General features: G+C 39.9%; 39 protein-coding genes (2 of these 39 running past the window's edge). 14 read left to right on the top strand and 25 right to left on the bottom strand.

Annotated elements, in window-relative coordinates; genetic code table 11:
* From H6G69_RS06795 to pgmB, 5 genes are all read left to right on the top strand, one after another.
* Positions 1-1448, top strand: the 3' portion of a protein-coding gene (locus tag H6G69_RS06795) for an NAD+ synthase (RefSeq protein ID WP_190683578.1). 328 nt of this gene lie to the left of the window's left edge; only the last 1448 of its 1776 coding nucleotides appear in the window; its start codon lies off the left edge, out of view; it ends in the stop codon at positions 1446-1448.
* A gap of 213 nt (positions 1449-1661) precedes the next feature.
* Positions 1662-2798, top strand: coding sequence for a hypothetical protein (locus H6G69_RS06800; protein WP_190683581.1), 1137 nt, complete (start codon positions 1662-1664; stop codon positions 2796-2798).
* Between the two features lie 265 nt (positions 2799-3063).
* On the top strand, positions 3064-3969 hold the full coding sequence (locus H6G69_RS06805; RefSeq protein WP_190683584.1) for a peptidoglycan-binding protein: 906 nt from the start codon (positions 3064-3066) through the stop codon (positions 3967-3969).
* A gap of 473 nt (positions 3970-4442) precedes the next feature.
* The gene (locus H6G69_RS06810) at positions 4443-6860 is read left to right on the top strand and encodes a sucrose synthase (protein WP_190683586.1); all 2418 of its coding nucleotides are present in this window, start codon (positions 4443-4445) and stop codon (positions 6858-6860) included.
* A 33-nt stretch (positions 6861-6893) separates the two neighbouring features.
* The gene (gene pgmB / locus H6G69_RS06815; protein ID WP_190683589.1) at positions 6894-9797 is read left to right on the top strand and encodes a beta-phosphoglucomutase; all 2904 of its coding nucleotides are present in this window, start codon (positions 6894-6896) and stop codon (positions 9795-9797) included.
* 50 nt (positions 9798-9847) lie between these two features.
* Here the strand turns inward: pgmB and H6G69_RS06820 are convergent, their stop codons facing one another.
* Entirely contained in the window at positions 9848-12589 is a 2742-nt protein-coding gene (locus tag H6G69_RS06820) for a zinc-dependent metalloprotease (RefSeq protein ID WP_190683593.1), read from the bottom strand.
* Between the two features lie 712 nt (positions 12590-13301).
* Here H6G69_RS06820 and H6G69_RS06825 point away from each other — a divergent pair.
* Positions 13302-13943: a transaldolase family protein gene (locus H6G69_RS06825; RefSeq protein ID WP_190683595.1), complete on the top strand. Its 642-nt coding sequence runs from the start codon at positions 13302-13304 to the stop codon at positions 13941-13943.
* A gap of 223 nt (positions 13944-14166) precedes the next feature.
* Here H6G69_RS06825 and H6G69_RS06830 read toward each other — a convergent pair whose 3' ends face one another.
* The 8 genes from H6G69_RS06830 to H6G69_RS06865 all read right to left on the bottom strand — a co-directional run bounded on the left by H6G69_RS06830 (position 14167) and on the right by H6G69_RS06865 (position 24727).
* Complete coding sequence (locus tag H6G69_RS06830) at positions 14167-14790, bottom strand: NUDIX hydrolase N-terminal domain-containing protein (RefSeq protein WP_190683748.1); 624 nt, start codon at positions 14788-14790, stop codon at positions 14167-14169.
* Between the two features lie 436 nt (positions 14791-15226).
* A complete protein-coding gene (locus tag H6G69_RS06835) occupies positions 15227-16636 on the bottom strand; it encodes a serine/threonine-protein kinase (protein ID WP_190683598.1) in 1410 nt (469 codons plus the stop codon).
* A 13-nt stretch (positions 16637-16649) separates the two neighbouring features.
* The gene (locus tag H6G69_RS06840; protein WP_242071995.1) at positions 16650-17858 is read right to left on the bottom strand and encodes a serine/threonine-protein kinase; all 1209 of its coding nucleotides are present in this window, start codon (positions 17856-17858) and stop codon (positions 16650-16652) included.
* 190 nt (positions 17859-18048) lie between these two features.
* Positions 18049-18696 carry a class I SAM-dependent methyltransferase gene (locus H6G69_RS06845; protein WP_190683605.1) on the bottom strand — a complete coding sequence of 216 codons (648 nt, stop codon included), beginning with the start codon at positions 18694-18696 and terminating at the stop codon, positions 18049-18051.
* Positions 18697-18909: 213 nt separating this feature from the next.
* The gene (locus tag H6G69_RS06850; protein ID WP_190683608.1) at positions 18910-19614 is read right to left on the bottom strand and encodes an actin-binding WH2 domain-containing protein; all 705 of its coding nucleotides are present in this window, start codon (positions 19612-19614) and stop codon (positions 18910-18912) included.
* 141 nt (positions 19615-19755) lie between these two features.
* A complete protein-coding gene (locus tag H6G69_RS06855) occupies positions 19756-22155 on the bottom strand; it encodes a filamentous hemagglutinin N-terminal domain-containing protein (protein ID WP_190683611.1) in 2400 nt (799 codons plus the stop codon).
* A gap of 143 nt (positions 22156-22298) precedes the next feature.
* Positions 22299-22649 carry a hypothetical protein gene (locus tag H6G69_RS06860; RefSeq protein ID WP_190683614.1) on the bottom strand — a complete coding sequence of 117 codons (351 nt, stop codon included), beginning with the start codon at positions 22647-22649 and terminating at the stop codon, positions 22299-22301.
* A gap of 170 nt (positions 22650-22819) precedes the next feature.
* On the bottom strand, positions 22820-24727 hold the full coding sequence (locus H6G69_RS06865; RefSeq protein WP_190683615.1) for a heavy metal translocating P-type ATPase: 1908 nt from the start codon (positions 24725-24727) through the stop codon (positions 22820-22822).
* On the opposite strand from H6G69_RS06865, the gene H6G69_RS06870 reads away from it, so the two are divergent.
* Positions 24726-24998, top strand: a complete 273-nt coding sequence (locus H6G69_RS06870; protein WP_190683618.1) for a hypothetical protein — start codon at positions 24726-24728, stop codon at positions 24996-24998. The two genes, H6G69_RS06865 and H6G69_RS06870, sit on opposite strands and share 2 nt — an antisense overlap.
* Before the next feature lie 637 nt (positions 24999-25635).
* On the top strand, positions 25636-27102 hold the full coding sequence (locus H6G69_RS06875; RefSeq protein WP_190683621.1) for a lipopolysaccharide biosynthesis protein: 1467 nt from the start codon (positions 25636-25638) through the stop codon (positions 27100-27102).
* A 71-nt stretch (positions 27103-27173) separates the two neighbouring features.
* On the opposite strand, the gene H6G69_RS06880 is transcribed toward H6G69_RS06875, so the two are convergent.
* Positions 27174-28385: a polysaccharide pyruvyl transferase family protein gene (locus H6G69_RS06880; RefSeq protein ID WP_190683624.1), complete on the bottom strand. Its 1212-nt coding sequence runs from the start codon at positions 28383-28385 to the stop codon at positions 27174-27176.
* A 1031-nt stretch (positions 28386-29416) separates the two neighbouring features.
* Positions 29417-30103: an HAD family hydrolase gene (locus H6G69_RS06885; protein ID WP_190683627.1), complete on the bottom strand. Its 687-nt coding sequence runs from the start codon at positions 30101-30103 to the stop codon at positions 29417-29419.
* Positions 30104-30246: 143 nt separating this feature from the next.
* Here H6G69_RS06885 and H6G69_RS06890 point away from each other — a divergent pair, with 143 nt between their 5' ends.
* Together H6G69_RS06890 and H6G69_RS06895 are read left to right on the top strand one after the other, a co-directional pair.
* Complete coding sequence (locus H6G69_RS06890) at positions 30247-30870, top strand: Uma2 family endonuclease (RefSeq protein WP_190683629.1); 624 nt, start codon at positions 30247-30249, stop codon at positions 30868-30870.
* A gap of 130 nt (positions 30871-31000) precedes the next feature.
* Positions 31001-33202 carry a family 10 glycosylhydrolase gene (locus tag H6G69_RS06895; protein WP_190683633.1) on the top strand — a complete coding sequence of 734 codons (2202 nt, stop codon included), beginning with the start codon at positions 31001-31003 and terminating at the stop codon, positions 33200-33202.
* An 88-nt stretch (positions 33203-33290) separates the two neighbouring features.
* On the opposite strand, the gene H6G69_RS06900 is transcribed toward H6G69_RS06895, so the two are convergent.
* On the bottom strand, positions 33291-34115 hold the full coding sequence (locus tag H6G69_RS06900) for a M90 family metallopeptidase (protein WP_190683636.1): 825 nt from the start codon (positions 34113-34115) through the stop codon (positions 33291-33293).
* 137 nt (positions 34116-34252) lie between these two features.
* Between H6G69_RS06900 and ilvA the strand changes: the two genes are divergently transcribed.
* Entirely contained in the window at positions 34253-35764 is a 1512-nt protein-coding gene (ilvA, locus tag H6G69_RS06905) for a threonine ammonia-lyase, biosynthetic (RefSeq protein WP_190683639.1), read from the top strand.
* A 6-nt stretch (positions 35765-35770) separates the two neighbouring features.
* Here the strand turns inward: ilvA and H6G69_RS06910 are convergent, their stop codons facing one another.
* The 3 genes from H6G69_RS06910 to H6G69_RS06920 form a co-directional block, all read right to left on the bottom strand.
* Positions 35771-38452 (bottom strand): peptidase domain-containing ABC transporter, encoded by a 2682-nt coding sequence (locus H6G69_RS06910; protein WP_190683642.1) that lies wholly within the window; start codon positions 38450-38452, stop codon positions 35771-35773.
* A complete protein-coding gene (locus H6G69_RS06915) occupies positions 38410-39159 on the bottom strand; it encodes a peptidylprolyl isomerase (protein WP_190683645.1) in 750 nt (249 codons plus the stop codon). Before H6G69_RS06915 ends, H6G69_RS06910 begins: the two co-directional genes overlap by 43 nt.
* Before the next feature lie 155 nt (positions 39160-39314).
* A complete protein-coding gene (locus H6G69_RS06920; protein WP_190683648.1) occupies positions 39315-40112 on the bottom strand; it encodes a TIGR00297 family protein in 798 nt (265 codons plus the stop codon).
* A gap of 378 nt (positions 40113-40490) precedes the next feature.
* Between H6G69_RS06920 and H6G69_RS06925 the strand changes: the two genes are divergently transcribed.
* Entirely contained in the window at positions 40491-40919 is a 429-nt protein-coding gene (locus H6G69_RS06925) for a VOC family protein (protein ID WP_190683650.1), read from the top strand.
* Here H6G69_RS06925 and H6G69_RS06930 read toward each other — a convergent pair.
* Positions 40876-41526, bottom strand: a complete 651-nt coding sequence (locus H6G69_RS06930) for a triacylglycerol lipase (protein ID WP_190683652.1) — start codon at positions 41524-41526, stop codon at positions 40876-40878. The two genes, H6G69_RS06925 and H6G69_RS06930, sit on opposite strands and share 44 nt — an antisense overlap.
* A gap of 483 nt (positions 41527-42009) precedes the next feature.
* Here H6G69_RS06930 and H6G69_RS06935 point away from each other — a divergent pair, with 483 nt between their 5' ends.
* On the top strand, positions 42010-42507 hold the full coding sequence (locus H6G69_RS06935; RefSeq protein ID WP_397326894.1) for a hypothetical protein: 498 nt from the start codon (positions 42010-42012) through the stop codon (positions 42505-42507).
* Between the two features lie 25 nt (positions 42508-42532).
* Here the strand turns inward: H6G69_RS06935 and H6G69_RS06940 are convergent, their stop codons facing one another.
* From H6G69_RS06940 to dnaG, 5 genes are all read right to left on the bottom strand, one after another.
* Positions 42533-43600, bottom strand: a complete 1068-nt coding sequence (locus H6G69_RS06940; protein ID WP_190683655.1) for a tetratricopeptide repeat protein — start codon at positions 43598-43600, stop codon at positions 42533-42535.
* A gap of 53 nt (positions 43601-43653) precedes the next feature.
* The gene (locus tag H6G69_RS06945) at positions 43654-44385 is read right to left on the bottom strand and encodes a 16S rRNA (uracil(1498)-N(3))-methyltransferase (protein WP_190683658.1); all 732 of its coding nucleotides are present in this window, start codon (positions 44383-44385) and stop codon (positions 43654-43656) included.
* 290 nt (positions 44386-44675) lie between these two features.
* Positions 44676-45389, bottom strand: a complete 714-nt coding sequence (locus H6G69_RS06950) for a DUF642 domain-containing protein (RefSeq protein ID WP_190683661.1) — start codon at positions 45387-45389, stop codon at positions 44676-44678.
* 522 nt (positions 45390-45911) lie between these two features.
* Positions 45912-48989 (bottom strand): helicase-related protein, encoded by a 3078-nt coding sequence (locus H6G69_RS06955; protein ID WP_190683664.1) that lies wholly within the window; start codon positions 48987-48989, stop codon positions 45912-45914.
* Positions 48990-49248: 259 nt separating this feature from the next.
* Complete coding sequence (dnaG, locus tag H6G69_RS06960) at positions 49249-51168, bottom strand: DNA primase (protein ID WP_190683667.1); 1920 nt, start codon at positions 51166-51168, stop codon at positions 49249-49251.
* A gap of 155 nt (positions 51169-51323) precedes the next feature.
* Here dnaG and H6G69_RS06965 point away from each other — a divergent pair, with 155 nt between their 5' ends.
* On the top strand, positions 51324-52676 hold the full coding sequence (locus tag H6G69_RS06965) for an N-acetylmuramoyl-L-alanine amidase (RefSeq protein ID WP_190683669.1): 1353 nt from the start codon (positions 51324-51326) through the stop codon (positions 52674-52676).
* A gap of 167 nt (positions 52677-52843) precedes the next feature.
* Here H6G69_RS06965 and H6G69_RS06970 read toward each other — a convergent pair whose 3' ends face one another.
* From H6G69_RS06970 to H6G69_RS06985, 4 genes are all read right to left on the bottom strand, one after another.
* Positions 52844-54691, bottom strand: coding sequence for a diguanylate cyclase domain-containing protein (locus H6G69_RS06970; RefSeq protein WP_190683687.1), 1848 nt, complete (start codon positions 54689-54691; stop codon positions 52844-52846).
* 9 nt (positions 54692-54700) lie between these two features.
* On the bottom strand, positions 54701-55681 hold the full coding sequence (locus H6G69_RS06975; RefSeq protein WP_190683754.1) for an ABC transporter substrate-binding protein: 981 nt from the start codon (positions 55679-55681) through the stop codon (positions 54701-54703).
* Between the two features lie 636 nt (positions 55682-56317).
* Positions 56318-56737 (bottom strand): ester cyclase, encoded by a 420-nt coding sequence (locus H6G69_RS06980; RefSeq protein ID WP_190683690.1) that lies wholly within the window; start codon positions 56735-56737, stop codon positions 56318-56320.
* 496 nt (positions 56738-57233) lie between these two features.
* Positions 57234-57671, bottom strand: partial view of an ATP-binding protein gene (locus tag H6G69_RS06985; protein WP_190683693.1) — the end only. The gene runs 1020 nt beyond the window's last position; only the last 438 of its 1458 coding nucleotides appear in the window; the start codon falls outside the window, past its right edge; its stop codon occupies positions 57234-57236.

Raw genomic sequence — 57671 nt, forward strand, 5'->3', positions numbered from 1 at the left:
CCCAGCAAATTTTTTATAAGCGGTTGTTGCCTACTTATGATGTATTTGATGAAGACCGCTATTTTGAACCAGGATTACAACCTAATCATTTCACTATCGATGATATTCATATTGGTGTAACTATTTGCGAAGATTTATGGAATGACGAAGAATTTTGGGGCAAACGTAGTTATGCAGTCAATCCCATTGCAGATTTAGCTATTTTAGGCGTAGATTTAATTGTTAATTTGTCGGCTTCACCATACAGCGTCGGCAAACCGCAGTTTCGAGAATCGATGTTAAAACATAGTGCGGTGCGTTTTCAACAGCCGATGATTTATGTCAACCAAGTCGGCAGTAATGATGATTTGATATTTGATGGTTATAGTTTTGCGTTGAATGGTCAAGGCGAAATTATGTGTCGCGCCCGTGGTTTTGCCACTGATTTAGTCAATGTGGAATTTAACAATAAAACACGAGATTTAGAGCTAAGTTCTTTAATAGCTGAAAGCGAATCAGAAGAAGAAGAAGTTTGGCAAGCTTTGGTTTTGGGTGTAAAAGACTATGCCTTAAAATGTCGCTTTTCTAAAGTAGTATTAGGTTTAAGTGGTGGTGTAGATTCGGCATTAGTCGCTGCGATCGCTACAGCAGCATTAGGTAAAGAAAATGTCCTCGGTGTCCTCATGCCTTCACCTTACAGTTCTGAACATTCTGTGAGTGATGCTTTGGCATTAGGTAAAAATTTAGGCATTGAAACCAGAATTTTACCCATAGGCGAATTAATGCAAGGTTTTGATCATAGCCTAGCTGAATTGTTTGCTGGCACAGAATTTGGCATTGCCGAGGAAAATATTCAATCGCGGATTCGCGGTAACTTATTAATGGCGATCGCTAACAAATTTGGCTATCTATTATTATCCACTGGCAACAAATCCGAAATGGCCGTCGGTTACTGTACCCTCTACGGCGACATGAACGGCGGGTTAGCAGTCATCGCCGATGTTCCCAAAACCCGCGTCTATAAAATTTGCCACTGGTTAAACTCCCATCCCTCAGCACTCAAAACTCAGCACTCAGCACTCAGCACTCAGCACTCAGCACTCCCAACTGAAATTATCCCGCAAAATATCCTCACCAAAGCCCCCAGTGCGGAACTAAAACCGGGCCAAGTTGACCAAGATTCCCTCCCAGCATACGAAGTTTTAGACGACATCTTGCAACGCTTCATTCATGACCATGAATCAGCCGCCCAAATTGTTGACGCAGGTCATGAGCCGATGATTGTAGACCGAGTAATTCAAATGGTTGCCCGTGCCGAATTTAAGCGTCGCCAAGCACCCCCAGGTTTGAAAATTACTGACCGCGCCTTTGGTACAGGCTGGCGAATGCCCATTGCTAGTAGCTGGGTAGCCATCAAAAACGCTTATCAAGCCAGACCAATTACTACGTCTACCGTAGCTTCTAATTGATTAAGCACTCAGAGCCTATTTATCAAGTAGCGTGTGTTCCGGCTATGGAAGGATTTGGGAGTTTAAGAAAATCAGGATTAGCCGTAACGCACTCTATAATTTCAGCTTTACTTTATAAATTATCTCTGAGCAGATTAATTTATATGGAAAATTCTTGAAATTAGAGATTCAGTAAATTTACTGTATTTTAATTCAGTTCCATAACGAATTATCATGCATAACTACATCTCGCGTCGGGCGTTCTTCCTTGGCGCTATGAGAGCGGGGGCGGCCGGACTCGCCACTACGGTTCTTTCAAGTACCGGAGTACTACACAACATTGCGGCCGCGCAAAGCCAATCTCGGCGGCTACAGATCAACCTGCCGCCCTACCCGTTCTTTGACAATCTCAAGACCGTCATGAGCGAGGATCAAGAACTCCTGAATCGGCTCGTAAGTGACTACGCGCGTGAAACTCCAGCTGCTTTTCAAAATCCGATTGACTTCCTCTCGCGCTACGTCCCGGTGTACGTATTTGAGAAGACACTCCGGCCGTCGGAACCTGGCGACCCTTCACTCCCGACGTTGCTGTGGCTGATGCACCTTGCTGGGTACTTCGGCGGTGTGTGGTTACGTGACGCATTTATCCGCTTCCCTGTGCCGGGTTCACCAAACCCACGTCCAGGATTTCCACCGACAGAGGCAGGATTCACATCAGTTGTAGCGCGCATCAATGCCGCGCTGACGGCATTCAACGGTAACGATGCTGAGGCGATCGCATATGCCGAGGCCAGCCTTCGGGGGGCGCAACTTCAGGGACTCACCGACAATTACGGGTACAACGCAGGCTACCTCGATCAGATTCTCACCGGTTCAAAGCCGACGAACGCAATAGCGCCTGTAGGCTACTTCATCTACCACGAAACCTTGCTCTTCGATGGCACTTATGCTGTTGAGGAGATCCGAGCGCTCGATAAGTGGCGCAAACACGCCCAGCAAGCCGCCAGCCGTCCGGGTAGTCGCTACGCTGAGATTGTCAACGGTGCTGGTGGTGCTGATGCACTTCCCGCGATTCAGTCGGCCGGGGTTGCACGGGGCAAGGCGACATGGCAGCCTCAGAACGTATTTCTCGCAATCACCAACTTCGACCAACCCACCTATGACCTGCTCTTGGTGACTAGCGCATACTTCCTACAGTGCATCCAGGCCACTGGTCTTGCGGCTCTTGCGGCTTCGGCAGTTGCGAATGCAGACTGGGCGCGGGCTGCCGTCCGTTCAAACGCGATGGCTGTGCCGTACGGAGGTAGCTACGGCATTGGACTCTTCGACAACACTGGTCAGTTGCCAACGTTCACATGGTCTGACGACTGACCGACTGATCTGTTGTAATAAGCTGCGGTTAATCTTACTTATCTAAATCATACTGCCCTATCTACGGTAAGCATGGCTATGCTTTTGATAGCAAAAGCCTTGCTTACCTCTACGAACTTTTGCGGAAACTCACGATCTCAAATTGAATCGTAAATTAATACTAAAAGTATCGACGAAATTTTTAACCGCGAGTATAGTTTCAGACAGCCTACCGTATGAAACTGCAGTTTATACCTAATTATCGCTAAAAGAAGATAGGTGCAATATGAAATTACAAGACTTTCTCGGTAAAGAAGAGAAATGGGGATTTGAGGCGATCGCCAAAGACGAAGACTTAACTCGTCAGATTCAGATATTGTTAATTGGCTTGGGTTTATTAGAACCACCAGCAGATGCCAAATTTGGGCCTATCACAGGTGGAGCTATCAAAAAATTCCAAGAATTAATGAAAATTGATGAACCAGATTATGTAGGTGCAGTTACCGCCAAAGAATTAATTGAAACCAAACCAGATGAATTGCCTAAACCGCCATTAAAACTAGGTAATGATATTGCCAGCAGAATTTTTAAGTATATGTTGGCACAAGATTATCAAGTATTCACCGGGCCTAGAGAATACAACATTGTTTATATTGAAGGTATCGATGGCGACTGGAATCTCAATAGTGATACACCTAATGCCTTTAACGATCGCCGCATTGTCATTGAAGTAGTTAATGGTACTCCTAAAATTGTCGATCACTGGCAAGCTACAACAGAACCAGGCAGATATTACACCTTAAACCCTATGAATCCCGGAGGAGCTGCCAGAATTAAGTTTGGGCAATACAAAGCCTGGGCTGTTGGGATGCACGGTAATGCAGAACGCCACGAAGCCTTAGTACAAGTTGCACCAATTACAGTGTGTCGAGATTTTAACAAAGACTATAAACGTACTGGTGACAAACTAGATACAGGTCTTTTCTTTGTCAATCAACATTGGGGTTATGACGCACCTAGTAATGATATTAAAAATGCTAGTGCAGGTTGCTTAGTAGGTCGAATGCGTGAAGGCCATCGTGAATTTATGGCAATTATCAAGCAAGACCGCCGCTATGTAGCCAATAATGACTATGTATTTTATACAACTGTCATTCCTGGCGATGATTTATTGAATAAGTTTCCTGGATAAAATTTAGCTTGAACAGCAATTCATCCCACGCTGCACTTCGTGTCAGGCGTGGGATGAATTGCGCGTGAGTTGACCTCTCTAGACTTGCTCAAATCCCCGACTTTGCCATAGCAATACAGTTCAGATAATACCAATTCGCAATTAAGAAATCTAGCTCCAGTAAGACTTGCCTAATTTCTATCTGTCGCATTCTTTTCTTAAATTGGTATCAGATAATTGGCATACCGATAACCTTTGTAGAGAAGTTGCATTGCAACCTCTCTACAGATTCACCAAACATCACGACTAACATAGCTAAGGTATAGATTTTATTTTTCAATGTCTCATCCCATAGTTAGAAGCCAAGAGGCTGAAAGTTTATCTACCATACAGAAGTAAGAACGGTAATGTACCTCTAAAAATCTACAGATAATATTGCCATTGTTGAGGAGAGAAAAATGAGGTCATAACCTATTATAGTGGTGGAATTCGTGATGAATGAACTACTGCAAGCTGTACTTAATAGTGACGAAAAATCTGCTCTACAGCAATTGATAGTCTTATTAATTGCTTCAGGTAAACAATACTTATTGAGAAATGAAATTCTGCAATTTTTTGCAGATTATTGCAATAATTATCAAAAGCCTGCTTATTTTTACTACTCTTCTTCTGTTGGTAAACTCATTCACTATACTCATGAAATAATTTTGTCAGAGGGCGATGCTTGGTTTGTCATTCGACCAAAGATTGCTAGTCAAGAAGTATGGCGATTAAATGCTGACTTGAGTAAGTGTGAGTTGATGTCTTTGCAAGCTTTTTTGGATGTGAGCGATCGCTTAATTAATCGCTATCAACCCCATATCCTGGAAATTGACCTTGCCCCATTTTATCAAGATTCTCCTTCTATTGATGACCCGCGCAATATTGGTCAAGGTCTAGCTTTTCTCAACCATTACTTGTGCAATCAGTTATTAAACGACCCCCAACATTGGTTAGAGCTACTATTTCAAGCATTGCGGCGGGTGCAGTATGATGGTAAACAATTATTAATTGGCGATCGCATTTCTTCTGGTAGACAATTCGCTACACAAATTAAAGCAGCAATTAAGTTTCTCAGTAATAGACCAGCTAACGAACCCTTCGAGAAATTTCATTTTCACCTCCAAGACCTGGGTTTAGAACCAGGATGGGGAAATACAGCAGTGCGAGTTAGTGAAACTCTCTCATTACTTGATAGGCTGCTTGATAGTCCTCAGCCTGCTATTTTAGAAGCATTTGTAGCGCGGGTTCCGGCTGTGTTTCGCGTCGTCTTAATTTCGATTCACGGCTGGGTAGGACAAGAAGATGTGATGGGACGCGATGAAACTTTGGGTCAAGTCGCTTATGTTCTGGAACAAGCACGCAGCTTAGAAAATGAACTCCGCGAAGAAATCACACTCGCCGGACTTGACGTATTAGGTATTCAACCCCATGTGGTCATTCTGACTCGACTGATTCCTAATTGTGAAGGTACATCCTGCGGACTGCGCTTAGAAAAAGTTGAAGATACAGAAAACGCTTGGATTTTACGCGTTCCTTTTGCAGAATTTAATCCTGAAATTACTAATAATTGGATTTCTAAATTTGAGATTTGGCCTTATTTAGAAAGCTTTACTAATGATGCGGAAAAAGAATTACTCGCTGTCTTTAAATGTCGTCCAAATTTAATCATCGGTAATTACAGCGATGGTAATTTAGTCGCCTCATTGTTATCTAACCGCCTCAAAGTTACTCAATGTAATATTGCTCATTCTTTAGAAAAGCCGAAATATCTATTTAGTAACTTATATTGGCATAATTTAGAAGAGCAATATCATTTCTCGGCACAATTCACTGCTGATTTAATCAGTATGAATGCCGCAGATTTTATTATCACTTCATCCTACCAAGAAATTGTCGGTACACCCGAGGGTTTAGGACAGTACGAATCCTATAAATTTTTCACGATGCCGCAACTATATCATGTTGTTGATGGCATTGATTTATTTAGTCCAAAGTTTAACTTAGTACCGCCAGGAGTTAATCAAAAAATCTTCTTTCCCTATACTCAAAAAGAAGACCGAGATTTTCATCAAGGCAAACAAATTAATGACTTACTATTTCACTGCCAAGACCAGCAAATTTTAGGTAAGTTAGCTGATAGTAATAAACGCCCTATATTTGCTGTAGCTACCCTATCATCAATTAAAAATTTAGCTGGTTTAGCGGAATGCTTTGGTCAAAGTCAGGAATTAAGACAACGGTGTAATTTAATTTTATTAACCAGTAAATTACACCCAATAGAAGCGACAAATCCAGCAGAAGCGAAAGAAATTCAAAGACTACACGACATTATTAATCAATATCATCTGCACAATCACATTCGCTGGCTAGGAATGCGGCTGGCTAGTGGCGAAATTGGTGAAGCTTACCGCCTAATTGCCGATCGCCAAGGAATTTATATACATTTCGCGCTCTTTGAATCCTTTGGTAGAAGCATTTTAGAAGCGATGATTTCTGGCTTACCAACTTTTGCGACTCAATTTGGAGGTGCTTTAGAAATTATTGAAAGTAAAGAAGATAGTTTTATTATTAATCCTACCGATTTAGCAGGTACAGCTAAGAAAATTTTGCACTTCCTAGATGAGTGTGAAAATTATCCTCACCATTGGTCAGAAATATCTGAATGGATGAGTCAGCGAATTCTTAATAAATATAATTGGTCATCCCATAGTAGCCAATTATTATTATTAGCCAAGATGTTTAGCTTCTGGAATTTTGTTGCTCCCGAAAACAATGTAGCGCGCGATCGCTACATGGAAAGCTTATTTCATCTCATCTTTAAACCTAGGGCAGAAACGATTTTAGAACAACATCTGCACAAACATAATTAGCAATGCCTAAATAAATTTCCTAACCTCTAGCCTATGGATACAAAAAGTATTACTGGCAATTTTATCTATACAGACTGGACATTAACAGAAACCCAGTTTGACCCTGAGCAATTGCATTCTAGAGAAACTATCTTCACAATTGGCAACGGTTATTTAGGAACACGAGGTAGTTTTGAACGAGACTATCCTGGTGCATTGCCAGCTACTTTTATCCACGGTGTCTATGATGATGTGCCTGTGGTGTATACAGAACTCGCCAACTGTCCTGATTGGCTACCTATGGTAGTGACAATTGACGGAGAACGCTTTCGCTTCGACGAAGGCGAAATCACTCAATATCAGCGACGGTTAGATGTGCATCACGGACTCCTTAGCCGTTTTGTGCGGTGGCGCAGTCCCAGTGGCAAAACCATAGATATTAATTTTGAACGTTTTGCGAGCCTTGCTGATCAGCATATTTTGGCACAACGCTGTCAGCTAACACCACTCGATTTTGATGGTGTGATTGAAGTGCAAGGTAGCATTAATGGCTATCCTGAAAACCAAGGATTTAGTCATTGGACAGATTTAGACCAAGGGAAAACTGAACAAGGCATCTGGTTGCATAGCCGCACCCGGTCTTCTCGCATTACCCTTGGCCTAGCCGCTAAGATGGCCGTATCTGGAACAGACGCAGTGATACAAGTTAACACCGCGCCTGGTTATCCTTCCTTAACTGCCACATTTATGGCAAAGTCACATCAAACTGTGACAGTAGAAAAAATAGTTACGGTGTTTACTTCACGGGAAGTTGATACACCAGTCAAGGCAGCACAACAAAAACTTGCCGAAATTACAGACTATGAAAATTTATACAACGCTCATACTCAAGCTTGGGACGCAGCTTGGCAAGAGAGTGATATCTTGCTAGAAGGCGATAATACAGCCGCTTTTGCGATTCGTTACAATATTTTTCAATTGTTAATTGCTGCACCTCGCTATGACGAGAGGGTAAGTATTCCTGCGAAAACTCTGTCTGGTTTTGGCTATCGCGGTCATATTTTTTGGGATACAGAAATTTTTATTCTGCCATTTTTTACATTTACCCAACCTGCGATCGCGCGCAATCTGCTGACTTACCGCTACCATACTTTACCAGGTGCGAGACGCAAAGCTTCGCATTCTGGCTATAAAGGCGCGATGTATGCTTGGGAAAGTGCCGAAACTGGCGATGAAGTTACACCCCGGTGGTCGCTTCCCAATGATTTTTATGGTGAAGATGTCAGAATTTGGTGTCGCGATCGGGAAATTCATATCAGTGCAGATATTACCTACGCAGTTTGGTATTACTGGTTAATCACAGGTGATGATAATTGGCTTCTAGACTACGGTGCAGAGATTGTTTTAGATACCGCTATCTTTTGGGGAAGTCGAGTTGAGTATAATACAGAACATGATTATTACGAAATTCGCGGGGTAATTGGTGCTGATGAGTACCATGAATTGGTGCATAATAACACCTTTACTAACCGTATGGTGCAATGGCATTTAGAAAAAGCCTTAATCATTGATGATTGGCTGCGGCAACATTTCCCAGAACGCGCGACGGAGTTAGCAGAGAAGTTGCAAATTACAGCCGAAGTGCGATCGCATTGGCAAGAAATCATTGATAAAATTTTAATTCCCTACGACCCAAAAACCGGATTAATTGAGCAATGTGAGGGATTTTTCCAACTCCAAGATATTAATTTACAAGACTACGAACCGCGTCAGCGTTCCATCCAAGCGATTTTAGGCATTGAAGAAGGTAATAAGCGACAAATTCTCAAGCAGCCAGATGTATTGATGCTGCTTTATTTAATGCGGGAATCAGCAGATTTCCCTTACAATTCCAAATCCCTACAAGCAAATTGGGACTACTACGCGCCACGCACAGATATTACCTACGGTTCATCCCTTGGCCCGGCAATTCACGCCATCCTGGCATCAGATTTAAGCCAATCAAACATAGCCTACAAACAGTTCATGCAAGCGGCAATGGTGGATTTAGAAGATAGCCGAGGTAACACCCATGAAGGAATTCACGGTGCGAGTGCAGGTGGTGTGTGGCAAGCAGTAGTTTTTGGATTTGGTGGAATTCAGTTAACCCACGACGGCCCTGTAGCTAACCCGCACCTACCTTCTCACTGGACGCGACTGAAATTTAAACTCCACTGGCGCGGAAAATCCCATGAATTTGATTTGCACCAGCAACAGAAAAACGGCAGACAAGGAGGATTAAAAACAATGCCAGATATTCGCGGAGTAATTTTTGACCTTGATGGTGTGCTAACAGATACAGCCGAGTATCACTATCAAGCTTGGCAAAGATTAGCTGATGAAGAGGGAATCCCCTTTAGCCGCCAAGCTAATGAAGCCTTGCGGGGCGTATCTCGGCGCGAATCGTTGATGTTAATTATAGGCGATCGCAAGTATTCGGAAGCACAAATCCAAGAAATGATGGAGCGTAAAAATGGATACTATGTAGAACTAATCCATCATGTTACACCAAAAGATTTATTGCCAGGTGCGATCGCACTTTTGGACGAATTACGGCAAGCTGGAATTAAGACAGCCATCGGTTCGGCAAGTAAAAATGCCCAAACCGTCATCCAACTCTTAGGGATTGCTGATAAAGTAGATGCGATGGCTGATGGTTACAGCGTACAGCAACCCAAACCCGCACCAGATTTATTTTTATACGCCGCCAAAGAATTAGGACTGCAACCAGCACAATGTGTAGTCGTAGAAGATGCCGCCGCCGGAGTTGAAGCCGCCTTAGCCGGGGGTATGTGGGCAGTAGGACTCGGCCCAGTTGAACGCGTCGGTGCTGCCCATGTAGTATTACCTAGCCTAGCAGGGGTGAAGTGGGCAGATATCCAAGCTAAGTTGAGTGAAAAAGTTGTGAGTGCTGAGTAAAAAATTATATTCCTCCTGCCCCCTGCACCCTGCCCCCTGCCCCCTGCCTTCTACCGAGAAACCAACTGCGCGTTTAAGGCTTTCGTAATGCGATCGCCGACAAATTCAAGATGGGCTATTGTGTAAATATCTAGTGTTGTGCCAAATTGTTGCAGCTTGGTGTCAATTGCTTTTTGCAGTTGCCGCAATTCATACCAAGCAAGTGTGCGCCCATCTTCTAATTCATCATGATTATTCAACACCATTTCTAGCAATATATTGAGATGTTCTCTTTGCAAGGAACGGCGAATGCTAGAAATTGATTTTGGTTCTTCTTGGGTGAAAACTTCCTTCCAAATGCCTGTTTGCAGCGTGTCAAATAACTCTGGCATGGAAAGTGCTTGCCCAGCTTGAGTTTTTAATTCTACATCCCGCAGACGATTTAAGCGATCGCTATCTAACAGCGATCGTAATATGGCACTTTGAAAATAGAGAAGGCGATCGTGAATAGGATAATCAAGTCGGCTATGATGTATCGGGCTACCCCAATGTTGCCAACGCGAAGGTGCAAGTTGATTTAACAATTGCGGCGAGAAACTAAAAGCATCGTCAGCAAAAACATATTCTTGCAGCTTGGCTAATGCTTGGCGTTGTTGGGTTAGGGAAACAGGTACAAAAACCCAAGAATTATCATCACCAGCATGAAGCCGCCGGAATGATTGTCCACCAATATATTGAGACAGTAAGCTGGCATTGCGGAAATAATATCTCAGCACTCGATTAAATAAAACCCGCAAGCTGCTATAACTTTCTCCCTTGGGTAAGTAACCCTCATCTAGACGTTGCCACATTACACGGGCGTTATCCATTTGCCATTGCGAATACATCAACACATCACTACTCATATCCCAAAGATTTGCTAGTGGGTTGATGTCGTGAGTATCTTCATCAGTGGCGTAAGATAATTCTGGTTGCGGTGATGCTAAAGCGATTTCTTCTAAAAAGCTTTTTTCTGCTTCCGGCGTGACAATTTCACCTGCTGCATCAGGAATTTTTTGATAACCATATTGAATTGCCCATTCATCATAAGGGCCAACCACACTAGGAAAATACTCACCTTGCGGCACTCCCTGAGGGGCGATATTCACAGGCAAATAATCCATAACCGAACCTGCTAAACCTTTGGTTTGGGTGATTTCAGGGTTATTCAATTCTTGCGGCGTTAACATCGTGCTGCCATGAAAATTATGCCGCAAACCCAGAGTATGTCCAACTTCGTGGGCAATGACAGAACGCAAGTATTGATGCACATACTCCTTCATCGTTTCACTATTGGGTTTATTATTTTGCAGCAGTGATAATGCTAACGCCCCCATAGCGACTTGTTCTGTAGATTCTGCGCCGTAACAAAATTCAGTATTTTGGGAGTGGGGAGTAGGGAGTGGGGTGTAAGGTAAAAAACTTTCTTCCCCCTGCCCCCTGCCCCCTGCCCCCTGCCTCTCAACTCCTGCCTGACACATCGACGAAGCCTCTATCAGTGCGTGATATTCTTGCTGAATTGAACGCACCATATTGGCATCGACAATAATATCTGCATCTAAGATTTCGCCTGTGAGGGGGTTAACACGCATCGGCCCTCTAGCAAAACCAGCGTCTAAAGAATTGAACCAGCGAATGGTGTTGTAGCGCACATCTGCGGGATGCCATTCAGCATCATCGGGCATTTGTCGTACTTCTACTGCATTTTGAAATCCGGCTTTTTCAAAGGCTTTATTCCACATTAAAACGCCTTCACGAATGGCATCTCGGTAGATAGGCGGGACGGCATTTTCAATCCAAAAGACAATCGGCTTTTTGGGTGGCGATAAAGGTACTTTAGGGTTTGATGGTTCTAAATGCCAGCGATTAATATAACGGACAAATGGTTCTTGCAGATTATCCTGAGAAAAGTCTTGAAAAGCAGTAATAAAATAGCCTACTCGGTCATCCGCAATTCTAGGTAGATAACCGTTATTTTCATGTAATTGCGAGAAACTATAATGTACTTTTAAACTTAGGGCGCGACTATCCGGTAACGTCACTAAATTTGCACCTTCTGGTGAAGAGAAACCATAAATTGAATCAATTTCTACGTTTTCCGGAAAGCTGTTAATTTTGCCAAAATAAGATTTGGTTTTTTCTAGGCGGTAATCTGCCTGTAAATAGTATTTTAATAAAGGTGTTAATCCTGGAAAGTCTTGCATGAGCAAGTCTTCGAGGTTGATTAAAATATTTTTACTGCGTGGGTCAATACTATCTATCTCTATTGAATAAAGTACTGAATCGCTAAAGGAACGAGCTAGCGATCGCTGTTCTGCTTCTCCTGATTTTATGCGAAATTTGACATTCTGAATGACAAAATGCAAATTATGATTCACGCGCCGAAAATAAAACAGGAAATCCGCTAAAGGTAAGCCGCTATAAATCCCACTTTCACCTAGTCCTGATTCTAACGTTATTGTTGCTAGATAACTTTTATTTAGCTGTTCTGGTTTAACTTCTAAATAAACCTCACCCGATGCTTCATGAGTATAAAGTGTGAATAGTCCTGTTTGTTTAATTACACCTTTAACTATTTCACGATATCGACGCAGTTCTTCCTTTTTATTCTCACCAAAACTACTAGCACTCGCTAAATTTTCTACTACTGGGATAGGGTTTAATTCCTGAACATAAGGTTCTGACAATTGAGTTGCGATCGCCCAATCATGATTGAGGAAAAAGTTATATAGCAATATCGTACAGATAGCTAATTTTGCGATCCAGTGTCTCATCCTTTAGCTTGTGATTCTGATGTGGTGGTTGTATCTATAAAAAGTAGGAATACGCAGTGAGTAAGTATTTCTGAGACTTCTTCAATACTTAAAGCTGACTTTCTGTGTAAATTCACTCTTGTCAGATAAAGGATTGTTTTACCCAAAAAAGATGAGAAGTCTTGTAATCGATAGTTGGGGCTTTTAAAGAGTTTTCATTGAGCAAATGAAATTAATTGTATCTTAGGGTAGATGTTTTTTACATCTTGAGATATATGTTTTTTGCAATATATATGGTTAACACGATCAAAGAAAGTATTTGCTGTTACCGTTAAGGGTGCAAAAACTCTACAAATGCTCTCAAGTAACAGCAGGTTGTGATTGCAAAGTGCTGAGTCAGTTGATGTGCATTCCAGTTGCAGAATTTGAATTGTTGGTAAAAACTTCCAACCCTCTCCCCTGCACCCCGGCTGACAGGTGTAGGTTTTTTACGTTCTACCCCAAAAACATTGATTGAGGGTGTAAGGGGGATGGAACTCGGATTAAATCGTGATTTTTAGAGTCGCTACTCATCACTGGGTTAAAAACCTACACTTGTGAACTGCTCCCTTGCGGCCTTAATGAGAAGTTTTTAACAGGACACGATATTAGTGGCATTTCCCAGTCAAGGCGAAAATCTTAAAGCCAAAATTGTTATGATGCCAGCGATAGCATATTAAGGAAAATAGATTCAGTGAGCTTATTTTTGGATTCGGCGATTGCGGCGGAAGCAGAAGTTGCGAAACAATTAGGTTGGGTAAAAGGCATCACTACTAACCCAACATTGTTAGCCAAAAGCCCATTACCAGCAGAAACTACCCTCAAACAACTGGCAGAATTAACTACAGGGCCGTTGTTTTATCAGTTGATGGCAGATGAATTCACAGAAATGGTAGCTGAAGGTCGTGCTGCTTTTAACCTGATAGGCAAACAAACTGTACTCAAAATTCCAGCTTCTTTAGTTGGTTTTCAGGTAGTAAATGAACTCGCGCCGGAAATTCCTTGTGCAGTCACAGCCATATATAGTGCAGCGCAAGCAGCTGTAGCTGGTGAAGCAGGCGCGAAATATGCGATCGCTTATGTCAATCGAGCCACTAAACTTTTAGGTGATGGAGTAGCCTTAGTACGAGAAATGGCCAGTGTCTTAGCCAAAAGCAACACAGAAATTATGGCAGCTAGTATTAAATCTCCGGAAGAAGCAGTCGCCTCACTCAACGCTGGCGCACATCATCTAACATTACCTCTGGCAATGTTGCAGGCAATGACTAATCACGAACTCTCACTGCAAACCATTGATGAATTTGCCGAAAATGGACGGGGGATATTACATCTATAGCAGGACTTACGCACAAAGTGTATCTGTAGAGACTGGGGTCAGGAACAGGGATGTAGGGGGCTTTCAAGGGCAGGGGAGAGGGTTTGAACTTGTTACCAACAATTCAAATTCTGCAACTTGAATGCACATCAGCTTGCCACATACGGGTGGTTCGATACTCTCTCTTCTCCTACACCCTTTCCTAAAACCTGAATTTTCCCTTCTCTTGTATAAATCTTATGTACTAATCAAAATCTGTTGGCTGATCTGAATCTCGGTAATATTCAAACAATCGAGTAATTTGGGATGGTACAACACGGGTGAGTGACAAGTTGGGAATTTCTTGTTCTCCAAAAAAGGCCACATCCTCAGTTTCAAAACTGGTTGTTGGTATTCCACCAATCAACTCACACTGAAAAAACAATTTATACACATGGTGTATAAATGGGGGATGAGCATGACGGGTATGATTGCGATCGTAGACTGCGACTAACTTCACAACTCTGGTGTGAAATCCCGACTCTTCATATACTTCTCGGACAACTGCTTCACTGGGCGAATCACCAATATCTGCCCATCCTCCTGGTAATGTCCAGCAACCATCTTCTTTTTCTTTGACTAAAAGAATCTTCTCTGCTTGAAACACTGCCGCGCGGACATCTACTTTTGGTGTGGCGTAACCGATTTCACCACTGAATAAATCAAGAATCTGGCTAGTCTCAACATGAGAATAAGTTGATAAAATTTCAGCAGCAATTTGACGTACTTGCTGATAACGCTCTATGTCATAGGGGATTTGATTATAGGTCAGGCCATTTTGAGCGATCGCTTGTAATCTTTGTCCCCATTCTAGCCATTTTTGGCTTATTTTCGGCGGAATTTTGGTCATAATCTGGCAATTGCGATATGCTACCAAGCCTAATTATTGTAGCGAACTGCCAACAGGAATAAATAAGCTGTTGCACATTTAACTAAAGTAGTGAATTGACAAATTTATAAACTTTAGTCCAATACTATAGCGTTTCCCAGTCTAAGAGGATGTTTGAAAAGTATTGGGCGAATAGAATTCGCTACTACACAAACAAAGTCCACCTACGTGGACTAATGAAAAATCAATGGTTTTGTCTGTGTAGCCGCGATTTCTAATCGCTAAGAAAAGTAATAAATTAAACTTTTAAAACAACCTCTAATGAAGTACACACAAATTTATTCACTGTTTCCTGTTCTCACAAACCTGTTCCCTAAAACGAAAAAACTTTGTACCTCACTAGCATGAGAACAGCTATATTAATATCAAGCAAATTTTATTCAGGTTCAGCAGCATTAATATTTTGATTACTAGACTGCTTCTCTAAGCCCAACCAGTCTTTTATTTCCTGAATTAACCATTCACGCTCTACCGTAGATAGTGATGTAGTATGGTATTGAGCTAAACCTCTTTCTAGCGTTCGCTCACTAGTTTCGATGACTATTCCTCTTGGCTCTGAATTATCACTCACTTCTCTTTCGGAGACATTGATAATCATCGCAGTTTTACTTTGTCCCCATGAGTAACATATCCCAAATAATTGCAATTTAATTTTAAATTTATCACGATCAAAATATAAGTAAGTTTCACCACAAGCTGGAATTACTATAAAAAAAATAGACAAAAATATTAACAATAACAACAAAAAAAATACTATGGTAGTATCAAAATCTAATGTTATTATTGATTGACTAATTGTAAAAAAATTAGGAAAAATATATGAAAAAAATCCACTTGCCAGACCTAACAAATACATATTCTTTAAAGCTTTTCTTCCTCGTCTAGGGATTTTAATCTCTAATGTATTTGCTGATTTATTTACTCTGATTTTACTGCCCATTGGTTTGTGGCTAGTAATCGGGGGACTCAGAGTATTTTTCTGTTCCAATGCTGTAAGCGCTTGCCTAGCCGTGCTGAAGCGTTGACTTACGTTTGGTTCTGTCATTTTGCTAATCCAATTTACAAACCCCAAATCTACATTCACCCGCTCAAAAAACTGAAGACGATAATCTAAATGTGGTAAATCAGCCGGTTCTATTCCTGTCAGTAAATGAATCAAAGTTGCGCCTAGAGCATAAATATCTGATGCCGCAACTGCTCTAAGAGCAAATTGCTCCATTGGTACATAGCCGTAAGTGCCTACGACGGTGAAGGTTGCTCCTTCCAATGCTGCTTGCTCCTGCACTGCACCAAAATCTACTAGATAAACACGCTCATCTTTACCCCAAATTAAATTGCTAGGTTTAATATCTCGATGCAGTATTGGTGGATTAAGCTCATGCAGATAAATCAAAATACTTAAAACTTCCACAGCAATTTTTTCTACTTGTTCAGTAGTAAAGCGTTTTCCCTGATTTAATAGTTGTTGTAGAGATACTCCAGGGATATAACTCTGCACTAATCCAAACCACGGAAATCTCGAATCTGGCAGATGCTCTAACCGAAAATAATCTCGATATTTAGGAATTCGGGGATGGTTGAGACTTTTTAAAACTTGCGCCTCTCGCTCAAACAATTTGCATTCATCCCATTGCATTTGAGGAGTAAGCGTTAACAACTTGACAATAACTTTTTCTTGGGGCTGTTTCTCTTGATCTAGTGCTAACCAGGTTTGACGACTATTACTTTGTCCTATTTTTTCCTTAAGTTGATAGCGTTGTACTAATACATATCCTGTTTCTAACATATTGCATCCTGAGTTACTTCAATCCTAACCACTGCTTAATTTCTGCTATTAGCCAGAGGTATTCTGCATCTGTCAGCCAACCTGTTGAATATTCTTTAATTCCAACACCTAAAAATAACTCATTTTTACTTACAAAAATTTTATCAATATCTAATACTTTGCCTCTTTGCTTACTTAAAGTTATTCCCCATATTTTTAACTCAATTTCAAAATCTTGCTGAGAGAATTTTAAATTGGTTTCTAATAAGAAAAAAATCAGATTTGAAGACTGTATTAGCAGAAGAATAAATATATATACTATATATAACCACCCTATTCCATATACCCACCATTTTAGCCAATACCCTAAAATTATTGATAAAAGAATAAATAATCCAGTGCTCGTAATAAATCTCATACGATTTTCCCATACCATCCTTGAGATTTTAATTTGTAAGTTATTGGGCGTTTTTTTTATTTTTATTCTGTCACTAGGTAACTGTGAATTAACAATTGTCGAGATAGCTTTTTCATTTTCCTCTAAAACCGTTAGTGCTTCCTCTGCACTACTAAATCTTTTTCCCAGATTCGGCTGTGTCATTTGCTCCAACCAGCGAACAAAACCTGGATTCAGATTTACCAAATGGGCAAATCTGAAGCGAGAGTCTAAATTCGGTAAATCAGCAGGCGCAATTCCCGTGAGTAGATGAATTAACGTTGCTCCCAAAGCATAGATATCTGATGCTGCACTCGCTCTTCCACCAAATTGTTCTAATGGCGCATAACCATAAGTTCCGACTACTGTAAATGTTGCGCCTGCTCTAGCTGCATTGTCTTGTACTGCTCCAAAATCAATCAGATATATCTGACCATCTTCACTCAGCAGTAAATTACTCGGTTTTATATCTCGATGTATCACTGGTGGACTTAACCCGTGTAGATAAACCAGGATATTCAATACATCCTTAGCAATTTTCCTGGCTTCTACTTCTGTAAATATTTTTCCTTGTGCTAATAATTCTTTCAGTGACCAAGCTGGTATATATTCTTGGACTAACCCAAACCACAGTAATTGCTCTTCAACACAAAAATAATTTTGGTATTGAGGAATTTGAGGATGCTGAAGCTCCTTCAGAACTTTTCCTTCTCGCTCAAACAGTCTGACATTCTCCCAATGCACTTGATCGTTAAAGCACAACAGTTTGATTACTACTTTCTCTTGTCTGCTTAAATCTCTTGCCAACCAAGTTTGACGACCTGCTGTTTCGCTTAATTTTTGTTCCAGCTGATAGCGATCGCACAGTATCTTTTGTGTTTGCAGCATAAAATTACTCAGTACCTTTCAACTCAGGTGCTTAGATATCATAAAAATGATCAAGCTACAGACAGCAAAAAATGTATAATTATATCACCTGAGTTATAGTATATCTGATTTAATCTTTCAAATTTCTCAACAATATTTGACAGCCACATAAAAATGGATTGGGGTTTTCGATGCGATCATCTGCTATGACCTCAATCGGCAATTGACTGTGATAAATTAATTTGTCGTAATCCATTAAAGCATCCCATTTAATTTTGCCAGTAGGAAAACCTAATTCTAAAGCTGCATCAGCAATTAATTCTTGCCACTTTTGAATTTCTGGGTCACGGGATTTGCAATAATCTAAAATGGCGATTAATGCACCAGGTTTAGTTACACGTAATATTTCTTGAAGGGCGCGGACAGGATCAGCAACAACGCAAAGAGTAAAGCCGGAGGCTGCTGCATCAAAACTGTTATCAGAAAAATCAAGGTTTAACAAATCTGTAACTTTAAAAGAGATATCTGCGGGGACAGATTTTTTCCGGGCTTCATCTAACATATTATGTGAAAGATCCGCCCCTACTACACTTACTCCTTTAGGATAGGCTGGTAGATTTAGCCCAGTTCCTACAGCTGCATCAAGCACGGTTTGTCCTGGTTGCAATTGCAAAGTATCAATCAGCGGTTGGCGCTCTATGTGCCAATAACGTTGCACTATTTGTTCATAATCTACTGCTCCGCGATCGTAAGCTTCAATTATTTGAGTGACTTGCATAATTTTCTCAATCCAATACTAATCGGTTTTTATAGCATTTTTTGTGCAGGTAAGCGCAAAAATATTGAATTTGCATAATAAATTCAACAATAAATATTGTTCTGTGGGAGATAAAACCCACCATAATGATGCAAATTAAATGTGCAACATCCGAGTTAAATTTTGGATTAAGAATTGCTATACAAAAGGTAAAAAACTAATAATCTTTTCCTTCTAACGAATACCTAAAAGATAACTAATTGCTTGAATCACACTCAAATAGAAATTACCTTCTCTTTCTCGAAATAGTTGAAACGGAGAACCAGGTAAACCAAAGAATGGTCGAAGTGTCCAACCAAGTTGACTACCAACAAAAGCGTAAAGAAATAACCAGGATTGTAAGATTCTTTTGCGAGTTTTGCTGCCTTCAGTATCTTGCTCTAATACTGAATTCATGGCTTGATACAAAGCTGAAATCCCAATGAATCCAGTGATAGCAAAAATAACCACATTTAATAATATTATAAACTGGTAATTGTTGGTAGTGAGTAAGAAAAATAAAGTAATGGGTGCAAAACTAAATAAAAGCACACTTGTGACGGCAATTGCTGTTAGGACTAATGCAAAATGCTGCGCAAAGGTGCGCTTAGAACCAAAAATAATATTCGAGAAAAACAGCGTTGGCAAGCAAATAAGCAAGGTAATTAAATAAAGTGCTGGTAGTTTGATTGCCGAGGAAACAGCCTGCATCCAACTATGAGATGCGCCAATAATCCCTCCATAAATAGCAATAAAAATTGAGCTACACACCAATAAGGAAATAATCTTGTTTGGCAATCTAATTCCTTGACGGACTTCTTCTAAAAATCCCTGGCGATCGCGTAATAAACTGATCAATACGGCAAAGTATTTAATCCCTACAGATTTTCGCTCAATCATATTTACCCTCACACAGAGATTAATTGCAAAATCCTTCTATACCTTCCCTAGAGAATGATAGTCGGAACTATGGGGAGTTCAGAAGCCACTTAATCCATTTTTCTAACATTGGATTCAGATAAAACAAGGCAGTATAAACACTTAAGTTCCTGACTTGTGTTGTAAGCAGCCATTACTATTACTATTCAAAGTATTAATTGTTGCATTGGCTACCTGGGGAATTAAGGTGACTTCGCCTTGTTGATTAAATACCCAGCCAGCAGCAGGTACAATCTCAAGTGTCTGAGGTGCGGATGGAAGCTGAGGGAATCTTTGATTTGAGCTATGTGTTTGGCTAGAAATACTATTAAGGCGTGTATCTGACCAGATAATCTCGCTACTGAGTGGCTCATCTGGGCTGGGAGGTAAACCGCCACGTCCAGTCACGGCTATTTCACTGCGTTGATCATCATTAATATTAGAACAGGCTTTGGCGATTGCTTGTGAAGCATCAAAAACTTCTTCAGGTAAAGCTACTATACCTTTACTAGGTTGCACATCGGGCGTATTGATTTGAACTGTGCCGTTAATGCCTATTTCTGAAGCAGCTGTAATGTCATTTTGTGGCGTGAGGCGATCGCGTGGTGCAATATTAAATAAACCATCAGTCGTAATCTTAATATTTCCACCCCGCCCTCTAAAAGCATTAGCAGTGATATCGCTATTGGAACCAGGAGTAGCGACAATTAATTTTGAGTCAATATCAATATTGCCACCCGCCACATCTGCACCTACCCTTGCTGTGTCTGCATTGGTAGTTATTTGACTATTACCTTGCAGTAACAATAAATCTAAATTTTGCAGCGCGATATTGCCACCTTTACCGGATGTAGTTTCAGCAGTGATTTTTCCTTGGTTAGCTAAACGCACAGAACGAGCTTGGATGTTCAGATTACCTGCATTGCCTGAACCTAAACTTTCAACGGTGATTATTGCATTGTCTCGTACTGTTAAATTGTCTGTAAAAATATTTAAGGAACCTGCATTACCACTACCACGCGATCTAGCAAATAAACCACTTGACGATTGACTATTTATGCCTATACCACTCAGTTCTACAGAATCACTGGCACGTACTGTTAAAGTACCTCCATTTCCTTGACTTTGATTTCCAGTACCTGCGGTTACTAATCCATTTTGAACAATTAACCGTCCTGTATTGATACTTATAGAACCAGCATTACCTGTACCTAGCGTTTGAGTAAACAAGCCAGTAGGCAAAGACATTCCACTGACTTTGACAAAATCTGAGGCATTCACTGTCAGATTTCCCCCACTATTTTGCCCACTCTCACTAGTACCAAAAGTACTGGTAGTGATAGTTGCTCCCTCTTCAACAATTAATTTACTTGTATCAATAGTTAAGTTACCAGCCGCACCTTGAGCCAAAGCCAAAGTTTCGGCGCGTAAACTACTAGAGATACCATCTAAATCAGTTCCTGAGACTCGCACAAAATCAGAAGTATTAATTGTGATGTTTCCTCCATTTCCTTCACCCAGGGTAAAAGTTTCGATACGGGAACCACCTTCAACAGTCAAACCTTCTGCTGTTATAGAAATTCCTCTGTCTGTTTTAGCTGCTGTGCTTGCAGTCAATCTCGACCCACTAGTAAGACTGACCTGCCTACCTTGCACTTGAATTTGACCGCTACTATTATTACTTGTTAAATCGCTAACACTAACATCGGCAATGGACATATCTTTAAGTGAGATATCAGCCAGGGGTATGTGATTAGGAAAACTTAAAGCTTGGTTGTTGCTATTGAGATTGAAGTCTATATTTGCCTCTTGCTTTACGCCCCCTAGAGCAATTTGACCGCTTTCAGCAATTAATATTGTTCCTTGATCTAAAGTTACATTGCCACCTACTAAAGCTAAAGTTTTTCCTAAGGGTATCTCTATAAATGAACCTTGAAATAAGATATCTCCCGCTGTTGTCGCCCCAAATTGCAAACCAATTGGTGTACTTACTGTTAGTAATGGTAATGATTGCGGTGCTGTGGCACTAAAAAGAGTCCCATCAGCCAACTTAATTGCGCTGGCTGTGCTACCTAGAAAAGAGCTACCTATATTTAGCTCTGCATTTGGCCCAAATACAATTCCATGAGGATTAATTAGTAATAAATTAGCAGCCGCAACAGAATTACTATTACCTACCTGACGAGTTCCTAGAATACCCAGAATTTGAGAAGCATTATTTCCTGTGACTCTGGCAACTATATTCTGAATATTATCTGGACTAATAAAAAAAACGCTTTGTCCATCACTAACGTTAAATTCTTGAAAACTATGAAACAGATTATTATTTCGTTGCGCCCCACCTGTTATGTTTTGGACAGAATTAACAACCGGGCTGATCAGCGAATTTTCGCTGCCTAAAGTGCCATCAGGGATAATAGTACTTTGAGCATAAACACTTTTAAAACCAATTACGCTCAACCCCAATATTAAAGTATTCACTAATCCTAATTGCCAAGCATAATTTATCCGCTTTGGAGACATTTTAAAACTTTGCATCTTTATTAAAAATCAGAATTTGCTGCTATGATTAAAGTCAATTTAAATTTAAAATTTAGTAACAAATAAGGGTTATCTCTTGATAAGATAACCTATTATTTATCGTCAATATTAAATTTTGCAATTGGCTATTTTGACTGTTCCTGTATTTGATTTTCTGGTGATTCTTTTGTCTTCTGTAAAGTCTGATTAGCTTGAGTTTTGTTTAATTTTAATAATTGTAGTTTGTTGCCAATTACATCATTAACAAAATCAGGATTAAGTTCAACTGGCAAAGGAGTATTAGGAGGATTTGTACAGTTTTGCGGAAATTTTAAACAGTATCGCTCATAGTTAGTCATATTAAAAGATTGTTGCTGAAAGTTTTTTGCATCATCCGCAGCTACAGCATACTCGCTATTAAAAGCAATCATACCCCCAATAATTAAAGTAATTACTAAGGTAAACCTCCATATTGTGGTAATTAGTTTACGAATCATTTTTTTATCCTTCCTTGCAATATAATTAAGATTCTTTACAACTAACTAAACAGAGTGTTATTAGCTAGTTGCTTTGATCTTAAATCTAACACAGTAGTTTTCAGTACAATTCCAGAAATTAGTGTTGTTAATTTTAAAATTTATTCAAAATTAACATACGCACTATCCTCTCACCGCAATAGTCGCAAACCATTAAGGGTAACTAATACTGTAGAGCCTTCATGCCCAATTACACCTATAGGTAGATTAATATTTCCTAAAAAATTACCGAGCATGAGCAGTAGTATTGAGGTTAAGGCTAAGGTAATATTTTGTTTGACTAGAGTTTGCGATCGCTTGCCCAATTCTATCGCTACGACAATTTTTTCTAATCTGTCTGTCATCAAAACAATGTCTGCTGTTTCTAAGGCGACATCGCTACCTGCAATACCCATCGCAACTCCGACGGAGGCTTGGGCTAAAGCTGGTGCATCGTTAATACCATCTCCTACCATCGCTACTGTTTGATATTGTTGTTGCAAACTGCGGATAATTTCTAGCTTATCTTCGGGTAAAAGTTGGGCATAAACTCTATCAATACCAATGGCTTGGGCGACACTTTCGGCGGTGCGTTGATTATCACCGCTAATCATCACGATTTGCTCTACTCCTAATTGACGCAGGCGGCTAATGGTGGCTTTAGCTTCTGGGCGAATCATATCTGCAATTGCGATCGCACCTAATATTGTCTCGTCTTGTGCCACCCAAACAACCGTGTTACCTTCATTTTCTAAAGAAATTGTCAACTCTTGTAATTTTCGCGGTAGTTGGTTGACATCTTTTTGGATGAACGCAGCATTACCCAAGGTTACTTTTTGGTGATTCACCATTCCCACAATACCTTGCCCTGGTATGGCTTGAACATCAACACCACGTACCCAATCTAAATTCTCAGCTGCTTGCACAATTGCTTTGGCGATGGGATGTTCGGAAGATGCTTCTAAGGCTGCGGCTGCTTTGAGTACATCTACTTGTGTAAATCCATCAGCACAGATTATTTGAGATACTTGTACTTGTCCTGTAGTCAGAGTACCAGTTTTATCAAAGGCGAACGCCCGAATTTTGCCGATTTTTTCTAACTGCGCCCCATTTTTAAACAAAATCCCCTGTCTTGCACCGTTAGCAATTCCCGACAATAAGGTGGGCATAATTGCCGCCATCAATGCACAAGGAGAAGCCACCACCAAAAAAGTCAACGCCCGATAAATAGTTGTTTCCCAGTCCCAACCCCAAATAAATGGTGGCAGAATTGCCAGTAATATCCCACCAACAACAATTACCTTGGCATAGCTACGTTCAAATCTGGCGATAAATTCCTGAGAAGGTGGGGCTGACTCTTGTGCTTGTTCTACTAAGCGAATCACCCGTTGAATCACACTACTGCTTGCTGGTTTGTGTAGCTTCAGCCTCAATGCACCATAACCATTGAGTGTACCTGCAAACACTTCCTCACCTACTGTCTTTTCTACAGGTAAAGACTCCCCAGTAATTGCTGCTTGATTGATGGTGCTGAAACCTGAGACAATCAGTGCATCAGTAGGAATTAGCTCTCCAGGTTTAACAATAATTTCATCATTGATTTTTAGCTGACTCACAGGAAGCGTCTTTTCTTGTCCTTGATACCAAACTCTAGCTGTATCAGGTGTCAAACTCATCAAACTGCGGATACTACTTTCAGTTCTCCGCATCGCGTAACCTTCTAGTGCGCCGCTAGTGGCAAAGATGAGAATTAAAACTGCTCCATCAATAATTAAATGATATTCTCTGCGCCATAAACCCAGACTAGCAGCACCAATCGCCGCCACAATCATTAACAAATCAACGTCTAGTTCCTTGTCTTTAATTAATGTAGTTAGCCCTTCACGCGCACTGTCGTAACCACCAATCACATAAGCAGCACTTAACAATAGCATTGACCAACCCAACCAACCTATGTGCAAGGCAAACCATCCGCCAAATAACAATAGTCCACAAACTACAGCGGCAAAGATATCTGTGTGTTCTTTGGTGAATTTGGTTAAATGCTGAGAGTAAAGCATGAGAATAGAATCAGTTACAACTATTCTCACGCTAAACCTTGACATTAATGTTAATGTCAATAGGAATTACGCAGACTCTACGATTTCTTGGCGTTCCATCTCCAATTCGCAATTACCAATTCGCGGCGGACGCTCCTGCGTCGCTACCGCTTGCGCTAACGCAATTATTACCCTATGCCTGTTCGCGCAGCGTCTCCCCTTGGGAGAAGGCAGGGACTTGAACATTGATCAGTATTTCTTATTTTTCCTCAATCAATTGAGGGGCTTGTAACCCTGAATGAATCAATTTCCGATTTTGTTCGCAATTGCGAATTGCGAACTGCGAATTGTTTTGGTCATCCTATGCGCGTCTACGAAAAATTAGACTTTTTGACGATTTTTGCCTCAGTCTTGATTTACACGCCACTAGTAGTCGAATACGCAAATTGATGATGTGTCATAGCTCCCCAACTTTTGAAAAAAGTCGGCTATCTGAACACCTGCGACCTTTCAAAATCAATCGGCTGGAGTGTTAGCTGTTGTGATTCACCTTAAATGTAAGACTGAATCATGAAATTGATAAATTTACCCAAAAAAATCAAAGATTTATACATTTATCACAATTTTTTCACTAGCTAAACCACAGCTAAAGACACAAAAGCTGAACAGACGCTACATTTTGCTGCACCACTCTTAGATTCGAGGACTTGCTACAGCTATAAAAAACTTTATGAATAGTTTATGAACATCACAAGAGAAGCTACTAACGTCATAAATATTTGTGATAACCTTCTGCGAGGAAAATTACTTACGTAGTAATTTTTCACTCAAAATCTTACTTAAGTATATTTAAGCGATTAAGTGCGTCTGACTGTTGCCGTACAAGCAGCAAAATATACAATCAGTCCATTATTATAGTTAATTTCATAATGGAACCAGCAAAACAACCGTCAAATTTAAAACAAAAGGCTCTTGTAGGAGTATTTTGGTCTGCGATAGAAAGTTGGGGAAGACAACTGCTCTCACTTGCTGTTTTCTTCATACTTGCGCGGCTGTTAGGGCCAGAAACTTTTGGTTTAGTGGCCTTAGCCAGTGTATTTTTAGCTTTTTTACAAGTTTTTCTCGATCAAGGATTCACCCAAGCTATAGTTCAACGGCAAAATCTCGAACCTGAGCATTTAGATACTGCTTTTTGGACTAACTTAGGAATCAGCTTCATATTGACAATATTATGTTTTAGTAGCGCAGATTTAGTAGGCCACTTCTTCAAAGAGCCACAGATAATACCAATTCTCAAATGTTTATCTATTAACTTTATCATCACTGCCTTTAATAGCGTTCAAAATGCGCTCTTTGAGCGGAAATTAGCATTTAAAACACTGGCTAAACGTTCACTATTAGCAGTAACTACTGGGGGCATAGTTGGTGTGACTATGGCCTTTATGGGTTTTGGTGTTTGGAGTTTAGTTGGGCAACAATTATTTAATAGTTTGGCAGGAGTCTTAGTTATATGGTGGGCTAGTGATTGGCGACCAAAGTTCAGGTTTTCTCCTAAGCATTTCAAAGAACTTTTTGCTTTTGGCGTAAATGTTGTTGGGATGAATATAGCTTATTTTATTAGCCGTCGCTCAGACGACTTTTTAATTGGTTACTTTTTAGGTTCTTCAGCACTAGGGTATTATAGTGTTGGTTATAGAGTGTTTTCCATTTTAACAGAATTACTAACTAGCGTTCTATCAAAAGTTACTCTGCCAACTTTTGCCAGACTGCAACAAGACCCAGAAAGATTAAGAAATGCACTTTATCAAGCTATTCAGTTATCAAGTTTAATTACATTTCCAGGTTTTTTAATCACATCAGTGTTAGCTCCTGAACTAATTCAGGTAGTGTTCGGTGAAAAATGGCTACCAAGTGTACCAATCATGCAAATTTTGAATCTTTCTGGTATTGCTTACGCTTATTTTTATTTCAATGGTTCTGTACTGATGGCTATTGGAAGACCTTCAGCGAAACTAGCCATAGATTTAATACAAGCAATGAGTAATATTATTGGATTTGCGATCGCAGTAAAATGGGGAATAGTAGCTGTCGCTGCAGCTTTTGTGATTAGACTTTATTTAATGGCGCCTGTGATTATTTGGATTGTTTGGAAATACATCAGAATTAATCTCTTAACTTATTTGCGTCAAGGTGCTACTTCTTTAGCTGCCACTTTAGCTATGGTAGTAGCTATATTATCTATCAAATATTTTCTCAGTTCGTCATTGAGTACGATTGGAATTTTATCCATTTCTTTAATAGTGGGAATTTCTGTATATGTGTTATCAATAGTTTTGATTGCACCAAAACTACTCAGGCAAATCGTAAGCATTGTTCGTCCAATACAACAAACTTAGTATTAATTAATAAAAATGACCGACGATTGGATGCGTCGGTCATCTTAAGTTAAATTCACTCTTGTTGTTCGTTAACTGTTCACAACATTTTCAATTGTTCTTAGTGATGTTGATTGACTGTCATCTGTCATTACATCTTGAAAAATTTCATTCCCAGAATTTTGATAGCGTTGGATACATAAAGCAAGTTCTTGTTTGATTAAATCAGTATTAGCTGCCATCTTGCTTAACCTATCTAATATATTCTCGCTACTAGATATATCTATAACTTGCGGCATTAATCCTGCATCTGAATATATCCCAATAATTTTATCGTGTTTAGCTTTATCTACTACTGCTACTGGGATGGAACCACAAATAGTGCCAAACATAAGTACGTGTAACCTATTACTAAAAATCATGTATGCTTGGGAATATAAGTCATACATTTTCTGAGAGTTAATTCTTTCATTAATAAAGATTACTGGATATTTTTCCTTATATCTATCGCTAATTTCTTGACAAAACTCAAAATCTAAATCCACTTGATAAGAAATCAAGAGTTTTTTCTGCCATTGTATACATACAATATCAACAATTTCATCTAGAACTGAAAAAAGATGATTGCGATATGTATTGGATTTATCAAGTGGATGAGTAGATTCTCTAAAACTGAAGATTACATATTCGTCATTGCTTTTAATTAAGCTGCTACTAGTATTTGGAATTTTCAATAACCAAGCTAAATCAGGAAAAATTTTAACTTTGTTAATACCTATTTTTTGAGCATAATTTTCTGATTTTGTATCTCTGACTGAATAAAAATACATAAACTCAGATTGCAACTTTTCCGCAAATTCATCTATTTTAGAGAATGGGCCAATTGAGACTCCAAATCTGCATATACGAAAATTAAAAGTTTTCAATAAAGCCAAGATAATTAAATCTTTTATTTTCTGAACTAAATAGATGAAATACTCTAAAACATTACTGATACTCTTACTAAATCTATGCCCTGGTGTTAAAACATAATAGATATTATTCTGTTGCCACTGCAATAAATTTTTTATAGCATAATTTAACATTACGGAGATAAACTTTTTGCCGTGTTTGCTAGCTCTTTCACTTTCTTGTATTTCTAATTCTTGGCAAAACCATTGTGGTAAATTTCTATCATTAATCACTAACTTTCCATAGTTTCTTAAGTTTTTTAATAAAACTTTAATAATGATTAAATCACCTAGATTTTCGTATTGGGTTTCTGGGCTAACAAAAATAATAGTTTTTTTGGGTTCGTTAATCATGAGCTAAAATACCTTTTGGGTTGCTGAAATTTTTTTCAAGTACTGTATTACTTAGGACTTGATGCTAAATTATTTTTTAGAAGTAAAATAATTTAGACTATCTTAAAACTGCGTTTAATTTTTTATCATAAACATTTGACATTTTTTATTAGCATTTACTGTGGCATTTTTCAATAAAAAAGAATACCACAAGTTTTTTCATAAAAAATAACTTTTTACGGAATCTTTTGCATTTACATAATATTTACTGAGTCCTTGAGATGCAGCTTAAAATTACTCATTACAGGTGTTTTGAGACTTTGGTTAATATCTTACAGGTATAAGTTTATATTAAGATTAAATAAAATTTTTATTTTCTATTTCTTTAAATAACTTTTGCACTGTATAATCGCATTTTTAAAATGTAATCAAAGTTACACTTTTGTAAAAACAGGAACTAATAATACCAATTTTTTATAAAGCTGCATAGAATTCGATCCCCCCTAGCCCCCCCTTAAAAAAGCTACGGTGTACACACAAGTCTTGAAATCCTACCTAACGTTTGGTTTCGTCTTCTAGCTTTCGGTTTTGCGATGGCGTAACCGCCCGCCGGAGGCACTCGCTCTGGAAACCTGTCCGCAGCGAGGAGGAACGACGTTCGCGCAGCGTGTCGTAGACAAGCAATCGTAAAAACTACAGGATTATGCGATTACTTCACTCCGCTCGTAATGATAGTTCAAGAGGTCTATAACGCCTGAAACCCTTGCCGCTTCAACTTGTGTGTACACCGTAGCATGTCAAGTTGCTAGGATATGCTTTAGTCATTCGCTCACGAGGTGCTGATTCTTATACAAATTTCAGCTTAAGCCTTGTGAGTTTTCTGACAATAGCCCCCCACTGTTAAAACATCCTCTCAAAAATAGTGCGATCGCTGTAGGCATAAATTATGATTAGTTTATGGATTTGTGAAACCTCTTCTCAGTGAAATGAAAGAAGAAATCAGAAATCTAACTAATTATCATTGGCTAAATATCATTTAATTTATTAGGGGTTTATGGAACCCGGATTTGGTATAATTTCCACTCTTGAATTATCGAAGGTAAAGAGATTAAATCATCAATGATAGCATCTACCTCAACAGGCTCACCCCAATAATTATCACGTTTCCAAATAGCCTTCATCCCAATATTTTTCGCCCCTAAAATGTCAACCGTGGGATGATCACCTACAAATACGCTTTGCTCGGCTGTAGTTCCTAATTTTTTCAAAGCCCTATAGAATATTTCTGCATCAGGTTTTCTCACACCCTCAATCTCAGAAATTAATATAGCTTGGAAATAATCTTGAATTCCTAATCCTTGAATTGAACGGGACTGGAATATCCCTAGCCCGTTCGTAATAATGCCTAAAAAATATCCTTCTGTTTTGAGTTTATCTAGGGTTGGCAACAAATTAGGAAAAGGAACGCAAGCATGAATAAATTGAGTTTCATAATCTTGAAGTAAATCTTGCCAAGTTATGTTCTTAATAGAAAATTCTGAGACAAGGCTCTGATAAACTTTATCTTTCCAGACGTAACCGTGACAATCTAATTCAATAAATCTAGCTATATAACTATCTTTTTGAATATTATTTAATTTTTGATAAAATCGCTCATATTGATGAGATATAAAATATTTTATTGAAGCTTCTCTATCAAGTAGAGTTCCATCTAAATCAAAAAGTATTGCTTTAATCATTTATGACTGAAAAAGTTTGCTTTACTCAATAATCTCTAAACGTTCGCTATTAACTAGCGGATAAATGTATCATTAATGTATAAATAACATAGAATTGCGTAGTTATTGCACCATAATTAGGTTTATTTAAGAGGAATTCAGCTATGACTCAAGCATTACGCAAGGTAGTTACATTCGATGAATTCGTTGCGAACTATCCAGATGATTCAGGTAAACATTATGAACTACACGATGGAGTGATTGTTGAAATGCCACAACCTACAGGCGACCATGAAGCTATTATCGTTTTTTTAGTCCAGCAATTTACTTTAGAATATAGTCGCCTTAGTCTACCCTATGGCATTCCTAAAACTGTAATAATCAAACCAAGTGAAAGTGAATCTGCTTACTCTCCAGATGTGCTATTACTAAATCTCCCAAATTTAGTAAATGAACCACTCTGGAAAAAGCAATCTACTGTTAGTCAAGCAGCATCTATTCCCTTAGTGGTTGAAGTTGTCAGTACAAATTGGCGTGATGATTATCATAAAAAATATGCTGACTATGAGGAAATGGGAATTCCTGAATATTGGATTGTAGACTATGCCGCGTTAGGTGGTAGAGAATACATTGGCAAGCCCAAACAGCCTACTATCTTAGTGTGTTGCTTGGAAGATGGTGAATATCAAATTAACAAATTTCGCCAAGGCGAATCTATTCAATCACCCACTTTCCCTGACTTGAATTTAACAGTTGAACAGATTTTTCAAGCAGGAGGCACAATATAACCTAAAACTCATCGGCACTATTTACTTCTTCATTACGTCAGTTGCCATAATCAGCTAAATCTGCATCAATTTTATTGGTGTAGCGATTTGTTATAAATTAACCTTATATTTTCTAGATAAAAACTGATTAATGGCAACTAAGAAAAGTCAATCAATTAATACTTGGGTAATTAAATTATCAAATATATTTAAGCAATTTCCTTTCATCCGCATCAGCTGGCGTGTAATTCGGCGTTTGCTCCCAGTGTTGTTTGCTGCTTCATTTACTGCTGTGGTGCTGCTAGGCAATTTCACTCCTGTAACTGCTCAAATACCTACCCCACTTCGTCAAGAAATTCGCGGTGTTTGGTTGACTAATAATGACTTCGACATTATGAGACATCAAGCCAAAGTGCAAGACACAATGGCTAAATTGCGGCAGTTAAACTTTAACACTGTATATCCAGTTGTTTGGAATGATGGTTATACAAAATATCCCAGCGCAGTAGCACAACAGCAAGGCATACCTTTTTTCTTCAAGGGTGCAGAAGGACAAGATGTAATTGCTGACATCATTAGTCAAAGCCGTCGTCAAGGGTTACTAACTATACCTTGGTTTGAATTTGGGTTCATGGCTCCCTTAACTTCAGAACTCGCCTCAGCGCATCCAAATTGGCTAACACAAAAGCAGGATGGGACTCAAACTTCAATTACAGCAGCAGGGGAAGTAGCATGGCTAAATCCTTTTCACCCAGAAGTGCAAAAATTTATTACTGACTTGGTAGTAGAAATTATCACCAAGTACAATGCTGATGGGATTCAATTTGATGACCATACAAGTTTACCTGTGGATTTTGGTTACGACAGTTATACAGTCAAACTATATACAGAAGAAACTGGCAACCCACCTCCGCCTAACCCCCAAGCTCAAGCATGGGTGCAATGGCGAGCCGATAAAATCACTGCATTCATGCTGCAACTTAATCAAGCAGTAAAAGAGCGAAAGCCTAATGCAATTATCTCTGTTTCGCCTAATTACTATGACTTTGCTTATAAATTTCAACTGCAAGACTGGCTGAACTGGGTACGTTTGGGTATTGTTGATGAGCTTGTGATGCAAGTTTATCGTAACGATTTAGAAGCTTTTACAAGTCAAATTATTCGCCCAGAAATTGTCGAAACACAACAATATATACCTACTGGTATCGGTATTATGACGGGGTTACGAAATCGCCCTGTTTCTATGCAACAAATTCAATCTCAAGTTCGTACAGCACAACAACGCGGTTTAGGTGTGGTGTTTTTCTACTACGAAAGTCTTTGGGATATTGCACCAGAACCAGTGGAGCAGCGTCAGGCTGGGTTTTTAGAAGTTTTTGCTAACGCTGCTTTGCGAGATACTTCGCAATTTACTCGCCGAAATCCGACATTTGATACATTAACAGTACCTTTATATCCAAAAGGTTCCATTGCTCAACCAGGGCGCGGCTATTTTTTAGAGATGTCTGTGGCTGGTGGCAAGCCAAGACGTGTGTTATTAGATACAGGTTCAGCAGGTTTAAGAGTTCCCAAGGAGTTTTTAGGGAATGCTCCTGTGCAGAAAACTGGTCAAGTTGTTAAGGAAGTTTTGAGTGACGGGACTATTTTAGAGGGTGAGTTAGTTTATACCAACTTTAGGATAGGTTTTATTACCACTCAAGAACCTATTCCCGTGCAGGTTGTAACTAGCCGTAAATGTACTCCCCAAAAACCGAATTGTTCTGCAAAAGGTGGGGCGGCTTTTTCTGGTATTATCGGTGTCAATTATTCGGAAAAGGCACTGCCTTACAACCCGTTGAGAAAATTACCGGGAAATTTAAGTAATGGGTTGATTGTGGCGGGTAATGGTAGTTTAACTCTTGGCTTAACCCAACAGAATACAGCAGGTTTTAAGATGGCTGCTTGGAAACAACAACCTGCGATCGCTAGTATACCTGGCAATAGATGGGATTCTCGCATCAGTGGAGTTTGTTTAACTATCGCTGGTAGTGCTGTGAAAAATAACTGTAACAGCAAAATGCTTACTGATACTAGAGCGAGAAATGGTTTTGTTGAATTTAAATCGGCGGCTGTTGCGGGTAAACTCAAATCAGGCCAATTAAGCTCTGGAAATGCACTGAAATTATCTATACCTAGCGTTTTGGATTATAGTTTAGTGCCAGGAAACCGGGATGGGTTTAATTTATGGAGTGTGATTATTTCTCCGCAAGCTGAAAATCCGGTGTTGGTGAATAGTGGTCTGGGATTTTTTGATAAGTATGATGTATTGTTTGATGGTGTTAATGGACAAGAGGGTTTTCGGGTGAGGAGTTAAACGCAGAGGAGCGCGGAGAGAAGTTGCGTGCGGGGGTTCCCCCCGTTGAGCAAACTTCGGTGGGGAAGCGCAAAGTGACGCGGAGTTTTTAGAGCCATTTTTTGGGGTTTAGTTGATAGTAATTTTGTAATAAGTCATAGAGGGTTGGATGATGGGAGGATAATTGCTGAGGTTTTTCAAAGAAGGTTTCAGTAGCTACTGCAAAAAATTCTGCGGGGTTTGTTGCACCGTAACTATCAATTATGGTGATGGCATTTTGTTCAATATCATGACAAAGTTTTTGATATTCTGCTGTCATGACTTTAGACCAAATTGGATAGTCTGATTTTTGCGCTAAGATGGGTACTCCTTCGGCTTTTCCATCTTCTTGATCTAATTGGTGGGCGAATTCATGTAAAACAACGTTATGCCCATCTTGCCAATTTTTTGTATCTCGTTGCACCTGTTCCCACGATAAGATTAGTTGGTCTCTACTCCATGATTCGCCTAACCTGATATCTTTTCTTTCTTCAACAATGTAATCACTAATGGCAACAGTTTGATTGACAAAATAGGCACTGGGATAAATTAAAATTGAACGTAGTTTAGGAAAGTATTCTCCTCGCTCGTTGAGTAAGAGTAAGCAGGCGAAAGAAGCAATAATTAGTTTCATTTCTTCGGTGACTTGCAACCCTTGACAACCAATGAATTGTTTTTCTGTGAGGAAGACTTGAATATGTCCTTGCAGCCTTCTACGTTCATCAGGGGAAAGATGCAGGTAAATTGGCAGATTATTTTCGATAATTGCACTCCATAGAGGCGGAAAAGTCCGTTTTTTGATTTGATTGCGGCGTTGTTTAATAAGGATGGGACTGATGAAAATAGCAATAACAATCAGCCCCAGAATGAGAAAGATAAGAATTACTGCACCCATTGATTTTTCATGACATTAGTCAGGAATATTGCTACTGGGAGTTAGTATAGCGATCGCCGCTATCATGTTGTTGAATCTCAGGTACACAAGTACCGTAAAATTATCACTTATCCGGCATCTGCTACCTTTTAACACCCATGCTTTGCGACTATTTGGTACAAATATTGACTGCCCGTGTATATGATGTTGCCCAGGAATCACCACTGGAATATGCCCCAAATCTTTCTGCCAGACTAAATAATCAGCTGCTACTGAAGCGGGAAGATATGCAGTCAGTATTTTCTTTTAAGTTGCGGGGTGCTTATAACAAAATGGCTAATTTACCGCCAGATTTGCTCGCCCAAGGTGTGATTGCGGCATCGGCGGGAAATCATGCTCAAGGTGTGGCTTTATCAGCTAGCCGCTTGGGTACGAGGGCAATTATTGTCATGCCTGTGACTACACCCCAGGTAAAGGTGGATGCTGTTAAAGCTAGAGGTGGCGAGGTGGTGCTGCATGGTAATACCTATGATGATGCTTATGCTTATGCGCGGCAACTAGAAGCAGAAAAAGGCTTAACCTTTATTCATCCCTTTGATGACCCGGATGTGATTGCTGGACAGGGAACCATCGGTATGGAAATTTTACGGCAATACCAACAGCCGATTCAGGCAATTTTTGTGGCTATTGGTGGCGGTGGCTTGATTTCGGGCATTGGGGCGTATGTGAAGCGGTTGCGTCCAGAAATCAAGATTATTGGTGTGGAACCTGTAGATGCTGATGCGATGCACCAATCTTTAAAAGCTGGAAAGAGAGTGCGTTTGTCCCAGGTGGGGTTATTTGCTGATGGTGTGGCAGTTCGGGAAGTGGGAGAAGAAACCTTCCGTCTGTGCCAGGAATATGTGGATGACATTATTTTGGTAGATACGGATGCCACCTGTGCGGCGATTAAAGATGTATTTGAAGATACCCGTTCTATTTTAGAACCTGCGGGGGCATTGGCGATCGCAGGTGCGAAAGCCTACGTCGAACGTGAGCAAATCGCAGGGCAAACTTTAGTAGCCGTTGCTTGCGGTGCTAATATGAACTTTGACCGACTGCGGTTTGTGGCTGAACGCGCCGAGTTAGGCGAACGCCGCGAAGCCATCTTTGCAGTTGCAATACCTGAAGAAAGGGGTAGTCTGCGTAAATTTTGCGAGTGTATTGGCAACCGCAATTTGACTGAGTTTAACTATCGCATTGCTGACGAACAAGAAGCTCATATTTTTGTCGGTGTGCAAATTCAAAACCGCGCTGACAGAGCCAAAATGGTAGAAGCTTTTGAAAATTGCGGTTTTAAAACTATCGATTTGACCGATGACGAACTTACTAAATTACACCTACGTCACATGGTTGGGGGACATTCTGCCCTCGCCCACAACGAATTACTTTACCGCTTTGAGTTTCCTGAACGGCCGGGGGCGTTAATGAAGTTTGTCGCTTCTATGAGTCCTAACTGGAATATTAGTATGTTCCATTACCGCAATAACGGTTCAGACTACGGGCGCATTGTGGTAGGTATGCAAGTACCACCCCACGAAATGGAGGAATGGCAAGCATTCCTCGATACTCTGGGCTATCAATATTGGGATGAAAGCAATAACCCTGCTTATAAACTATTTTTGGGTTAGCTGTATTTAAACATTCGCCTGTTGACGCTGATAGAGAGACCAATACAAACCTTGGAGTTGCAACAGCTGTGTATGAGTACCGCGTTCTGCAATTACGCCTTGCTGCATCACCAAAATCATATCAGCCCGCTTCAAGGGAGCGAAACGGTGAGCAATTAAAAATACTGTGCGATTTTCCGAGACTCGTTGCAAGTTTTGGAGTACTTGCTGTTCTGTCTCACTATCTAAGGCAGAAGTCGCTTCATCTAATATCAAAATTGGCGCATTAGACAAAAACAACCTCGCTAAAGCAATGCGTTGTCTTTGTCCCCCCGACAAAGCCGTACCCCGTTCACCGACATTGGTTTCGTAACCGTAGGGTAACTGACTAATAAAGTCATGGGCGACAGCTAACCGCGCCGCTTCTACTACTTGTTCGGCAGTAATATTGGGATTTCCGAGGGTAATATTTTCTAAAATCGAGCCGTTAAAGAGAAAATCCTCTTGCAGTACTACCGCAATTTGTTGGCGCAACGAAGCTAAATCAGCACTCTTAATATCAAAACCATCAATTAATATCCGCCCTGATTCAATTTGATACAAGCGTTGCAACAGCTTTGAAAGGGTACTTTTACCAGAACCGCTACGTCCAACTATGCCAACAAACTGTCCTGGTTGCACATCAAAAGTAATCCCTCGCAACACTGGTTCGGTATTGGCTTGGTAGCGGAAAAATACTTGCTCAAAACTAACTTGTCCTTTCAGTGGTGGTAAAACTAACCCGGTTCCGGCTTCGGCTTCTGGGGCTGTGTTGAGAATATCACCAATTCTATCTACCGACAGCAAAACTTGTTGTAAGTTCTGCCACAACTGCACTAAGCGCAATAATGGGGCTGTGACCCTGCCAGATAGCATTTGAAATGCTACTAACTGTCCAATAGTCAGTTTTTGTTCAATTACTAATTTTGCCCCTACCCACAAAATTAGTAAGGTAGAAAAATTAGTGAGAAAATCGCCAATATTACTACTAATATTTGATGTGGTGGAAGCTTTGAAGCCTGTACGAATAAATCGGGCAAATAATCCTTCCCAACGTTCTCGCGCTACAGGTTCGGCTGCATGGGCTTTGACAGAATGAATACCTGTAACTGTTTCTACCAAAAACGATTGACTATCCGCATTGCGGTTAAAGGTTTCATTTAACCAGTTGCGTAAAATTGGCGTGGCGACAATTGTTAAGGTAGCAAATAACGGCAATACCGCCAAAGCCACAAAGGTTAAGGGGATATTGTAATAAAACATCAATGCCAGATAAACTACGGCAAAGATGCTGTCGAGAATCACAGTTAAAGCTGTACCTGTGAGGAATTGCCGAATTTGTTCTAGTTCTTGCACACGGGCAATGGTATCACCGACGCGCCGCGATTCAAAATAAGCTAAAGGCAAGCGCATCAAGTGACGAAATAACTGTGCCGATAAACTTAAATCTAAGCGTCTGGCGGTGTGGGTAAAGATAAATAGGCGCAAAGTCCCCAGTATCGCTTCAAAGCAAGCAATGAACAATAAAGCGATCGCCATCACATCCAATGTGGGCAAACTTTCCTGTACCATTACTTTATCGATGACGACTTGGGTAATCAGTGGCGTACCTAAACCCAACAGCTGTAACGTCAAAGAAGCAAGTAAAACTTCTCCTAATAATTTCTTATATTTCCAAACCGCCGGAATAAACCAACTCAGATTAAATTTTTCTTGCTGAGAAATTAATTCTACTTGCCAAAATTGCCCATCCCAGGCGATTTCCACTAATGACTGCGGCAGGCTTTCACAAGTTGCTTGGGGATGATAAGGGTTAGCAATAATTAGGCGTGAACCTTTTAAGGCATAAGCAACTACCCACGTTGGTTGGAGTTGATTTTCACTTTGCCACAACAACAAGGCCGGGAATGAAAGGCGTGGGAGTTCTTCCCAAGTTACTTGCAGTCTGCGTAAGACTAATCCTAGTTTTTCGCCCGCTTCCACAATATGCTTCGGGCTTTGTCCGCGCAGTTGTCGCTGTACCCACTCTAATTGCACCGGGTTGTCTAGGTATTGCGCCACCATTGCCAAACAAGCTACGGCGGTGTTGCTGTGGGCAATAAAAGGATAGTTGAAGGTTTCTGGGGCAGGCTTGAGGAGTTCTTGTAGTGTAGGTTGGGAAAGTTCAGTCTCAATTGTAACTGATGGTAGCGGTATTTGTGGTTCTAAGGTTAGGGGTGCTGAATTTGATGCGGCTGGATGTTCTGTGTTTGCGCCCAAGAAAAATTGTTCAATTTCTGGGGTACTAAATTCTGCCCATAAGGCACTATTCCAACAAGCAACGATAACTTCTTTACTGGCGGCTACGGCTTTATAATCTACAGGAATTTTGGCGAGATCGCCAAACCAATCTCCAGTTTGCAAGGCGGCTAGAGCCAGGCTATCTTCTTCTTGTCTGAGTCTGACTTTGCCTGTGATGATGTAATATTGATAGCCCCGATTTTGCGTTGACCAGATTTTTTCTCCTAGTTGATAATTCTGGACGCTTAGTTGCTGTTGGAGTTGGGCTTTTTGTTCGTTACTCAGCCAACAGAATGGTGCTTGATGCCACGGAATTTCTACTTGGGCGTGATGATGTGTATTGTCGCTTACAGTTTGACCGTCAGCTTTTGAATTTTCTCTGCTAGCCATTGTTCAAACAACTCGTTTTGTAGTGCAAGTTTTAGTTGAGTATCTTCTAAAGAAGCTGGGAGGAATTTTTCGACTCGAAACAAACCATAACGCGCTTCTAATTCAATCGGCCCGACTATTTGTCCGGGGCTGGTGATATCGATGACGGCTCTAACTTTATCTGGCATACTGCCACGACTAATGGCTCCCATCATGCCGTTCATCCAGCGTTCTTCGGATTGCGAATATTCTTTGGCTAGTTGTTCAAAACTGGCTCCTTCTTCAATTTGGGTTTTGAGTTCTTCACCCAGTTCTTGGGTATCAACAATGATCCGGGAAAGAATTACACGGTCTAAATATATTTTTCTCTCAATAAAGTATTCGTAAATTCTTGGTTCTGTAACTATATTTTTAAGTTTTTCTATTTTGAATCCCAAGCTAATTGATGCTTGAAATGAAAGATAATCTGTGCCGTTTGCTTGTAACCATTGTTGAAATATTTGTGGTTGGGTAAGTTGGTTTTGTAGGCGAAAGTCGATAATTGCTTGTTCTGTTAAACCGGGGTTGATGTCTAAATCATTTCTGGTTTTGATTTCTTGTTCAATAATGTACTGACGCAGGATTTCACCAATAAATTGTGAAAGTTTGCCTGCGGCTTGCAGATATTTTACTGCCTCTTGTTTTGTTATTGCCTGTTCATTTACTATCAGTAATGGTAAAGATTCCATGAATTAACCTAAGAAAAACGGACAAAATTTCATAATCTAGAGCAATGTTACTTGATTCAAGATTAAGATTTATTTAAGCTTAATCAGAGCATTAAGCTATGGCAACTCCACGCCTGGGTGCTGCCTGAAAAGATTTGTAAATTGACGCATGAAGGTTAAGCAACAAAGATTGTACAGAGCCAAGCAAACAATATTGCGGCGATCGCACCAATTAAGGTATTTAAAATATTGACTAATTCATTCGTTAGCCAAGTATATTTAGTTTGCAGTGTTGCTCCAATTACACTTTCTAAATTTGTCGCAATTAAAGCCGCTAAGATACACCACACAATTCCAAGTAAGTCTATCAATCCTACCGCCCAGCCAACGCAAGCGAGAGCAATTGAGGCAACTACACCAGCTAAAGTGCCTTCTAAACTGACTGCGCCTTCTGTACCACGCGGTACTGGTTGCAGTGTCGTAATTAAATAAGTGGTTTTACCGTAGGCTTTACCAACTTCGCTAGCCGAGGTGTCAGACAATTTGGTGCTAAAACTCGCTACATAGCCTAACAACAACAAATACACAGGACTGGGAACTATAGACTGGAAATTGGCTCCTGCAAATCCTAACTTTATCACTCCTACACCTAAAGCACACAACGCTCCTGTTAACGCCGAACCCCAGACATTTTCCGGGCCTCTTGCGCCAGAACGTTTTTCTGCTATACCTTCTGCTTCTTTCTGTGCCATCCCAACGCGAGTTACTCCTGAACCAACCAGGAAGTAAAACATAACTACTAGGTATCCTTGCCAACCTAATGTTCCCCAAATCAATACACCCAGCACCCAAGCGTGAAATAGTCCGGCGGGGGTGAGCAGTTTTTTAGGAGCAAACCAAGCTAAACCCAATAAAGTTGAGTTTAATCCTACTCCCACTAACCAAGGATTTGCAGAGTCGATTGCAGGTAACATCAGCAGTGAATCACCAGTAGTGTCGTCATTGCCAGCATATCAACAGAATAACCAATTTTAGACCCTGGATGTTTAATCTCTGCCATTCTAAGATTGCATAGATCCTATTACTTTTACTGGCAATCAGGGCAGAAACAGGCAAGACCAAGCATAAATTTTTTGCTGCGATCGCCACCAAACTATCAGCTACAGCATAATAAAACTGTGTTCTACTTAACTCAAAAGGGTTTTTAGTGCCTAAATTGGAGATATGACAGGGAATACTTGATCAATCATCTAAATCCTTCTACTCCCGACTCCCCATTCCCTGCCCCCACGATTACTTTAAAAATCAAATAGGATTGCTATAACAACTATAAAATCTCGTCAAAACAATATATGAGTCAACCTATATTTCATTTGGCTTTCCCTGTCAGTGATATCCAACAGACGAAAGCATATTATGTGCATGGTTTAGGCTGTATTCCTGGCCGAGAAAGTCCTCATGCTTTAATTCTGAATCTCTACGGTCATCAACTAGTAGCGCATACTACTAAAGAGCCGTTAACAAAACAACGAACTATTTATCCTCGGCACTTTGGTTTAATTTTTACTCAAGAAAGTCAATGGGAAGAATTATTAACTAAAGCCCAAAAGCATCAACTTTTATTTAGAGACGAAGCCAAAGACCGTTTTGTTGGTTCGCCTTTAGAGCATCGGACTTTCTTTCTAGAAGATCCTTTTTATAATTTGATGGAATTTAAATATTATCGCTACCCAGAAGCTATTTTTGGTAGTTATGAGTATACCCAAATTGGCGATCGCTAATCCCTTTTATGGGTTCTGCTAAAGCAGTGGCTACTGCGGCTATACTTCTAGAATCAGTTAACATCCAAGGGTGCGAGGCGACAGGAATAATTACTTGTGTACCTAAGGGCATTTGCGAACTCTTAGCTGGCACAATCATTAAATCGTAAGGTGTCCAAATTGATGTAAAGTTTAGTTGCTTTAACATCACAGCATCAGCATTTAAATCTTTGAGAAAATCACTGTTAGGACGCATTTGCAAACAACCAGGCCGCCAAGAACCATAAGCAATTACAGTTCCATAATGTGGCGATGCAATAGTTATAAATCGCTGCACGCGCTCAATTCCGCCCAGTCGCTGAACATAGTAACGACTGACAATTCCTCCCATACTGAAGCCGACTATATCTATAGTCTGTTCTGGGTCAAAGTGAGTGGCAACATAATCAGCTACTTGCTGTGCCAATACATCTAGACCAACATCACCATTATTGGGTACTAAATTTAGCGCATATACAGGCCAGCCCTTCTGTGTGAGATAATTCCTCATCTTGCGAAAGACAAATTCTGTGTCGCTAATACCATGCACTAATAAAACCGGGTTGTACTGTTGACTGATAGAGTTCATTGCTTGAATTTGCTTGTATACGTCTGTCAAAAATCTAGCTAAGATATGTTGCGCTCTGCCAAACCGCTATGACACTGAAGCCACTGGCTCAGAATTTATGCACAAAGTTGGTCTGTGGAGACTGGGTTTAGGGGTGATGTAAGTACCACTTTTAAAAACCTACACTGTTGAGGTAGGGGTGTAAGAGTACAGGGAACTTCCAGAAAATATTTATCTAAAGAGATTTATTAATTTTTGTTAAGCAAACTTTCATAATCTTGCTTATAGTAACAGTAAAATTTAATAATGAATCTTGATTATGTATGGGCGGCAAGTGCCTGAAAAATCACAGATATTTGCTCTGTAGTTTCACTAAAGCGTTGTCATAGTACTAAACTATAAAGCTAGTCACGGTAATAGTACGGCGCAAAAAAATGTAGCATTAAGCTGCAATTTTTAACAATAGGTTCAAATTTACAAATATAGAAGGCAGGAGAAATTCTAATGTCCGGGTTGATCAAACTTATCAAAAATTTAATTGGTGGGATTTTAGGCTTTGTTACAGGGTTGTTACCTGGTAAGAAAAAAGATGGCGGTTACTACTTACAACTAGATGAAAGTGGAGAAGTCGTCGAACCTACACCAAAGGCAGTAGAAGCAGCGCAACCAGCAGCTGCGACAAATGGCACAAAAGCGACAGCACAACCAGCAGAAGAAACACCTGCACCTGTAGCTCAAACTGAGCCACAACCAGAGAAGAAACCTGCGCTGGCGACCAAAGCAGTCAAAGCTAAGGCATCTAAAAATGGCAAAGTTGAGCCAGCAGAACCCGCAAAAGCTCCTGCTGCTGTTGCTGCGGTGAAAAAAGAACCAACTGAAACTACATTTGCACCAAAATATTTAATTCCTACTTCTACGAATGGCCGTCGCCGTCCTGGAGCAAATATGAGTTCTTTCTTAGACATGGCAAGTCAAGTAAAAACTCCTAGCCAAGCTCAGTAATTCAATTTTCATTGTTAGCGATCGCCTAGCATTTATTAAACACCAATCCGCTATACAAATGAAAAGCTGCATCCCAGTTAGTCTGCTCTCTCCGAAACAGATGAATATGGGGTGTAATGTTGTTTAAAAGCTCGGTTTCATCCACAATTGTCTCGGCAAAAGGTGTGAAATCTGACCAAATTTTAACTTGTGGTAGCTGCTGTTCTAGCCAGTTAAGTACCTGATTCCAGTTAATTCTGATGGTATTGTGACTTGCTTGAACAGCTATTTCTAATCCTTGCTGAAATTGATAACTGTTGTCGGAAAGTCTGAGAATACAACGCCGCTCAGGAATGTGTAAATCACAAAACTGGGCATAGTCTTGAGTTTGGGTTTTGCGTTCAAGTTGGTGTCGCGCATTCACATCTACCACTTGTTCAAAAATTGGTAACAAACCCACCACTCTTGCTTGCACTTCTGACCAACTAAAGGAGAGAGAACCAAGTTGATTTTCTTGGTTGCGACAAATAACTGTAGCTTGTTGAGTAGATTCAGAAAAATACTCGACTTGAAAAACTTGGATTTGCTCAATTGCGGCTATTGATACCCAAAAACAGGGAATTTCAGCTTGCTGTAGTTGCTCACCATAATATTTTAGTTCACCTATTGCCCCAGAACGGTAGAGTTTCCAATGCCGAGTTGGGAGTAATAACCTGGCTGTGTAAGCATCTAGCTGCATGATTTGAGCTAATTTTGGTGCAGCGATGGCTTTGAGTTCGTTAGGTATTGGCTCTAAAAGTAATATGCCTGGTTCTGTGCTGTTAGGTTCGGCTGTAGCTTTAGCTATCGCTCTTTGTCTGGTTTCTTGCTCAATTTCTTGCAGACGTTGTAAGCCTTGACGTGTTTGTGTGACTATTTTGCTATTAGTTGTACTCTGCAACAACTGACGATAGATTTTTTCTGCATCTTGGTGTTTGGCAGATACTTCATAAAGTCTGCCGACATAAAATTGCACCCAAGGATTGTCTGGTGATTCTTTGACTAGTTGTTGCAGCAATTTGGCAGCAGTGTGATAATCTTTACGCTCAAAAGCGATCGCAACCTGCTCAATCATGGTTTTTTCCTGCATCCCCGCGTGTGTGTTTTGGTTGGAGCGATATATATCATTTATACTTCATAGACTGCGGTAACTATGGATAAAGCCACAATGGGAGCAGTCACAGCGCGGAGAATGCGACGACCGAGGGATACAGCTTGAAAGCCAGAAGCGATCGCAATTTCTACTTCTTTTTCTGTCCAGCCGCCTTCGGGGCCTGTAGCAATAATTAGTTCTTGGTCAGTGGTTATTTGTGCTTTGTGGGATAAGCAATTAATTAGATGAGGATAGTTACCCCGCGCCTCACATATATACTTTTGACCATTGACCGTTGACTCTTGACCCTTGACCATTGAAATAAAGTCCACTGGTTCTAAAATTGTGGGGACAAAAGCCCGTTCTGATTGTTCGGCGGCTTCGGCGGCGATGCGTCGCCAGCGTTCCAGTTTTTGGGGGCTGGGATGGAGGAGAGTGCGATCGCTAATTACCGGAGCAATACAAGTTACACCTAATTCCGTACAGTAGCGCACCACTTCATCGAATCCATTGCCTTTGGGCAAAGCTGCAACCAACGTAATTGATACTGGTAATTCTGTTTCTACGGAGAGCGTTTCTAAAATCTGAGCTTGTTCTGTGGCTAACTGCGCCAACCACCATTTACCCAAACCATCCATTGCAATAAAACGATCGCCTTCACGCAAACGCAACACACGCCCTAGATAATGTAGTTGCTGGGGTGTAAGTATAATTTGGTCTTGTTGAAATTGAGCAGGGGCGATCGCAATTCGTTGGAGTTGAGTCATGAGTCATGCTATATCAAGTGTATTAACACGATAAATGGTGCGATCGCATTTACCCAGGACTTACGCACAAAGATTATCTATGGAGATTGGGTGTCAGGGTGAAAGGGTATGGGGTGTAAGGATTTTGAATTAGTACACCCCTATACCCCTACACCCTAAATCAAGGTTTTTGGGTCATAACGTAAAAAACCTACCCCTGTCAGCACCCCACCCCTTTGGGCTGCTCAGATTCTCATGATAATGCCGCATCAGCAAGATACTGACACGGCAGCTAGGCAGTGGATGAATAGTTATGCTTTGGCTGGAGATTTTTTATGTTTTTTGGCAAACGAAACTGTACTTAAACCTGCCAAAGTTAAAATTCCTAAAACAGAAGTGGGTTCAGGAACCTGAGCCGCCGTTACGCTAATTGCGTCGATGTAAGTACCCAAACTATTGGATAATTCACCAAAGTTGTTGAAGCTTAGACGGGTTGTGGTACTGGTTGCCACCAACTCATAAGTGTATAGTCGCCAATTAGTATCGCTCAACCCAACACCACTAGCACTGAGACTATCTACTAAAGTGCCGCCCCAGTTAATGTTGAGCAAGTTTTGAGATACACCAGGACGAGGAGAAAAAGCAAACTGTAACTGATACTTTTTACCTATTTCCGTTGTTAAGTCTTGGAAAATCCCTGATACGGCTCTGCTATCCAATTCTACAAGTTGCGACCCATCATAAGCCTTACCAGCAGCATTATGCTGAATTTCGATAGGGCCTGGAGAACCAGTTAGTAAACTCCATCCTGGAATAGACGAAAAAAACTGGAAATCACCCGAAGGAATGACAGGTTCTTCAAAACTAGAATTAGTTACTAGATTGACTGCCGTAGCTGGTTTAGTCGCCAGTGTTAAGGGTAATAAACCCAAAGTAAATGCAGCACCGATCTGGGAAAATAAGATTTTGGGTGATGCAGTTATCTGACTAAAAAATTTATGCCCCGGAAAATTATTGTTTGACATTTTTTACTATTAAGTCTGAGTAATAGTAACTGTGCTTACGTATTTTTATACAAACATTACCTTGTTTCCTGGGTAATTTCATAGTCTATTTACCAATTCTTTATATTTAACTGGCAAAAACTCCATAAAGTATCTTTAGTTCTCGTGGAGAATAACTAGTCTGCTAATAACACAACGCTTCTATATTTCGTACACTTTTTTCAATGTATGCTGACTAGTACAACAAGGCAAAAGTAAAAAGGCAAAAGTAAAAAGAAAGAATAGCGATACCACAAGCCTTTTAGCAATTTTTTATGGTCTGTTTATTTACGCCGACTTGTACTAGTACAACGCGGTGGAAATTAAAGATACCATTTCAAGTTAGTGAAAAACTTGTGATATAAGCTTTTTTACTTTTTACTTTTGCCTTTTCACTTTTTACTTTTGCCTTTTTACTTTTTACTTTTGCCTTTTCCTCGGTTTAAAGCATGAGTTAGAAGTCAATTTTCCTCATACTTCCTAACTCATGCCGTCAAAGAGCAACTATAAATCTTGAGATAAAGGACGACCAGATATCACCATAAATCCCATAGAATCAAGTTGAATTTCTGGTTGGATAATTCCTTTAACAATAGCAGCTTTTAAAACACCTTCTATTTTCAGTTCTTCTGCTAAAGTATGATCCCAAGTTTGGCTATTTAAGCGTAGACGTAATTGCTCAACTCTTTGGCCTAATTTCTTGTCGGCAATTTGAGCATACTGCTGACATAATTGCCTAAAATCTGGACGTTCGGTGAGTAATTGTTTAGATATATTACCTGCTTGATAGCAAACATTCTGCCAATTATCAGGAGGAATAAAATTATCAATTACCTCTAAACGCTCTTTAGCGAGATTGTAATCTTGCACCCCATGATGATTTTTGTCTTTCTGATATGGGTGTTGTAAGATATTCAAAATTAATTCATCTTGAACATCACACAGTGCTTCAGAACTAGCATCAACAAAAATTGTTTTGATAAATGGGGGAAATAGAGCATCAACTCGCCTTTTTAAGATGTTGTATTGGGAATTATCGAGTTGATAATCTGTAATAACTTGCTTGATATGTTTGAGATCAACTTCAACCAAATAATTACAACGAAAACCAAACCACTCTTTTTTTGGTTCACTTTCCCAAGATGAGTAATGTCGCCAAAGTGCAAAGGCTTGACCTCTATCATCCCATTCTATATAGCTAGAGACTGTATCTATTAATGCCTCTCCAATGCGGAAAAGTTTGATACCTGAATTTTGGTTTGCGACTCGACGATTATAAGTGCCAAATTGGTTGATATTGCTGCTAGCAAAGCGAGTTTTTAATTCATTTGCCGAAACTAAAGTATATTTACTCGCTTGATAGTGCTTCACATCTGCTAAATCTGGATGATAAACTGATTTAAATTTTAAGGCGTTATCAATCCAGCCTTCTATCGAACGCTTAATTTCATTATGATTGCTATCATAATTATCTAGCTCTTGAAAATAGGTATTCTCCTTTTCTGACTCGTTAATTGGGGTGGGGGAATTCTCAGTTTTGATATTTGACTGGGCTTGAGCCAGTTCTTGTTGAATTGAGGGAATTAAGTTTAATAAACCACTAGCACCTGACTTAAATAAGGCATTTTCTAAGTCTGATAATTTCTGATGCAATTGGGAACCTGCTATTGATTGAGTGAAAATTGAACATCCATCTTTTAATAGCTGATACCAAGCAGCATGAAGACTATCTTCTAAATCAACCCCCACTAACACAGTAAAATCAACATCTTTGACTCGCCCAATTCTATCAAACCTGCCAATTCTTTGTTCGAGGTTATGGGGTAGCCAAGGAATATCAAAGTTAATGAACCAATCCACAAATTGGAAGTTATGCCCTTCTTGGGCTGAAGCATCACAAACTAAAATAAAGCACTGAGAATTACTTTGAAACTGCTTTAAATTCTTTTCAGTTTCTATCCAAGGTTGTTCTGAATGATGAATGGCAATGCTTTGTGCGCCTAGAGTTGCTGATAAAAGACGAGCTATTTCTTGGCAAGTTTGTTTAAAGTCAGTAAATATGATGATTTTTGGTAAATAATCACCAGGAATAGGTCTTTGAATTCTTTGTTTGATTCTTTCGGCTAGTTGGTTAATGTTGCTGCGGAATGATTGCAAACCAAAAATTTCTGACAGGCGATAGAGCAAAATAATTTTGAGTAATTCCAGGCGATCTCCATCTTCTGAAGGTTGATTTATCATCTGGCGTAGGGATGTTAAAATCTCTTCTTCTCCAGTAAATTTAGGAGCTTGAGTTAAGAAATTGACATCATCATTGCTAAATTCTTTAGTCAATGCGGGATGACGAATTCCACTCAGACGCGCTGCAATTACTTGCTCTAAAATGCCTAACCACGTACCCGAGGCTAAGAACAAAAGCAGAAAAATTCGCTGATAATCTTCTTGTTGAGGAGCAGCATTACGCCATTTTTCAATTAGTTCGTGAATATCAGGCGATCGCTCATCTAAATCATATTCTTCTTTAGGGACAATATTCCGACTAAATATTGCATCTTCTACGGCAGCACGGCGATTACAAAGTACTCGATGGCTGGATGGATTTAAACTTGTCAAATCATCCAACTTATAAATTGTTGGCTCTAGTAGATGTAGCATTACTAGCAAATCTTGGTCATTTTGGAGAATTTGACTAGCAGATAATAATAGTAACCTTTCACTTTTTTGAGCTAAATGTTTATAAGATGCAAATCGCTGGCGCAATTCCAAGTCTGGAGAATTAGCCATTGCCGCAATATGATGAGCTTCATCTAAAATTAGTAACCCAATACTTGCTTTTGGGTTGATTTTATGCACATCATCATAAGCCAACACAACTACGCGTTTCGGAAAATGCGAAAGATAAAATTTATCTTCTAATTCTTGTTTCCATTGTTGTAATATTTTTCCTGGGACTACAACTACTGCACCTTTTTTTGGTTCATCGAGCAAATATTGACGCAAAATTACGCCAGCTTCAATTGTTTTCCCCAGTCCAACTTCATCTGCTAATAAATAACGTTGAATGGGGTCTTCTAATACGCGCCGAATAACTTCAACTTGATGAGGATAAAGATTAATATTAGCCGAAAGTAGTCCGGTCATCCCTAAACTCACAGCCCGTTGCTTGACTAAACATTGGACTAAAGCTAACCTTCGATCATGCAAATAAGGTGACTCATGACCTTTGATAGCTAAAGTTTCAATAGGGTCTTTGATTGCTAAATTACAACGGACGTAAATATCTTGTTCCGCTATATTGATTGAATTCTTATTTGGCAAATCAACTTGATATTTTTGAATATCTTCATCCCAAATAAAAATTCTGCCAACTATCCATTGATCTTTGTCTTTTAATTTGATGTAGCATCGAGTCTGTTGCTTCAGCATAACTGAAGATAAAGACTGTAATGGTAAAGTTTTTTGCAAGCGTTGTCCTATGGAGCATAAATACTCAACAACGACATTGCTATAAGAGATTTCCACAACTTTACCTATCCCCAAAGTATTATTCGAGGACTCTACTAGTGAGCCGAGCTTAATCATAGTTTTAGTCCCCTAAATACTCCTTCCTAAACCTTGTAAAACTTCTCTAAAAATTTTGCAGAATTTCAATTGTAGCTGTTTTTGTGAGACTGTAGCAGCTAAGGGATGCAAACCTGGTAAATTAGCACGGCTAAACCAAGATTTTGTTGAATTACAGTTTCGGTTTGACGAGCGATCGCTTATAGGTTAACCTGATGTGGGTTGTTAGTACGCTATTTTATCAAGTTGCCAGGTGATTGGGGTTGAATTCAAGCATGAACTACAGCAAATCAGTCAGGGAAAATTGCCGTAGACGATCAAGTTCTTGCAACTTAATTTTTTCAGCGTAAAATGCTTCATAATAAGAGCGCTCGCGTTCTGGTTCTGCATCTGCGTCAGTGGCTTGCCAAAGTTCTAAAAAGTGACGATAGCGTTTTTCGCGCAATACTCTTTCCATACAAGCAATTGCCGCTTGCACAACTTGAGGAGTCCGCAATATTTCTTTTTTACTAGTCTCGTTTAAATGAAATAAATGAGAGATTAATTCAATTTCGTCTGATAATTCTAAATATATATCTTGCAAATTTGAGATTAAATTAATTTGCTCATTTTCTAATTCTAAAATCTGTCGCCACAATAAACGATGGTGCGACAAACTAAAATCTAAATTGCGTTGTTCGAGTTCGTCAATAATTGCTTGTCGCTGTTCGGGACAATGCAAGTAAATCCGCAGTAATAAAGCTTCCGCCTGTTCTAAAAGACTGCGTTCTGTTTTATTAGCTGCAGATGAAGTTGATTTTTTACTCCCCCATTCTTTTCTGACAGGTGTTGGTTGAGAATACGCAGTTGTCGTTGGGGAAATTTGCGTTAGCAGATTTTCAACTCTTAAAGGTATAAGTCTTGTATCTCCTAAACTGAGAATTTCGGCGCAGTGAGAAACGTAATAGTTACGCGTATCATTATTAGCTATATTTTTCAGTAATTTTACTATCTGTTGCGTTACTTGCTGAAAATCTGTTGCCTGTTTTAAGTCGCTGTCTTTGGTGATTTGTTGAATCTGCCAATCTAACCAAAGCGGCGCATTCTTCAACAATTGTTGGTATTCTTCTGTACTGTGGCTATGCAAATATTCATCCGCATCTTTGCCATCGGGGATATTCAGAATTTTAAGTTGGACTTCACCTTTGTAGGCTAAATCTGCAATTTCGCCGATCGCCCGTTCCGCGGCATTTGTCCCAGCTTTATCGGCATCAAAATTGAGAACTAACTGTTTTGAGTCGGTATAGCGTAATACTAACCTGACTTGATCTAAGCTGAGGGCAGTACCCAGAGAAGCAACAGCGTTGTTAATCCCCGCCGCATGAAGAGCGATCGCATCAAAATAGCCTTCTACCACCACAGCTTGGTCAAGTTGGGAAATCCCGGTTTTGGCTTGGTCGATGGCAAATAAGGTTTTCCCTTTATTAAATAATTCAGTTTCCGGTGAATTGAGATATTTTGGCTGTTCGTCAGTCAGAGTTCTGCCACCAAAGGCAATCACCCGCCCTTGGATATCACGGATGGGAATCATCAAGCGATCGCGGAATACATCATAATAACCGCCGCCTTCTTTGCGGGGCTTAATTAAACCCGCCTTTTCCACCAACTGCACTGGATAATGCTTATTTTCCACCAAATATCTATACAGCGTTTCCCAACCTGCGGGGGCGTAACCTAAACCAAACTGCCCAATTGTTTCGGTTTTTAGCTGGCGATCGGATAATAAATACTGCATCGCCTTTTGTCCTTGGCTTTGTCGCAGTGCGTGTTGATAAAAATTGGTAGTCGCCGCCAGCACCTCATATAATTGTTCGCGCAAAGACAACTGCTGCTGTAATTGTTGTCTTTGTTCAGGCTCTAGGGTTTGCACAGAAACTTGATAACGCCGCGCTAAGTCCAACACGACTTCTGTAAACGACTGCTTACCCAAGTCCATCAAGAACTTAATCGCATTTCCCCCAGCTTGACAGCCAAAGCAATAATACATTTGCTTAGTCTGGCTGACTGTAAAACTAGGACTCTTCTCACTATGAAACGGACACAACCCGACAAAATCTTTACCGCGCTTGCGTAAAACTACGTGTTCTGATATGACATCCACAATATCAGCACGCTGTTTAATTTCCTCAATTGTATCTGGGTGCAAGCGGGGGGTTTGCATATCAGTTAACAGTTAACAGTTAACAGTTAACAGTCAATAGTCAATACAATGGACTATTGACCATTGACTGCTCATAACTATTATATTCTTGTTGCTAAACGAAGAATTATGTATAGAATTGCTTACGCTTAATTTTATAAGAGGAAACACTGAAAATGGGGCGTATTTTTATCTCAGCAGCTCACGGAGGCAAAGAAGCCGGAGGCATCGATCCCGGTTCCATCGCAGGTGGCACTACAGAAGCCAGAGAAATGATTTTATTGCGGGATTTGATTGTCACAGAACTGCGGGCGCGCACCTTTGAAGTTTTGGCTGTGCCTGACGATTTGAGTGCGGCTGACACCATTGCTTGGATCAATTCTCGTGGCCGTCAAGGTGATGTCGCCCTAGAAATTCATGCTGACTCTGCTAGTAGTCCCACAGTACGTGGGGCGAGTGTATACTATATTGCTAACAATAACGAGCGTAAAAGTAATGCGGAATTGCTGCTAGTCGGACTTTTACGCCGTTTTCCCCAGCTACCTAATCGTGGAGTCAAAGCAGATACAGATAGTGGTTTGGGTCGTTTAGCATTTTGTCGCCAGACTACACTGCCATCTTTATTAATGCAGGTAGCTTTTCTTAGCAGTCCAGATGACCGCGCTTTGCTGCAAAACCGTCGTCGAGATTTTGCTTTAGGTATTGCGGATGGTTTAGCTTCTTGGAGTCGTATGATTGACCCCACACCAGGCACACCCACTGAACCAACTTATCCATCTATCAAAATTAATATTAACGGTCAAAACTATGCAGAGCAAGGAATACTTGTCAATGGTAATGCTTATATTCCCGTTGATTTAATAGACCGCCTGCGGATTGATTTAACCAAAGCACCCAATGTCAACCGCATCACCTACCGCCGAGTAGTCTATGTCAAAGCGGTGGAATTACGAGATTTTAATATTTCTATTGCTTGGGATAGCACCACCCGCACTGTTAACTTACGTTCGATTTTAGTCATTTGTCCTGGTCAAATTGATCAAATTATCTCTCGTGGTAATACTTCGGAAGTGCAACTACAACTATTTCTGCGAAATAACAACGAAAATGCTTTGGTAAAATTTCCTGACCTTCCCAAACTCTATCGAGAAGAAGGCACAATTGAAGGTGTGAATTATGATATTGCTTTTTGTCAAATGTGTGTAGAAACTGGGTTTTTACGCTTTGGCGGTGATATTAAACCAGAACAAAATAATTTTGCCGGACTAGGTAGTGTTGGCGGAAGTGCAGAGGTAGCAACTTTTGAAAGTGCCAGAATAGGAGTCAGGGCGCATATTCAACATTTAAAAGCCTATGCCAGTTTAGAACCGTTGGTAAATGAAGTGGTTGACCCGAGATTTCGCTTTGTGACTCGGGGAATTGCACCTTTAGTTGGTCAACTTTCTGGTCGTTGGTCAGCCGATTTAGACTATGGGGCCAAAATTACTGCCATGATGCAGAGGTTATACGAATCAGCCGGATTAATGTAAATGTAATACAGCATTTTTGATATGGATGAGGTACATTTTCTAGTGTCTAGTCCCTAGCCCCTAGTACAGGTTGACGGAAATAAACAGACCATAAGAAATTGCTAAAAGGCTTGTGGTATCAGTATTCTTTCTTTTTACTTTTGCCTTTTTACTTTTGCCTTGTTGTACTAGTCTCTCTCCCCCTTGAAAGGTTTACTGCGCCAAACTGAAAAACGCTGTATATCTTCTGTCTGTGCTATGCAATAGCGATCGCGTCCCTGTTCTTTGGCATGATACAATGCTTGATCCGCTAAGGCGATGAGTGTATCTGGCTTGATGTCTAATGTAGGGACAACAGAAGCAATACCTAAACTCACAGTGACGATATTCTTGACATTAGATTGGATATGAGAAATAGCTAAATCGTGAATTGCTTGCTGAATTCGTTGTGCTACATTTATCGCTCCTGCTAAATCAGTATGGGGTAGTAATACTAAAAATTCTTCGCCACCATAACGCGCTACGAGATCAGCAGGACGATAAAGAATATTTTTAATAGTTTGTGCGACTTTAATCAGGCAATTATCACCTGCTAGATGACCATAATAATCGTTATAGAGTTTGAACTGATCAACATCAAATAAAATTAGTGATAGGGGTTTTTGTTCTCGTGCCAGGCGCTGACATTCTGTTTGGAGTTGGATATTTAAACAACGACGGTTAGCTATATGAGTCAAACCATCGAGATTGATCAGCTGTTCTAGTTTTTGATTTGCATCCTCGGCTTTTTCTTTAGCAATTAATAACTCGGCTGTTCTCTCTTGGACTCGTTGTTCTAAAGTTAAGAATGATGTTTGTAACTGCAATGCCATATTATTAAAAGATGTCGCCAATTGGCCAATTTCGTCTTTAGAGTTAATTTTGGCGCGGATATCTAAGTTACCTGCGGTAAACTGAGCCACAATATTAGTCAGATAAATAATTGGCTTGGTGAGTAGTTGACTAATCGCAAAAGCAATAATTGTTACAATTGAAGCAATTAACGCAAAAAGCAGCATTGCATAAGTAAGTTGCCGTTCTACAGGGGCTAGAGCTACTACCAAAGGTCGGGCGAATAATACAGACCAAGTTTGATATTTTAAATGGGCGATCGCAATCAGATTTACTTGATTATTGGTGTCTGATAAAGGGGCAATTAAATATGACTGTTTTTGCTCTAATGCTTGCTTGAGTTGAAACTCATGCGTAGCTAATTCTGGATTCACTGAATTAGGTAAACGATGTTCTTTTTGGAGTTTAGTGATAACATTTTGAGGCAGAGGCACAAGGGATTTAAATAACAGTTTTTGTGTTGTACTATGGGCTAGGTAAATATGATTTTCATCTAACAAAATAGCAAAAGATTTAGCACCTGCTCGTTCAGTTTCTTTAGTAACTAACTGTTGTACAACAGTAGCATTGTAACCAACACGCAATATACCCAATATTTCCCCATTGGCATTACGCACCGGACTGCTAAAAAATAGAGTAATCAAATCGGGAACGTTTGGCGATCTCTGCATACTAGAAACAAAAGAAAAACCAGTTTGCAGTGGTCTTTGAAAATAATCTGCGGCTGATTCATCTTTGTCTATATTTGCTATATTTGTATCCAAGACATTTTTACCGTTTAAGTCAAGCAACCCATAGGAAAAAACATTGAGCATATCTTTGCGACTTAACCGAGTTAATGTTTCTTTCGCTAATTTCATTTCGGGACTATTATGTCGCTGTTGCGGAGTGAGGCTTAGGTAATGTGCTAAACCTGGTAAAATCGCTTCTACGCGCACAGCATTCACATTAGCATCAATAAAAGCATCGATTCTGTTAGCTGTTTCGTTAGCCGCCGCAGATAAAGCCTGTTTTGCATTGTCTGTAAGTGCGTTTTGTGTTGTTTGTTTGTTAATAAATGCTAATAACAGCAACGGAATCAATGCCACAATCAAAAACGAGACAATCAACTTACTCCGAATACCACCCAAAAAATTCTGCTGCATAGCTTTAAATTATGAGGGAGGGTTTAAAAAAGAAGAATTGAATAAACTTTTTAGCTCTGGCAGACGGGCTAAATTGCCAGAACTAATAAAAAAATCTGCGTATATCTTGGCTGTTTTGTAGACAGAAGTAGGATTATCTAATTGAAACAATCTTTGGTTTTCAGCTAAATCATGTAGGGTAATTCCTGCTAGAGAAATAGTATTAATAGGAATATTTAATGCTTTACTAATGATAGCATTTCCTTCTTGAATATTTTCTTGCCAATAGCTGACGGCTTGCAACCAGGCGCGCACAAATGCCCTAACATCTTCGGGGCGATCTTGGATGATATCTTTGCGAAAAATAACCAAATCCAAAACCAAGCCAGGGGTTTCTTTACTAGAAAATAGGATATTTCCCCCTGATTTCATAGCTTCTGAAAGATAAGGTTGCCAAGTGTGCCCGGCTTGAATCACATTATTTTTCAGACGTTGAGGAATTTCTAAAGCTTCTGATTGTACTAAGCTGACATCATCGCTGGTTAAATTTGCACTTTTCAACATTTCAGTCACAAAAACTTCACTAAAACCGCCAAGATTTGCCCCTAACTTTTTCCCTTTCAAATCAGCAACAGTTTTAATTTGTGATTGGGCGACTACCACATCTGCACCCATTGATTCATCTATAACTAGCACACCTTGGACATCAGGATTTGTCGCACTCAAGATAATAAAACTTCCTAAAGATATTGAGCCACCATCATATTTACCTGCACCAAAATTTGCTTGTTCTAATTTAACGTATGTTCTATAAATTATTTCTACATCTACCCCTTGAGCTTTGAATAATCCTTTTTCTTGAGCAATGATCATTGGATACTCCCCCACAAAAGATCCAAATTGCACTCTCAAAGGAGGACGTTTCAATTCAGTTGGTGTAGAACTATGACAAGCAAATAGAAAATAAACAGTAATCAGAAAAATACTTACATATCTAAGTACTTTCAAAATCGCAGTTGGAACTAAGTCCATAAATGATGGCTATCACAATGATAATTTCTACAATTAAAAACCATAAAATTCTTTCAGTCTACATCCAAAGATAGATGACAACCAGTTTTTGGAAATGCTTGACTTTCCTTTTTAAAGATTAAAGTAGCCACACCTAAAAAATTGGCTCTCCCAGACTTGGGCTGATAAATTAACCCTAAAAAACGGCTAAAACAATTGATATAACAAGGTTTTTCCAAAATGAAATTAAAGATTTAATAAAAATTTACTTTATTAATCTTGAATCCCAGATTATGTAAGGATTTAACCTAGTATCAAGTATTAATTTGTGATAGCTAGTCTAGGAGAGCCAAAAAATTTTTTTAGGTTTTGATATATTGCAAATTCTATCCGATATTGTGTCTGGCTTCAGACATAATTCTCGATACCGGATCTGATAGAACAGAATGTAGGCGTCAGAAGTCAGAATTCAGTATGAATTGGAGTACAACTGGGGTGGATGAATAAGAGGGTTTAAGAACCCCGTTAAATCTAAAATTTAGCGGTCTACAATGGTGTCTGTGGTCTTTTTCTCCACTAATTGATGCTGACGAATGTATTCTGAATTCTTCTGCAAATTCCTGTCTCTGACAGCACCTACATTAATGGCGGCAAAATACCGAGTTGTTGCATTAAAGTAATAATATCTGCCTGTCCCCAATGTTCGACGACTTTACCATCAACAATCCGGTCTATATGCATAACTGAAAATTTGACTTGCTCTCCTGTAGGGGGAAAACCTAGTAATTCTCCTTGATGAGTACCGCTAAATGTGCCGCGAGTGACTACTTTATCTCCCTCAACAATCACATCTTCAAATGTATGCTTACCATCGGGAAAAGCAGAACGCATCATTAACCCATAATCGATAAAACCTTGTAAATCTAGCGGTTCAGATGTACCTGTTGTATAAGCAATGAGATTTGCTGCTGTGACTTTTTTTGCAGCTTCGACATCTCCATTATCAAAAGCGGTGTAAAGTTCCAAGGTAATAGCTTTGTTCTGTTCGGTGGGCATGAGTCAGATTGATTACAGTGTATTAAGTCATTTAAATACCGTGATATTAGTTCAGAGTCAAGAGTAATTTGATACCATGTTTTACACTCAATCATCTATTATATTTACGTATAATTAGTGCTAAACTAATCACAATAATGTAATATATCAAAAAATAAAATTTGAGGTAATTATGTACTCTGCCTTAAGCTTTCCGCGTCAACAAAATCCGTGGAATCAAGCGTTTTATCGGTTAATTAATCTATTTGGGGTGCTACTGCCTTATATTTTATTATCTTTGGCTATATCTCTGCTTGGTTCACTTATTCTGACGAGTTTTTCTTATGGATTAAGCGCAATATTTGGGTGGCCGGCTGTGCCTTTTTTCCTAATTATTGTTTAAGATCATCTCGGATTAATTTAGTGATGCTGCGGTAAATCTGTGCAAAAAGGGAAAAACTCTTTTTTACCGTGAGCAGAAGCACCCTGCTCTTTTGTGGTCTTGATGATCAGTCTTTTACTGGATAGGCAAAGTCAGAGTAAAGGCTGTTTGCGCTTCATTGGATAGAGAATTGAGAGTCAAATCGCCATGATGAGCGCGAGCAATTTCCCGCGCCAAGCTCAATCCTAACCCAATACCTTCAACTTGGCGGGTACGTGCCGGATCACCACGATAAAAGCGATCAAATAGCCGAGTACGATCGCTATGATGAATTTCTTTAGAAGCATTGGCAACCGTAATGTAGAGGTTGTTAGCTCTTTTTTGGGCATAAATCATAATCCAGCCGTCAGCCAGATTATATTTAATCGCATTACTCAACAGGTTTTGTAGAACTTGCATGAGCAAATCGCGATCGCCTTTTACCTTAAGTCCAGCAGGAATGTCAGTTTGCACACTCAAACCAGGAGCTAGTAGTTCTACATCCTCTACCATCTCCATTAACAATTCAGACAT

This window comes from Nostoc sp. FACHB-110 (genome assembly GCF_014697425.1).
Classification (GTDB): Bacteria; Cyanobacteriota; Cyanobacteriia; order Cyanobacteriales; family Nostocaceae; genus Nostoc_B.

Bases quoted from the DNA above. Each gene is read 5' to 3' on its own strand.
- H6G69_RS06800 (WP_190683581.1), top strand. From the start codon at position 1,662: ATGCATAACTACATCTCGCGTCGGGCGTTCTTCCTTGGCGCTATGAGA.
- H6G69_RS06805 (WP_190683584.1), top strand. From the start codon at position 3,064: ATGAAATTACAAGACTTTCTCGGTAAAGAAGAGAAATGGGGATTTGAG.
- H6G69_RS06810 (WP_190683586.1), top strand. From the start codon at position 4,443: ATGAATGAACTACTGCAAGCTGTACTTAATAGTGACGAAAAATCTGCT.
- pgmB (WP_190683589.1), top strand. From the start codon at position 6,894: ATGGATACAAAAAGTATTACTGGCAATTTTATCTATACAGACTGGACA.
- H6G69_RS06820 (WP_190683593.1), bottom strand. From the start codon at position 12,589: ATGAGACACTGGATCGCAAAATTAGCTATCTGTACGATATTGCTATAT.
- H6G69_RS06835 (WP_190683598.1), bottom strand. From the start codon at position 16,636: ATGTTAGAAACAGGATATGTATTAGTACAACGCTATCAACTTAAGGAA.
- H6G69_RS06845 (WP_190683605.1), bottom strand. From the start codon at position 18,696: ATGCAAGTCACTCAAATAATTGAAGCTTACGATCGCGGAGCAGTAGAT.
- H6G69_RS06850 (WP_190683608.1), bottom strand. From the start codon at position 19,614: ATGATTGAGCGAAAATCTGTAGGGATTAAATACTTTGCCGTATTGATC.
- H6G69_RS06855 (WP_190683611.1), bottom strand. From the start codon at position 22,155: ATGTCTCCAAAGCGGATAAATTATGCTTGGCAATTAGGATTAGTGAAT.
- H6G69_RS06860 (WP_190683614.1), bottom strand. From the start codon at position 22,649: ATGATTCGTAAACTAATTACCACAATATGGAGGTTTACCTTAGTAATT.
- H6G69_RS06870 (WP_190683618.1), top strand. From the start codon at position 24,726: ATGAGAATAGAATCAGTTACAACTATTCTCACGCTAAACCTTGACATT.
- H6G69_RS06865 (WP_190683615.1), bottom strand. From the start codon at position 24,727: ATGCTTTACTCTCAGCATTTAACCAAATTCACCAAAGAACACACAGAT.
- H6G69_RS06875 (WP_190683621.1), top strand. From the start codon at position 25,636: ATGGAACCAGCAAAACAACCGTCAAATTTAAAACAAAAGGCTCTTGTA.
- H6G69_RS06880 (WP_190683624.1), bottom strand. From the start codon at position 28,385: ATGATTAACGAACCCAAAAAAACTATTATTTTTGTTAGCCCAGAAACC.
- H6G69_RS06885 (WP_190683627.1), bottom strand. From the start codon at position 30,103: ATGATTAAAGCAATACTTTTTGATTTAGATGGAACTCTACTTGATAGA.
- H6G69_RS06890 (WP_190683629.1), top strand. From the start codon at position 30,247: ATGACTCAAGCATTACGCAAGGTAGTTACATTCGATGAATTCGTTGCG.
- H6G69_RS06895 (WP_190683633.1), top strand. From the start codon at position 31,001: ATGGCAACTAAGAAAAGTCAATCAATTAATACTTGGGTAATTAAATTA.
- H6G69_RS06900 (WP_190683636.1), bottom strand. From the start codon at position 34,115: ATGGGTGCAGTAATTCTTATCTTTCTCATTCTGGGGCTGATTGTTATT.
- ilvA (WP_190683639.1), top strand. From the start codon at position 34,253: ATGCTTTGCGACTATTTGGTACAAATATTGACTGCCCGTGTATATGAT.
- H6G69_RS06910 (WP_190683642.1), bottom strand. From the start codon at position 38,452: ATGGCTAGCAGAGAAAATTCAAAAGCTGACGGTCAAACTGTAAGCGAC.
- H6G69_RS06915 (WP_190683645.1), bottom strand. From the start codon at position 39,159: ATGGAATCTTTACCATTACTGATAGTAAATGAACAGGCAATAACAAAA.
- H6G69_RS06920 (WP_190683648.1), bottom strand. From the start codon at position 40,112: ATGTTACCTGCAATCGACTCTGCAAATCCTTGGTTAGTGGGAGTAGGA.
- H6G69_RS06925 (WP_190683650.1), top strand. From the start codon at position 40,491: ATGAGTCAACCTATATTTCATTTGGCTTTCCCTGTCAGTGATATCCAA.
- H6G69_RS06930 (WP_190683652.1), bottom strand. From the start codon at position 41,526: ATGAACTCTATCAGTCAACAGTACAACCCGGTTTTATTAGTGCATGGT.
- H6G69_RS06935 (WP_397326894.1), top strand. From the start codon at position 42,010: ATGTCCGGGTTGATCAAACTTATCAAAAATTTAATTGGTGGGATTTTA.
- H6G69_RS06940 (WP_190683655.1), bottom strand. From the start codon at position 43,600: ATGATTGAGCAGGTTGCGATCGCTTTTGAGCGTAAAGATTATCACACT.
- H6G69_RS06945 (WP_190683658.1), bottom strand. From the start codon at position 44,385: ATGACTCAACTCCAACGAATTGCGATCGCCCCTGCTCAATTTCAACAA.
- H6G69_RS06950 (WP_190683661.1), bottom strand. From the start codon at position 45,389: ATGTCAAACAATAATTTTCCGGGGCATAAATTTTTTAGTCAGATAACT.
- H6G69_RS06955 (WP_190683664.1), bottom strand. From the start codon at position 48,989: ATGATTAAGCTCGGCTCACTAGTAGAGTCCTCGAATAATACTTTGGGG.
- dnaG (WP_190683667.1), bottom strand. From the start codon at position 51,168: ATGCAAACCCCCCGCTTGCACCCAGATACAATTGAGGAAATTAAACAG.
- H6G69_RS06965 (WP_190683669.1), top strand. From the start codon at position 51,324: ATGGGGCGTATTTTTATCTCAGCAGCTCACGGAGGCAAAGAAGCCGGA.
- H6G69_RS06970 (WP_190683687.1), bottom strand. From the start codon at position 54,691: ATGCAGCAGAATTTTTTGGGTGGTATTCGGAGTAAGTTGATTGTCTCG.
- H6G69_RS06980 (WP_190683690.1), bottom strand. From the start codon at position 56,737: ATGCCCACCGAACAGAACAAAGCTATTACCTTGGAACTTTACACCGCT.